Annotated in this window: 51 protein-coding genes, 1 tRNA gene and 3 pseudogenes (1 of these 55 cut by a window edge); 19 read left to right on the top strand and 36 right to left on the bottom strand. The window is 67.7% G+C overall.

Features of this window, described 5'->3' with window-relative positions:
• The 7 genes and pseudogenes from JM664_RS00720 to JM664_RS18940 form a co-directional block, all read right to left on the bottom strand.
• Positions 1-301: the beginning of an ABC transporter ATP-binding protein gene (locus JM664_RS00720; protein WP_227417983.1), read on the bottom strand. Its footprint begins 710 nt before the window's first position; only the first 301 of its 1,011 coding nucleotides appear in the window; its start codon is at positions 299-301; its stop codon lies off the left edge, out of view.
• Positions 298-1,179 (bottom strand): ABC transporter permease, encoded by an 882-nt coding sequence (locus JM664_RS00715; protein ID WP_227417982.1) that lies wholly within the window; start codon positions 1,177-1,179, stop codon positions 298-300. The genes JM664_RS00720 and JM664_RS00715 overlap by 4 nt, the downstream gene beginning before the upstream one ends.
• 13 nt (positions 1,180-1,192) lie before the next feature.
• Entirely contained in the window at positions 1,193-2,113 is a 921-nt protein-coding gene (locus tag JM664_RS00710; RefSeq protein ID WP_227417981.1) for an ABC transporter permease, read from the bottom strand.
• Positions 2,114-2,234: 121 nt separating this feature from the next.
• Positions 2,235-3,902, bottom strand: coding sequence for an ABC transporter substrate-binding protein (locus JM664_RS00705; RefSeq protein WP_227417980.1), 1,668 nt, complete (start codon positions 3,900-3,902; stop codon positions 2,235-2,237).
• A 20-nt stretch (positions 3,903-3,922) separates the two neighbouring features.
• Entirely contained in the window at positions 3,923-4,963 is a 1,041-nt protein-coding gene (locus tag JM664_RS00700) for a D-2-hydroxyacid dehydrogenase (RefSeq protein WP_227417979.1), read from the bottom strand.
• 141 nt (positions 4,964-5,104) lie between these two features.
• A complete protein-coding gene (locus tag JM664_RS00695; protein ID WP_227417978.1) occupies positions 5,105-6,049 on the bottom strand; it encodes a LysR substrate-binding domain-containing protein in 945 nt (314 codons plus the stop codon).
• 9 nt (positions 6,050-6,058) lie between these two features.
• Positions 6,059-6,475, bottom strand: a pseudogene (locus JM664_RS18940) (transposase); the annotation flags it as partial.
• A gap of 205 nt (positions 6,476-6,680) precedes the next feature.
• Between JM664_RS18940 and JM664_RS00685 the strand changes: the two are divergent.
• Positions 6,681-6,995, top strand: coding sequence for a hypothetical protein (locus JM664_RS00685; protein ID WP_227417977.1), 315 nt, complete (start codon positions 6,681-6,683; stop codon positions 6,993-6,995).
• 40 nt (positions 6,996-7,035) lie between these two features.
• Here the strand turns inward: JM664_RS00685 and JM664_RS00680 are convergent, their stop codons facing one another.
• From JM664_RS00680 to JM664_RS00665, 4 genes and pseudogenes are all read right to left on the bottom strand, one after another.
• Entirely contained in the window at positions 7,036-7,329 is a 294-nt protein-coding gene (locus tag JM664_RS00680) for a hypothetical protein (protein ID WP_227417976.1), read from the bottom strand.
• 35 nt (positions 7,330-7,364) lie between these two features.
• Positions 7,365-8,604, bottom strand: a pseudogene (locus tag JM664_RS00675) (IS256 family transposase).
• Positions 8,605-8,826: 222 nt separating this feature from the next.
• Entirely contained in the window at positions 8,827-8,982 is a 156-nt protein-coding gene (locus JM664_RS00670) for a hypothetical protein (protein ID WP_227417975.1), read from the bottom strand.
• A 224-nt stretch (positions 8,983-9,206) separates the two neighbouring features.
• On the bottom strand, positions 9,207-9,506 hold the full coding sequence (locus tag JM664_RS00665) for a hypothetical protein (protein WP_227417974.1): 300 nt from the start codon (positions 9,504-9,506) through the stop codon (positions 9,207-9,209).
• Positions 9,507-10,086: 580 nt separating this feature from the next.
• On the opposite strand from JM664_RS00665, the gene JM664_RS00660 reads away from it, so the two are divergent.
• The gene (locus JM664_RS00660) at positions 10,087-10,656 is read left to right on the top strand and encodes an NADPH-dependent FMN reductase (protein WP_227417973.1); all 570 of its coding nucleotides are present in this window, start codon (positions 10,087-10,089) and stop codon (positions 10,654-10,656) included.
• A gap of 411 nt (positions 10,657-11,067) precedes the next feature.
• On the opposite strand, the gene JM664_RS00655 is transcribed toward JM664_RS00660, so the two are convergent.
• Genes JM664_RS00655 through phnD form a run of 5 tightly spaced genes read right to left on the bottom strand, consistent with a single transcriptional unit; the run spans position 11,068 to position 15,385 of the window.
• Complete coding sequence (locus tag JM664_RS00655; protein ID WP_227417972.1) at positions 11,068-11,982, bottom strand: HAD-IIA family hydrolase; 915 nt, start codon at positions 11,980-11,982, stop codon at positions 11,068-11,070.
• Entirely contained in the window at positions 11,982-12,785 is an 804-nt protein-coding gene (gene phnE / locus JM664_RS00650; RefSeq protein WP_227417971.1) for a phosphonate ABC transporter, permease protein PhnE, read from the bottom strand. The genes JM664_RS00655 and phnE (JM664_RS00650) overlap by 1 nt, the downstream gene beginning before the upstream one ends.
• Positions 12,782-13,573, bottom strand: a complete 792-nt coding sequence (gene phnE, locus JM664_RS00645; protein WP_227417970.1) for a phosphonate ABC transporter, permease protein PhnE — start codon at positions 13,571-13,573, stop codon at positions 12,782-12,784. Before phnE (JM664_RS00645) ends, phnE (JM664_RS00650) begins: the two co-directional genes overlap by 4 nt.
• Entirely contained in the window at positions 13,570-14,346 is a 777-nt protein-coding gene (gene phnC / locus JM664_RS00640; protein WP_227417969.1) for a phosphonate ABC transporter ATP-binding protein, read from the bottom strand. Before phnC ends, phnE (JM664_RS00645) begins: the two co-directional genes overlap by 4 nt.
• A gap of 52 nt (positions 14,347-14,398) precedes the next feature.
• The gene (phnD, locus tag JM664_RS00635; protein ID WP_227417968.1) at positions 14,399-15,385 is read right to left on the bottom strand and encodes a phosphate/phosphite/phosphonate ABC transporter substrate-binding protein; all 987 of its coding nucleotides are present in this window, start codon (positions 15,383-15,385) and stop codon (positions 14,399-14,401) included.
• 161 nt (positions 15,386-15,546) lie between these two features.
• Between phnD and JM664_RS00630 the strand changes: the two genes are divergently transcribed.
• Together JM664_RS00630 and JM664_RS00625 are read left to right on the top strand one after the other, a co-directional pair.
• Positions 15,547-16,341 carry a DeoR/GlpR family DNA-binding transcription regulator gene (locus JM664_RS00630; RefSeq protein WP_227417967.1) on the top strand — a complete coding sequence of 265 codons (795 nt, stop codon included), beginning with the start codon at positions 15,547-15,549 and terminating at the stop codon, positions 16,339-16,341.
• Positions 16,342-16,469: 128 nt separating this feature from the next.
• Positions 16,470-17,438, top strand: coding sequence for an NAD(P)-dependent oxidoreductase (locus tag JM664_RS00625; RefSeq protein WP_227417966.1), 969 nt, complete (start codon positions 16,470-16,472; stop codon positions 17,436-17,438).
• A gap of 19 nt (positions 17,439-17,457) precedes the next feature.
• Here the strand turns inward: JM664_RS00625 and JM664_RS00620 are convergent, their stop codons facing one another.
• Positions 17,458-19,824, bottom strand: a complete 2,367-nt coding sequence (locus tag JM664_RS00620) for a S8 family peptidase (RefSeq protein WP_227417965.1) — start codon at positions 19,822-19,824, stop codon at positions 17,458-17,460.
• Between the two features lie 50 nt (positions 19,825-19,874).
• The gene (locus tag JM664_RS00615; RefSeq protein WP_227417964.1) at positions 19,875-20,060 is read right to left on the bottom strand and encodes a hypothetical protein; all 186 of its coding nucleotides are present in this window, start codon (positions 20,058-20,060) and stop codon (positions 19,875-19,877) included.
• Here JM664_RS00615 and JM664_RS00610 point away from each other — a divergent pair.
• The 4 genes from JM664_RS00610 (at position 20,059) to JM664_RS00595 (ending at position 22,735) form a co-directional block, all read left to right on the top strand.
• Entirely contained in the window at positions 20,059-20,607 is a 549-nt protein-coding gene (locus JM664_RS00610; RefSeq protein ID WP_227417963.1) for an EF-hand domain-containing protein, read from the top strand. The two genes, JM664_RS00615 and JM664_RS00610, sit on opposite strands and share 2 nt — an antisense overlap.
• Before the next feature lie 55 nt (positions 20,608-20,662).
• On the top strand, positions 20,663-21,331 hold the full coding sequence (locus JM664_RS00605; RefSeq protein ID WP_227417962.1) for a cytochrome c oxidase assembly protein: 669 nt from the start codon (positions 20,663-20,665) through the stop codon (positions 21,329-21,331).
• Positions 21,332-21,395: 64 nt separating this feature from the next.
• Positions 21,396-22,013 carry a COG3650 family protein gene (locus JM664_RS00600; RefSeq protein WP_227417961.1) on the top strand — a complete coding sequence of 206 codons (618 nt, stop codon included), beginning with the start codon at positions 21,396-21,398 and terminating at the stop codon, positions 22,011-22,013.
• Between the two features lie 278 nt (positions 22,014-22,291).
• Entirely contained in the window at positions 22,292-22,735 is a 444-nt protein-coding gene (locus tag JM664_RS00595) for a hypothetical protein (protein ID WP_227417960.1), read from the top strand.
• 110 nt (positions 22,736-22,845) lie between these two features.
• Here JM664_RS00595 and JM664_RS00590 read toward each other — a convergent pair whose 3' ends face one another.
• From JM664_RS00590 to JM664_RS00550, 9 genes are all read right to left on the bottom strand, one after another.
• Positions 22,846-24,282 (bottom strand): tetratricopeptide repeat protein, encoded by a 1,437-nt coding sequence (locus JM664_RS00590; RefSeq protein WP_227417959.1) that lies wholly within the window; start codon positions 24,280-24,282, stop codon positions 22,846-22,848.
• 342 nt (positions 24,283-24,624) lie between these two features.
• A complete protein-coding gene (locus tag JM664_RS00585) occupies positions 24,625-26,100 on the bottom strand; it encodes a mannitol dehydrogenase family protein (RefSeq protein ID WP_227417958.1) in 1,476 nt (491 codons plus the stop codon).
• Between the two features lie 41 nt (positions 26,101-26,141).
• Entirely contained in the window at positions 26,142-26,906 is a 765-nt protein-coding gene (locus tag JM664_RS00580; protein WP_227417957.1) for an L-iditol 2-dehydrogenase, read from the bottom strand.
• Positions 26,903-27,904 carry an ABC transporter ATP-binding protein gene (locus JM664_RS00575; protein WP_227417956.1) on the bottom strand — a complete coding sequence of 334 codons (1,002 nt, stop codon included), beginning with the start codon at positions 27,902-27,904 and terminating at the stop codon, positions 26,903-26,905. The genes JM664_RS00580 and JM664_RS00575 overlap by 4 nt, the downstream gene beginning before the upstream one ends.
• A 21-nt stretch (positions 27,905-27,925) precedes the next feature.
• Entirely contained in the window at positions 27,926-28,756 is an 831-nt protein-coding gene (locus JM664_RS00570) for a carbohydrate ABC transporter permease (RefSeq protein WP_227417955.1), read from the bottom strand.
• A gap of 10 nt (positions 28,757-28,766) precedes the next feature.
• Complete coding sequence (locus tag JM664_RS00565; RefSeq protein ID WP_227417954.1) at positions 28,767-29,639, bottom strand: carbohydrate ABC transporter permease; 873 nt, start codon at positions 29,637-29,639, stop codon at positions 28,767-28,769.
• Between the two features lie 63 nt (positions 29,640-29,702).
• Positions 29,703-31,016 (bottom strand): ABC transporter substrate-binding protein, encoded by a 1,314-nt coding sequence (locus JM664_RS00560; protein ID WP_227417953.1) that lies wholly within the window; start codon positions 31,014-31,016, stop codon positions 29,703-29,705.
• A gap of 136 nt (positions 31,017-31,152) precedes the next feature.
• Entirely contained in the window at positions 31,153-32,097 is a 945-nt protein-coding gene (locus JM664_RS00555) for a sugar-binding transcriptional regulator (protein ID WP_227417952.1), read from the bottom strand.
• Entirely contained in the window at positions 32,097-32,783 is a 687-nt protein-coding gene (locus tag JM664_RS00550) for an HAD family hydrolase (protein WP_227417951.1), read from the bottom strand. The genes JM664_RS00555 and JM664_RS00550 overlap by 1 nt, the downstream gene beginning before the upstream one ends.
• 211 nt (positions 32,784-32,994) lie before the next feature.
• Between JM664_RS00550 and JM664_RS00545 the strand changes: the two genes are divergently transcribed.
• The gene (locus JM664_RS00545; RefSeq protein WP_227417950.1) at positions 32,995-34,071 is read left to right on the top strand and encodes an AI-2E family transporter; all 1,077 of its coding nucleotides are present in this window, start codon (positions 32,995-32,997) and stop codon (positions 34,069-34,071) included.
• A 6-nt stretch (positions 34,072-34,077) separates the two neighbouring features.
• Here JM664_RS00545 and JM664_RS00540 read toward each other — a convergent pair whose 3' ends face one another.
• Entirely contained in the window at positions 34,078-35,325 is a 1,248-nt protein-coding gene (locus tag JM664_RS00540) for a DUF2254 domain-containing protein (protein ID WP_227417949.1), read from the bottom strand.
• Between the two features lie 46 nt (positions 35,326-35,371).
• Entirely contained in the window at positions 35,372-37,198 is a 1,827-nt protein-coding gene (locus JM664_RS00535; RefSeq protein WP_227417948.1) for an extracellular solute-binding protein, read from the bottom strand.
• Between the two features lie 261 nt (positions 37,199-37,459).
• Here JM664_RS00535 and JM664_RS00530 point away from each other — a divergent pair, with 261 nt between their 5' ends.
• The 4 genes from JM664_RS00530 to JM664_RS00515 all read left to right on the top strand — a co-directional run bounded on the left by JM664_RS00530 (position 37,460) and on the right by JM664_RS00515 (position 41,297).
• Positions 37,460-38,431, top strand: coding sequence for a Bug family tripartite tricarboxylate transporter substrate binding protein (locus JM664_RS00530; protein WP_227417947.1), 972 nt, complete (start codon positions 37,460-37,462; stop codon positions 38,429-38,431).
• Positions 38,432-38,518: 87 nt separating this feature from the next.
• On the top strand, positions 38,519-38,965 hold the full coding sequence (locus JM664_RS00525) for a tripartite tricarboxylate transporter TctB family protein (protein WP_227417946.1): 447 nt from the start codon (positions 38,519-38,521) through the stop codon (positions 38,963-38,965).
• Positions 38,966-40,486: a tripartite tricarboxylate transporter permease gene (locus tag JM664_RS00520; RefSeq protein WP_227417945.1), complete on the top strand. Its 1,521-nt coding sequence runs from the start codon at positions 38,966-38,968 to the stop codon at positions 40,484-40,486.
• Positions 40,487-40,514: 28 nt separating this feature from the next.
• Positions 40,515-41,297: an SDR family oxidoreductase gene (locus JM664_RS00515; RefSeq protein WP_227417944.1), complete on the top strand. Its 783-nt coding sequence runs from the start codon at positions 40,515-40,517 to the stop codon at positions 41,295-41,297.
• 6 nt (positions 41,298-41,303) lie between these two features.
• On the opposite strand, the gene JM664_RS00510 is transcribed toward JM664_RS00515, so the two are convergent.
• Positions 41,304-42,095 carry an HpcH/HpaI aldolase family protein gene (locus tag JM664_RS00510; RefSeq protein WP_227417943.1) on the bottom strand — a complete coding sequence of 264 codons (792 nt, stop codon included), beginning with the start codon at positions 42,093-42,095 and terminating at the stop codon, positions 41,304-41,306.
• A 115-nt stretch (positions 42,096-42,210) separates the two neighbouring features.
• Here JM664_RS00510 and JM664_RS00505 point away from each other — a divergent pair, with 115 nt between their 5' ends.
• Positions 42,211-43,272, top strand: a complete 1,062-nt coding sequence (locus JM664_RS00505) for an Ldh family oxidoreductase (protein WP_227417942.1) — start codon at positions 42,211-42,213, stop codon at positions 43,270-43,272.
• A gap of 4 nt (positions 43,273-43,276) precedes the next feature.
• Here JM664_RS00505 and JM664_RS00500 read toward each other — a convergent pair whose 3' ends face one another.
• Positions 43,277-43,903 carry a GntR family transcriptional regulator gene (locus tag JM664_RS00500; protein WP_227417941.1) on the bottom strand — a complete coding sequence of 209 codons (627 nt, stop codon included), beginning with the start codon at positions 43,901-43,903 and terminating at the stop codon, positions 43,277-43,279.
• A gap of 140 nt (positions 43,904-44,043) precedes the next feature.
• Between JM664_RS00500 and JM664_RS00495 the strand changes: the two genes are divergently transcribed.
• The 3 genes and pseudogenes from JM664_RS00495 (at position 44,044) to JM664_RS00485 (ending at position 47,406) form a co-directional block, all read left to right on the top strand.
• On the top strand, positions 44,044-45,018 hold the full coding sequence (locus JM664_RS00495) for a 2-hydroxyacid dehydrogenase (RefSeq protein ID WP_227417940.1): 975 nt from the start codon (positions 44,044-44,046) through the stop codon (positions 45,016-45,018).
• A gap of 11 nt (positions 45,019-45,029) precedes the next feature.
• A pseudogene (locus tag JM664_RS00490) lies at positions 45,030-45,889 on the top strand (aldehyde dehydrogenase family protein).
• Positions 45,796-47,406 carry a thiamine pyrophosphate-binding protein gene (locus JM664_RS00485; protein ID WP_227417939.1) on the top strand — a complete coding sequence of 537 codons (1,611 nt, stop codon included), beginning with the start codon at positions 45,796-45,798 and terminating at the stop codon, positions 47,404-47,406. The pseudogene JM664_RS00490 and the gene JM664_RS00485 overlap by 94 nt, the downstream one beginning before the upstream one ends.
• 33 nt (positions 47,407-47,439) lie before the next feature.
• Here JM664_RS00485 and JM664_RS00480 read toward each other — a convergent pair whose 3' ends face one another.
• From JM664_RS00480 to JM664_RS00460, 5 genes are all read right to left on the bottom strand, one after another.
• A complete protein-coding gene (locus JM664_RS00480; RefSeq protein ID WP_227417938.1) occupies positions 47,440-48,606 on the bottom strand; it encodes an OpgC family protein in 1,167 nt (388 codons plus the stop codon).
• Entirely contained in the window at positions 48,599-50,374 is a 1,776-nt protein-coding gene (mdoH, locus tag JM664_RS00475; RefSeq protein ID WP_227417937.1) for a glucans biosynthesis glucosyltransferase MdoH, read from the bottom strand. The genes JM664_RS00480 and mdoH overlap by 8 nt, the downstream gene beginning before the upstream one ends.
• 172 nt (positions 50,375-50,546) lie before the next feature.
• Entirely contained in the window at positions 50,547-52,178 is a 1,632-nt protein-coding gene (locus JM664_RS00470; protein WP_406675748.1) for a glucan biosynthesis protein, read from the bottom strand.
• Positions 52,179-52,388: 210 nt separating this feature from the next.
• Entirely contained in the window at positions 52,389-52,886 is a 498-nt protein-coding gene (locus tag JM664_RS00465) for a YciE/YciF ferroxidase family protein (protein WP_227417935.1), read from the bottom strand.
• Between the two features lie 81 nt (positions 52,887-52,967).
• Positions 52,968-54,287 (bottom strand): ATP-binding protein, encoded by a 1,320-nt coding sequence (locus JM664_RS00460; protein WP_227417934.1) that lies wholly within the window; start codon positions 54,285-54,287, stop codon positions 52,968-52,970.
• A gap of 41 nt (positions 54,288-54,328) precedes the next feature.
• Here JM664_RS00460 and JM664_RS00455 point away from each other — a divergent pair, with 41 nt between their 5' ends.
• Together JM664_RS00455 and JM664_RS00450 are read left to right on the top strand one after the other, a co-directional pair.
• A complete protein-coding gene (locus JM664_RS00455; protein WP_227417933.1) occupies positions 54,329-55,252 on the top strand; it encodes an MBL fold metallo-hydrolase in 924 nt (307 codons plus the stop codon).
• Positions 55,253-55,264: 12 nt separating this feature from the next.
• Positions 55,265-55,339, top strand: a tRNA-Asn gene (locus tag JM664_RS00450).
• Positions 55,340-56,110 lie beyond the last annotated feature (771 nt).

Here is a 56,110-nt window from a genome sequence, read left to right as displayed (position 1 = left end):
TCATCGCGATCTCGCCGCCGCGGATCGCCCGCATGCGCCGCCCGTTCGCCGGCAGTTTCACGAGATCCTCGCGTCGCTCGCGACCCGCGAACAGGATCTCGCCGGACTCGATCCAGCCCGGCGGATCGACGAGGCGCAGGATGGCGCGCGAGGTCACCGACTTGCCGCAGCCGCTCTCGCCGACCACGCCCAGCGTCCGGCCGCTCTCGATGCTGAAGCTCACGCCGTCCACGGCGCGTGCGATGCCGCGATCGGTCAGGAAATTGACGCGCAGGCCGCGCACCTCGAGCAGCGGGCTCATGACAGCGCGCTCTTGCGCGAGACGCGGTAGAAGCGGCGCGTGATGCGTCGCGACTTGGTCCGTGGGTTCAGCGTCTCCTGCAGCGCATCGCCCACTAGGTTCGCGGAGAGGACGAAGAGGAAAAGCGCGACCGAAGGTCCGATGATCAGGTAAGGGGCGTTGATCAGGAAGTCCTTGGCCTCGTTCAGCATCTGGCCCCATTCCGGCGTCGGGGGCTGCACGCCGAGCCCGAGATAGCTGAGCGCCGAGGCGTTTAGCACGAAGACGGGCAGGGTCAGCGTGGCCTGCACGATGATCGGCGTCGATATGTTGGGCCAGACGTGGCGGCGCAGGATCCAGGGCCAGCGTGCGCCCGCCGCGACGGCCGCCTCGACGTAAAGCTCCTCCTTCAGCGACAGCGTGACGCCGCGCGAGATCCGTATCATCTCCGGCAACTGCGAGAGGCCCAGCGCGATGATCACGCCGCGTTCAGACGGACCGGCGATGACGACGATGACGATCGCGAGCATGATCATCGGAAAGATCAGCATGATGTCGGTGATCCGCATCACGATCGCGTCCGCGAGGCCGCCGTGGTAGCCCACCATCATGCCGATCGGAACCCCGAGGACGACCGCGAAGAGGATCGCCAGCGTCGTCAGGCGCGCGGTCACCTGCGTCGCGAGTATCACGCGTGAGAGCACGTCGCGGCCGAACTGATCGGTGCCGAACCAGTGCTCCCACGACGGCGGCTGCATGCCGTTGCGCAGGTTCGTCTCGAACGGATCGCCGGGTGCGATCCACTGGGCGGTGATGGCCACGATGTAGATCCCGAGCAGGATCAGCCCGAAGACGAGCGCGACCGGATCGCGGGAGAAGTCTCTGAAGAACTTGCGCAATGCGGCGGCTCCGTCAGTCGTAGGAGACCCTGGGATCGGCCCAGGTGTAGAGGATGTCGACCAGGAGGTTCACGAGGATGAAGATCATGGCGAAGAAGAAGATTGCGCCCTGCATCACCGGCAGGTCGCGGGTCAGGATGGAGTCGACCATGAGCCGCCCCAATCCCGGCCAGTTGAAGATCGTCTCGGTCACCACAGAGCCGCCGAGCGTATGCCCGACTCCAAGTCCGAAGAGCGTGATGATCGGCAGGAGCGCATTGCGCAGCGCGTGGTGGAATACCACGCGACGCTCGGGGGCGCCCTTGGCGCGAGCGGTCGTGATGAAGTCGCGCCCCAGCGCGTCGACCATGCACGAGCGTACCATCCGCGTGAACATCGCCGCCTGATATGCGCCCAACGTGAGGACCGGCAGGATGAAGTGCTGCCAGCTCGACATGCCGCCGATCGGCAGCCAGCGCAGGTACACCCCGAAGAGGTAGATGCCGATGATGCCGGTCACGAAGACCGGCGTGCAGATACCGACCAGAGAAAAGGCCGTGACGCCCTTGTCGACTGGTCCGCCCCAGAACATTGCCGAGAACGATCCGAGGATCAGGCTGACGGTCATCGCGAAGAGCATCGCGCAGCCGGCCAGCGCTGCCGTGTTGCCGATGCGGGGCAAGACGACCTCGAGCACGGGCTGGCGCGTGTAGTTCGAGACGCCGAAGTCACCCATCAGCACGCGTTGCATGTAGGACAGGTACTGGACGTGCAGCGGCTGATCGAAGCCGTAGGCGCGCCTGATGCTCTGGACAAGCTCCTCCGGCGCGTTGTCGCCCGCCATGAGCCGGGCCGGATCACCCGGGATCATGTGGAAGAGCGCGAAGAGGAAGCTGAGGAGCAGGAAGCCCGCGAGCACCATGAAGACGAGGCGGGAAAGGATCAGTCGCGGCATGCGGAACGCTCGATCTTGCGCGGGAGAGCCGCACGCCTGAAGGACCGCCCGTCAGGCCGCGGTGCTGCGGCGGCGCCGCTGCGGCGCGCCGGAGCGGTCTCCCGCTCCGGCACGGTCGGCGTCAACGGCTGATGCCCTGACGCTGCATCTCCTCATGGTCGATCCACGCCTCCGTCGCGGGATAGTTGTCGACGGCGAGGATGCGGTCGCCGTGAACATAGCTCCGCGTGCCCAGCGACAGGTGGAGCGTCGGCAGGTAGATCACCGGCGCCTCCTCGAGGAGCTGCGCCATCCACTGCCGCGTGAGCTCCTTGCGCTCGTCCTCGTCGGTCTCTGTGTGCGCAGCGTCGGCCAGCCGGTCGAGCTCCTCGGAGGAGAAGAACATCCGGTTCGCGCCTGCCGGCTTCCACGCCTTGGTGTGGGTGAAGTACATCATGGGCTCGTCGGGATCCGCCGTCGGGATGCCCCAGCTGAGAAGCGCCATCTCGTACTCCGCATCGTCGGGCGCCTGCGAGACCGCCGAGCTGAACGCCGCGGCCTCCATCACGACGAGCTCGATCGGAATGCCGATCTCGCCCAGAAACGACTGCAGGAGCTGCGCGACCTGATAGTCGCCCTTGGTCGAGCCCTTCCGCGTCCAGAGCGTGAACGCCAGATCCTCGCCGTCGGCGTTCTCGATCGTGCCGTCACCGTCGCGGTCCTCGTAGCCCGCCTCCTGCAGCAGCGACTGCGCCATCTCCGGGTCGTAGGGGAAGATCGAGTCCTCGCCCTCCTGGCGCATGTCCTGGTAGCCGTAGACGCCTTCGGAAAGCGTCGGCGCCTTCGGCACCGTCGCGCCGGATCCGGCGAATACCGCCTGGACCATCCCGACCTTGTCGATCGCGTGGTTCAGCGCGCGGCGGACCAGCACGTCGTCGAAAGGCTCCACCATGTGGTTCAGCACGACGTAGAACTGCCGCGTGCTCGGAACCGTGCGCACGCGGATGTTCTCGTTCAGCTCCAGCCTCGGAATGTCGAAGTCCGACAGCGACACCGCCCGATCAACCTCACCACGCTCAAGCATCGCGGTGCGGGTCGAGGGGTCGGGGACCACGACCATCTTGATGCTGTCGAGGTAGGGCAGGCCTTCCTTCCAGTAGTTGTCGTTGCGCTCGAAGAGGACGTATTCGCCCTTCACCCAATCCGTATGCCTGAACGGGCCAGTCCCGACGATCTGCGTGGCCATCCCTTCCTCGCCCAGCTCCTGATACGCGGTCGGGCTGAAGATGCAGAGCGGCCGGTAAGCGAGGTTGGGGATCAGCGCGGCGAACGGCGCCTCGAGGTGAAAGGCCACCTCATGCTCGCTCACCGCCTCGGCGCGGTCGAAGCCTTCGAGCAGGCTGATGTAGATGAAATCCTGTGCCTTCGCCTCGTTGAAGACGAACGCCACGGCCTCGGCGTCGAACGGCGTGCCGTCGTGGAATTCCACGCCCTCCCTCAGCTTGAAGGTGACGGTCTTCTCGTCCTCCGAGGTCTCCCAGCTCTCGGCTAGCACCGGGACGATCTCGCTTTCCTCGTTCAGCTCCACGAGGTTCTCGCAGGCGTTGAGCCAAACGTCCTGGGCCCCGTTGTCGGTGTTGCGCCCCGGGAAGAGCGAAAACTTCTCGCCCGACTGGGCGTAGATGAGCTGTCCGCCGTACTGCGGCTCGCCCTCCTGCGCCGTAGCCGAAACGATTCCGGCCGCGACGAGCATCGACGCGCCCGTCAGACGTGCGGCGGCCCTCCGTCGTGAATGGTGCTTGGTCTTCATTTTTTCCCCGCTGGTTTGGTTCAGTACATTCTTGTCTTGTCGAAGACATTGATCATTCGATCGGGTTCTCCCGCCACGAAGTGGCGGAGATTCTCGATGAAGATGTCCACGATCTTTTCATTCTCGCTTTCGACGGTGCTCGCGGAATGCGGGCTGATCAGGACGTTCGGCATGTCCCAGAGCGGCGAGTCCTTCGGCAACGGCTCCATCCGTGCCACGTCGAGCGCCGCAAAGCCGATCCGGTCGTCACGCAAGGCCTCGATCAGGGCCTCCTCGTCCACAAGCTGGCCTCGCCCGATGTTTACGAATACGACGCCCGGCTTCATCCGGGCGATCACGCCGGCGTCGATCATGTTCTCGGTGTCGCTCGTGTGCGGAGCGCAGAGCGTCACGCAGTCCGCGCGGGAGACAGCGTCGACCAGCCGGTCCGGACCCATCACCTCGTCGGCGTGAAGCTCGGCGGCGCGCTCGGGTGAGGGGCGGTTGACGACCGACAGCACGTGCATGCCGAAGGCCTTTGCCAAGCGACCTACTTCCGCCCCGACACGCCCGGCGCCCACGACCGCCATCACGCGGCCGCGCAGGTCCGTGCCGCAGTAACGTTCCCATCGGTGCGCCTTCTGCTCTGCGCGCAGATAGTCCAGCCGCTTCGCGTGGATGAGCAGCGCCATCATCGCGAACTCGGCCAGTGGCCCAGCATGCACGCCGCGCGCCGTGCTGATGACCACCGGATGATCGGCGAGCTTGAGCTTGCTGACCAGCTGCCCGACCCCGGAGCTCGTGGTCTGGACCCAGCGGACATTCGGCGCGTCCGCGAGGCCGCTCGCCGGAAAGTCCCATAGGATGGTGGCGCGGCGCAGATGCGCGGCGAACCGCTCTTCCTGCTCCGCCGTCCGGGTGAAGGTGTCGACCCCCTTGTGGTCGGCGACGTAGCGCGTGTCCGGCAGCAAATCCTGATCGCAGACCACTGTGACGCCTTCGGGTGCGGCTTCTCGAATGCGCGAGACATGCTCCTCCTCCAGCGGCGAGGTCACGAGGATAGTCTCACTGTTCGCGCTCAAAATTCGCTCCCTTCGCACTTGCTGCCGTTCCGGGCTGAGGTCGGGCGTGACCGGGCTGGCGCGCCGATTCAGGCTTCTGTGACCAAGGCAGCCTTACATGAGTGAAAGTGATGCACGCTCCACCTCCCCGGTCAACGGATTTCAGGTTGAAGTGGCGCATGCGATCTCGCTGCGGTGAATCTCTCCGCGCAGCCAGGTCTCGAAGGCGACCACGCGCTCATCTCCCCGCTGCGCCTCGGCATGGAGCAGGTAGTAGCCCTGGCGCCGGCGGAGGATTGGCATCGACGCCACGACGAGCGAGCCGCCAGACAACTCGCGCTGGATCATGAACCGGGGGAGCAGGGCGAAGCCGAGGCCGGCGACGGCCGCCTCGATGACCATGATGTAGTGTTCGAGGCCGAGCCCGGACGGTTTCACCGGCTCGATGCCAGCTGCCGCGAACCACTCGTCCCAAGCCTCGATCCGCGTCGTGTGCCGCAGCAGCATCGCGGGGGCAAGGCTGCCCGGATCCAGATCCTCGCCGTAGAGTCGCCGCAGGGACGGCGCGCAGACGAGGACCATCTCTTCGCCCATAAGGCGCGCTGAAACAGCGTTTTTCCACTGGTGATCAAGCCCGTAGCGGATCGCCACGTCAATGGAGCCGGTGGCGAAGTCGACGCGACTCTCCGAAATCGTGACATCGACCTCGAGGTTCGGTGACGCCTGCCGGAGGGTGCCGAGGCGGGGTATCAGGAAACGGATTGCGAAGGTCGGCAGCACATCGACGATCAGCCGCCCCGATGCATGCAGCGCGCGCACCCGGCCGATGCCGCTATCGAGTCTGTCGAAGGCCAGCCGCACATCGCCATAAAGCAGCTCGCCTGCCTCGGTCAGGGACAAGAGAGGCCGACTGCGTCGGAAGAGCGACGTCCCGAGCGCCTCCTCCAGGATCTGTATCGACCGGCTGACCGCGCTTTGCGTGACGCCGAGCTCCGCCGCTGCGCCGGACATCGAACGCACGCGGGCCACGGCCTCGAATGTTCTGAGGGCCGGCAACGAGACACCCGAAAGACCCATGGCCTCATCCCCCAGCCGACCCTCGAACATGCGAGCAGCTCATGGAACGTACCGCCTTGCACGAAGCTCAAGCAATCGCCTGATTGCACTGATCGCGACGCGGCATGGCGGTATGGTCGCAGCAGCTCTGTGCTGTCCTTCACGCCCAATCCATGCGGGCGGATGAGGATTCAGCAGGCCCTCTTCGCGCAATATCAGGATAGCTCCGACCGCCGAATTCTCCGAGCTTCTGTGTGGCTCGAGGACGCGGAGGAAGTATGAGCGCTGCCGCGGTTCTCGGACCCCGCAGTTTCGGATCGCCCAGCCGGTCTTCAGCTCGTGGTCGCCGTAGCCGTTGCTCCAGGTCTGCCGGCCGTCGCCGCGCTCGTATCGGCCAGCGCCGATCAGGCCCTTGACGTCGTGCTCCATCAGAATTGGGACCACCGCCGCGGCTGCCGCGCGCAGAAAGTCGCCCCCAGCATGCCTTGCAGCAGCTCGATCAGGGACAAGACGGGTTCGGTCGTCGAGGTCTTCCTCGACCCGTCCTTATAGTCGCGTAACCCCAAAATGGCCGAGGTCCTTGAGGGCCTCCCCAGGCCATACAGCGAAGCGGATCGGAGTTGACACCGCTTGACCGCGCGAAATTTGGAAGCGAGGCTCGCGTTATCCTGCTGGAGTGCCGATGAGACGATTGACCCTTTGCGCGATCTTCCTGGCCGATCCGTCCGTCGCCCAGCATCAAGACGCGCTTCGACCCTCGAGCGACCTCGCCGCGGTTCTGGCTTCCGAGGAGTACTGCGAGTTTCGCTACGACCAGACCCAGGTGGAGCGCTACATCGTGTTACACCCGGATTTGGGCGAGCCCGGGTCCAGGGAGCGTCTTGCTGCCATGGTCCGAGATCAAGCCTCGATGTTCGACAACCACTCCGCGAGCCAGAAGATCGCGCACTGCGGGTGGATCCGCACGATCGGCGAAGAGGGCGGCTTCCTGAAGTGACAGTCGGTCGCGGTTGGAGAGGGTCGCTCCGGCGGCGGCGTTACAGGAACTCGGCTTGAGCGGGTGGCTTGGCGGGAAACGGCGCGTCGACATCTTCGCAGGCCAGCACTAGCGCGGGTTCCTGGTCGTACCTAGGCCTCGAAGACGTGCCCTGCGAGCGCGCTGCAGTCCCGGCGCCCGAGCACCACGTGATGTGCCGCGCCGACTCGCCCTCGGGTACAGGCGCGGCGTCCACGATCAGCGACGCCACCTCGACCTGCTCGTCGATCTCCCTGTGCAGACAATCATTCGGTCCTTCGACTCCCAGTCGAAGAACGCGGGTCACGTCCGTCAACGTGGTGGAGTTTGCGAGATGGCCTGAGGGCATAATCAGGCGGCTTCCATCGCTACGCTGAGAATGGGGTCGACCTCGCCGGTGTCGATCTTCGAGAAGGCCTCGACCTGCATGTAGCGATGCTGGGTCGCCCACTCGTCGTTCTGTTCGAACAGGACGGCGCCGACGAGGCGCTCGATCGAGGCTTCGTTCGGGAAGATGCCGACGACGTCGGCCCGGCGCTTCACCTCCTTGTTCAGGCGCTCGATCGGGTTCGTTGAATGCAGCTTCGTGCGGTGCTGCGCGGGGAAGGCCATGTAGGCCAGGACGTCGTGCTCGCTCTCGTCCATGAGCGCCGCGAGCTTTGCGCGCGCGCCCGGACCTGATCCGCCACGTGGCGCCAGGTGGCACCGGCTTGCTCCCGGTCGGGCTGGCTGAAGGCTTGGCGGATTGCGGCCGCGACGACCGTGTGCTGGCCGCGCGGGACGTGTGCCAAGGCGTTCCTGATCCAGTGAACCCGACACCTTTGCCAGGTGGCTTCGAACACCCGCGCGATGGCGGCCTTGAGGCCGGTGTGAGCGTCGCTGGTCACCAGCTTCACGCCGCTGAGCCCGCGCGCCTTGAGGCCGCGCAGAAACTCCGTCCAGAACGTCTCCGCCTCGGACGGCCCAGTGCCGAGGCCAATGATCTCGCGGCGCCCGTCGGTATTGACCGCCACGGCGATTATGGCTGCGACCGAGACGATCCTGCCGCCCTGCCGCACCTTCAGATACGTCGCGTCGAGCCAGAGATACGGCCAGTCGCCGGTGAGCTGGCGGTTGAGGAACTCGCCGACGCGCTCGTCGATGGTGAGCCATGGGTCGCCATCGGTTCGAGAGCCATGGCGAACGCAGAGCTTCGACACCGTGCTCTTCGAGATGCCGCTGAGCTCCATCGCCTGCACGAGCTCGTCGACCCGGCGGGTCGAGACACCGCCGACCCAGGCCTCCTGTATGACAACGACGAGAGCCTTCTCGGAGGTCCGGCGCGGCTCGAGAAAGCCCGGGAAGTACGAGCCTTGCCGCAGCTTCGGCACGCGCAGGTTCAGCGTCCCGAGCCGGGTGTCGAGCGCCCGGTCCGGTAGCCGTTGCGCCAGGTCGTGCGCCCCTCGGTGCGCTCGTGTCGACCGGCCCCGACCACGCCCTCGACGTCGGTCTCCATGAGCAGTTGCAGGACCGCCTCGGCGACGGCGCGGAGGAAATCGCCCTCATCGTGCTTCTCAAGCAGCTCGGAGAGCGACATGCTGGTCTTGGTCATCGGCGGTCCCTTCGGTGACAGGTTGAAGTCGGCAAACTCCACCCTGACCGTACACCTTGATGGCCACCCCGCTTACACCGCCGACAACAGCGGAAATTCCACCACCACCGCGGACACTAACAACGCGAGCGTAGCCCAGTGAAAGGCGCCTATGGCCTCGAGCTGCGCCGCCGATACCTTCTGGTCGACGCTCCGCTCCGCTTTCTGTCAAATCGCGACGCTTCAGCGCGCTCGCCGGTCCAGGTGGTCCCGCACGCCCGTCGCGACCACCGCGAATTCGGCGAGGCCGGAGAGGGCAGCGCCGGTGCCGCCGAAGATCGTCACGAGGCGTCCGCGCGGCTCGGCAATTGTGTCGTCGGGTTCAGCGCCCGTCGTCACCGACTTGGTTCCTCTGCGTTCGATCCGGCGCGACATCGACCCTCCGGCGACAGATCAGAACCGCGATCTTCGCACCTGGTTCAGCCACGAAAGTCACGAGGACCACTTCCGCCCGCGACTCGTTCGCGAGCGAGTTCATGCTCGCCAACGGTGCGATGGATGAGCAGTTCCTCGGGCCTGCGGTGCCTTGTCGATCGGCTGTGTTGCTTCGGGTCGGCCGGCCCTCAGGTCACCGTCAGCAGCAGCATCACGCTCAACGTCGCAATGCGAGCAAGATCGGCGTGCGCGGCGGGACCCTGGTAGTGCGAGGCCGCGCGCCAGACGCCAACCACGGCAAGCACGTTGTAAGGCACCGATGGGCCATATTCCAAGAACAGCGCCGCCCACGGGCGGTCGGCTGAGATCAAGGCGAGAAACAGGATGCTGGTGGTCAGGTTAACCGCGAGACCGATGGTGATCGCCCAGGTCCAGAAGGCCTCCTTGAGGGGCAACTCGCCCAGCCAGACCGAACGCAGCTTTCTCATGCCGCATGTGTAACCGGATCTGCTCGCCGACGCGAAGGCCGCAGAGGCCGGAGGGCACATGCGCCAGCAATCGGCTTCGCCCTGAAACTTCCACGAAAACCCCACGCTGTTTCGAGCGACGGGGCGATCTGCCCGGATCATGTCCCGGTGGTGTAGGAACGCCCACATTCGGAAAGACCCGGGCCTGATCAGGACGCTATGGCGGGCAGCCTGATGGTAGAACTGTCGATGCGCGCGAGGCTCTCAAGCGACATGCAGCGTAGCGCCACGGCCAATACGTCGCTGGTCTCGAGCGGTTCGCCATGAGGCCGGTCGACGTATACGTCGACGGTTCGAGGCCCACCAGAACCTCAGCGTCGACCTGATCGGCCCGCAACCGGCCTACGATCCTGCCTGCGCCGTAGCGCGGCGCCTCCTCAGTGACGCCGACGAAGGCATGGGCAGCGAGAGACGAGCCGGTGTCAGCCATACCGACTCAAGAAGAGACGGCTTCTGGAGGAATTTCGCCTTCCTGGAATCCACGCCTTCAACCTTGCCCCCAGTCCCGCTAGCCTGATCGCAAGGAAGCCGGGAGAACGTGATGGCACAGTTGGTCGGCATCTCCGGAAGCGTGCGCGAAGCGTCGCTCAACTCAGCCTTGCTTCGCGCCGCTGCAGAGGTGCTGCCCGATGGGCATCACCTGGACATCAGGTCCATCCGCGGGATCCCGATCTACGACGGCGATCTCGAGGCGGAGCACGGCGTTCCCGACCCGGTCACTGCGCTGAAGGACGCGATCGCTGCCTCCGACGGGCTGATTATTGCGACGCCGGAATACAACAACTCGATCCCGGGACCCCTCAAGAACGCGATCGATTGGCTCACGCGCCCGCCCGCCGACATCGCGCGGGTGTTTCGCAACAGACCGGTGGCGCTCATGGGTGCTTCGCCCGGCGGGTTCGGGACCACTCTCGGTCAGGCTGCATGGCTTCCGGTGTTGCGCACGCTCAGGGCAGACTTCTGGAGCGAGGGCCGGCTGCTCGTGTCCCGCGCGAAGGGCGCCTTCGACGACCACGGACGGCTGATCGACGATAATGTCAGAGATCAGCTGGACGAGTTCATGCAAGCCTTCGCGGCCTATGCCGCGTCACGAAGTGCGGCCCGCTCCTAGTGACGGATAGCCGTTCGCTGGTTGTTCAGGTGACATATGGACGTCATCGACCTTGCCGCCCAGACAGATCATCCCCTGTTCCCGCGATCCGGGGCGGAACGAGACGGCGATCGCGGCCTCGACTTCGCGAGTCGGCTGGCGCCGTGCCTGCAGGCTCCAATGGCCTCACGCCCGGGCCGCGCGCCGCGCCACGTTGCGGGCTCCACGCGCGGCCTGCTGAAGACATCGGTGGGGCGCTACTGCGGACTGAAGCTTGAACCTCACTGTAAGATGTCAGCCGAAACCAGCCGCGGATCGAGCCGCCTCAAGAAGGCGGGCCGCGAGTCCCGGTTTAGCCATCTCGGCATTCCCAGGGGCATGCCTTGGAACGAAGCAGTGTCTGGGCCTTTTCGGAATACCAGCGGCGGCGCCTCATGTCCTCTCCACCACGAAGTCGGGGGTGATGCCTGAGGTCGCTATGGCCGCGGCGACGTCCGAGCCGGCGAGCGAACCGAAGGCGGTGACAAGTGCCGTGGCCAAGCCCATCGATCGGCCACCGAGGATGTCGGTGTGCAGCGTGTCGCCGACCATCAGGATCTTTTCCGATGCGGGGCTCGGGTGAAGCCGCGACAGCGCCAGGTCGTAGATTTGGCGGAAGGGCTTGCCGAAGAACTCCGGCCGGACGCCGGTGGCGTCGGCGAGGCGGTGGGCGAAGTGGCCGGGCTCGAGCGACAGGCCGCCCTCGCGCGGGGCCACGATGTCGGGATTGCCGACCAGCACCGGACGGGGGCGTTCGCGCAGCGCCGCTTCCAGCCGGGCCTGCCGCGCCTCGGTCCAGCCCTCCGACCCGACGAGCAGGAAGCCCTCGGCCCAGTCGTAGGTCAGGGGCGCGTCGTCGAGGAAGCGCGCCTCGAGCGCCTCGAATTCCTCCAGCCCGTAGCCCTGCGCGAGCATCAGGCCCCAGCGCCGCTTGGGCTGGCGGTCGAGGTGGCGCAGGAGCGCCTCGCGGCTCGACACGACCTCGTGCGGGGCAAAATCGAAGCCGAGGCGGGCGTACCGCGCCATCATTGCTCGCTTCGGATAGCCGGCGGAGTTCGTGACGACCATCGTCCGCTTGCCCGCGCGGCGCAGCTCGGCCATGCGCTCGGGAGCTCCGGGGATCGCCTGTTCTCCCACATTCAGGACGCCATAGGCGTCGAGCAGGATGAGGTCGTAGGGCGCCGCGATGTCCGCGAGCGTCTCCGCCACTTGCGGCGTCACGGAATGCGGACCCGGACTCGGCAGGCGGTTGCGCACCGACACGTAGGCTTCGAACGCCCAGGCGGGCGTCGCCGCTGTGGCGGTCATCACAGGATGCGGCGGCGCAGCCAGGCCGACACGATCTCGCCCATGATCACCAGTGCCAGGATCGCCAGCAGGACAGTTGCCGCCTCGCGCCAGTTGAAGGTGTCGATCGCGCCTTGGAGGATCAGGCCAATGCCGCCCGCGCCGACGAGGCCGAGGACCGTCGACTCGCGCAGGTTGATGTCCCAGCGCAGGATCGAAACCGCCCAGAAGGTAGGCATGACCTGCGGCACGATGGCGTAGGCGATGACCTTGAAGCGCGAGGCGCCGGTTGCCTCAAGCGCCTCGACCGGGCGCTTGTCGATCTCCTCGATCGCCTCGCCGAGCAGCTTGCCGACGAAGCCGATCGAGCGGAACATGATCGCGACGATGCCGGCAATTACTCCGGGGCCGAAGATCGCGACGAAGAGGAGCGCCCAGATGATCGTGTTAATCGAGCGCGACGAGACGAGGATGAACCGGCCGAGCCAGAGCGTGGCGTGGTTCGGCGTGGTGTTCTGCGCGGCGAGGTAGGCCACCGGCAGCGACAGGATTACCGCGAAGGCGGTGGCGATGGTGGCGATGTTCACCGTCTCCCACAGCACCTGCAGAATGGTGGAGAGATTGGTGGGATCGGGTGGATACATCCGGCCGAAGAGGTCGCCCATCTGCTCCGGCGCGTCCCAGACCCACGCCCAAATGATCTCGATCGAACCGAGCGCCCAGCCGATGGCCAGCGCGATCACGGCAAAGGCAGCGTAGCGCGTCATCCGCTGGCGCGGCGTGAAGCGCGTCCAGTCGTCGCGTCCCAGGTCGGCGAGCGTCATATCTTCTTCCTGATCCAGCCGCTGAACGCCTCCGACAGGAGGATCGCGGCGACGATGACCATGGTGATGGCCAGCGCGAAGTCATAATCGTAGCGGCCAAAGGCGTTGGCGAGCGTCGCGCCGATGCCGCCGGCACCGACGATGCCGACGACGGCGGAGGCGCGCAGGTTCGAGTCGAGCTGGTAGATCGTCAGCCCCACCTGCCGCGGCATGATCTGCGGAAAGATCGCGTAGAACAGCGTCGAAAAGTAGGGCGCGCCCGCCGCCCGCATCGCCTCGACCTGGCCGAAATCGATCTCCTCGATCCGCTCGGCAAGCATCTTGGCGACGAAGCCGATGGAGTAGACGATGAGCGTCAGCACGCCGGCGAAGGGGCCAAAGCCCACGGCCTTGACGAAGATGATCGCCACGATCACCGGGTGGAAGCTGCGCGCGACGATGATCATCGCCCGGCCGAGGTAGAAGACCGGCAAAGGCGCGATGTTGCGGGCGGCCATGAAGGCGATCGGGATCGACAGCAGCACGCCGCCGGCGGTGGCGAGAATAGCAATCTTGAGGCTCTCCAGAAAGCCGTCGATCAGGAGCCCGCTGCGCTCGAAGCTGGGCGGGAAGGCGCCGCCGAAGATGCGCTGCGCCCGGACCAGCCCCTCGGCCACCCGCTGCCAGTCGATCGGCAGCGCCGCCAGCGTCCAGACCACATAGACGATGGCGCCGATGTAGACGCCCCAGCGCAGGACCGGGTTCGAGATGAAGGGCGGCCGCTGCCAGGTGTCGGGGTGCGTGCTCACGAGGCCTGCCTCATGTCGCCGGCGCGGTCGGCGGCGGGACTTCCGGAATAGATCCGCTCCATCGCCTCCTCGTCGAGCGCAGCGGGCAGATCGTCGAAGATGATCCGGCCGTAGCGCATCCCGACGATGCGATCGGTGTATTCCCGCGCCTCGTGCACATTGTGGATGTTTATTAGGACCGGCAGCCGCAGCTCGCGCGAGAGGTCGCGGAGGAGGCCCATTATCTGCTCCGACGTCTTGGGGTCGAGCGAGGCGGTCGGCTCGTCCGCCAGCAGGATCTCCGGCTTCTGCATCAGCGCGCGGACGACGCCGACCCGCTGGCGCTCGCCGCCCGAGAGCTCGTCGGCGCGCTTGTTGGCGTAGTGCGCGATGCCGACCCGCTCCATCAGCTCGTAGGCGCGGCGGACGTCCTCGCGCGGATAGCGGCGCATGATCGCGGCCCAGGTCGAGATATAACCCAGCCGGCCCGACTGGACGTTCTCCATCACCGTCAGCCGGTCCACCAGGTTGAAGCTCTGGAACACCATGCCGATCTTGCGCCGCGCCTCGCGCAGCTGCCGGCCGCGCAGCCGCGTGAGCTCGGTCCCGTTCAGGACGATCGAGCCCGAGGTCGGCTCGACGAGCTTGTTGATGCAACGCAGCAGCGTTGACTTGCCCGCGCCCGACGAGCCGATGATCGAGACGACGCTCTCGCCCGGGATCTCGAGGCTCAGGTCCTTGAGCACCGGGTCGCCACCGCCGTAGCGCTTCACCAGATCGGTGATCTTCAGCATGGTCCGTCTCCTGTGCGGGTCCGGCCAATGGTCGCGGCCGGACCCCATGACATCATTCGGCCGCGAGGCCCTCGGGCGTGTACTGGACGCCATTGGCGGCCTGGATCTGGCGGATGATCGCCCAGTCGTCCTGGTAGGTGATCGGGACGAATTGGCTGACGCCGGTGAACTCCTCGCCGAGCGCGGTGCCCTCGAAGTCGAAGGAGAAGAACGCCTCCTCGATGCTCTCCTTCAGCTCCGGCGCGAGGTTGTGGGCGTAGGCGTAGGACGTGGTCGGGAACGGCTGGCTCTCCCAGACGATGCGGACCTCCGCCGGGTCGTAGAGGCCGCGCTCGGCCATCCGGTCGACCACCTCGGACGCCACCGGCGCCGCGTCATAGTCGCCAGCGACGACGCCCAGCATCGACTGGTCGTGGCTGCCTGAATAGATCACCTCGTAATCCTCGTCCGGCGTCACGCCGAGGTCGGGGAAGAGGGCGCGGGGCGCCTGGTTGCCGGAGTTCGACGTTGGCGAGGTGTGTGCCACCCGCTTGCCGGCGAGGTCCGGCATCTCCTGGATCTCGCTGTCGGCCTGGGTGTAGACCTGCAGCGTGTAGCCGAAGCGTCCGTCGTCGGAGCCCATGATGGCGAACGGAACGGCGCCGGCGAGGTTCACCGCGAAGGGCGTCGGCCCGGTGGAGAAGCCGGCAATGTGCAGGCGACCCGAGCGCATCGCCTCGACCTCGGCCGAGTTCGATTGCACCGCGAAGAACTGCACGTCCTTGCCCGTCACCTCCTCGAGGTGCTGGATGAACGGCTCCCAGATGTCCTCGTAGATCGCCGGATCCTCGACCGGGGTGTAGGCGAAGACGAGCGTGTCGGGGTTGACGAGTTGGCTGTCGTCCTCGGGCGCGTCGGCGACTAGATCGCCGTCGGCGTCGCAGTACATCTGGTCGAGTTGGCCACGGTTCGAGCACTCCTCCTGCGCGATGGCCGTCGTCGCGCCGAGCGCGAGAGCCGCCAGCATCGATCCGCCGAGGATGGCAGGGTCTCTGAGCATCTTCTTCTCTCCTCCTGATTGGTCGACTCCGGTCGTCTTGAGTGCGTCCGGATCAGCGCGAATAACAGCATCGCGGCTTGCACTTCGCAACATCCTTGTCAGCGAAAGTTGGGATGATCCACAGTGCCGCGACGAGAGGGCCGGCGCGAGGAGGCGCGGCGATGGGCGAGACCACCGGCATGCGCCGGCTGCGCAAGACGGAGCGGCGCGACCAGATCCTGCTGGAGCTGCGGCTGAAGCCGCACGTCCGCATCGCCGAACTCGCCACCCGCTTCGGCGTCTCCTCCGAGACCGTCCGTCGCGACGTGGAGGAGCTGAGCCGCACGGGTCTCATCAGCCGGGCGCATGGCGGGGCTTCCGCCGCGCCGCCCGGCCTGCGCCCGGACTTAGACGCCCGCAACCGCGCGCGCCTCCCCGAGCGCGAGCGGATCGGCCGCCTTGCTGCGAGCCTGGTGCAGGACGGCGACACGCTGATGATCGACGCGGGCTCGACGACGCTGCAGCTCGCGCGCTTTCTTGCCTTTGCCGGGACCGCGGTCGTGGCGATCACCAACAGCCTGCAGGTGGCGATGGCCCTGGGCCAGAGCCGCGGCGCGCGGGTGGTGCTCTGTCCGGGCGACTATCTTCCGGCGGAGGCTGCCGTCACCGGACCGGAGGCGCTCGACTTCATCGGCCGGCACAGCGTGGACAAGTGCCTGCTCGGCGCGGCCGGGTTGGACGACGGCGGCGTGAGCGAGGGCGTGGCGGGCTTCGCCGCGATCAAGCGCGCCATGCTGCGGCAGGCCGCGGCGCCGCACTTCCTGATCGACGCCAGCAAGTTCGGTATGCGCCACCTCGAATCGGTCGCGGCAATTGGCGCCCTCGGCACGGTCATCGCCGACCGCGAGCCGCCGCCCGAGCTTGCCGGCGCGCTGACAGAGGCTGGCGTGCAGGTGTTGCTTGCGCCTGGCACGTGACGGGTCGCAGAACTTTGACAAGCCTCCCGCGCCGGACGATCTTGCGCCTCCGCAAAAGAGCAGGGAGATGACGCGATGCAGACCGACCGCCACCCGCCGCGACGCCGCGGCCGTACGAGATGGCCCGCATGATCCGCATCGCGATCTGGTCCTCCGCGCGCGGCGCGGAATTTGGCAAAGCTGTTTCGCAGATACCTGACGTCGAAGTGGATGTCGTGCCCTCGGCCTCTGCGCTGGTGGCGGCGGTCGAGGAGGCGGAGGTGCTGGTCACGCCGGACGGCTCGCTCACGCCCGACGTGCTGGAGGCGATCGGGCGCGCCCCGAAGCTAGCCTGGATCCAGCTGGGGAGCGCGGGCTATGACCGGCTGCAAGCCTCCGGAGTTCGGCCGGGCGTGATGGTATCGAACGCGAGTGCCGCGCTTGGCCCGCCAGTCGCCGACCATGCAGTAATGCTCCTTCTCTCGCTGCTGCGGCGTCTGCCGGTCGCGTTGCGCCAGCAGCAGGCGGGCGACTGGTCGCGGGAGTATGCAGGCGGCGCCGATGGCCTCGACCGCAAGACCGTGACGATCCTCGGCTTCGGTCAGATCGGGCAGGAGACGGCGCGGCGGCTGCGTCCCTTCGGCGCGCGGATCGTCGGCGTCAGCCGGACGGCGCGGCCAAACGCGCTGGCCGACGAGGTGGCGCCGGTGGAGGCGCTGCCTGAGCTTCTGCCTCGATCCGACGCGCTGGTCGTCGCGGTGCCGCTCTCGCCCGGTGCCGGGCCGCAGATCGGCGCGGACGAGCTTGCGCTTCTGCCGCCGCACGCGGTGCTGGTCAACGTATCACGCGGCGGGGTTGTCGACGGTGCGGCGCTGGTCGATGCGCTCTCGCGCGGCGCACTGGCCGGCGCCGCGCTCGACGTGACCGACCCCGAGCCATTGCCGCCGGGGCATCCGCTCTGGACCATGAAGAATGTCATTGTCACGCCCCACGTCGCGGGCTCTGGCGGGCCTGCGGTCCAGCGCCGCCTAGAGCGCGTGATCTCTGATAACATCAGGCGCTACGCGAGGGGCGAGCGGCCCGCGCACCTGGTCGAGCTGGGCGACCCCGGGCGATGAGAGCCCGGGGTCAGGCCTCTCAGAAGCTGATCGAGAGGCCGACGGTTGCCGCAACATCCCCTTCGCCGGGGCCGGCGGCGCGGTAGAGCCCGCCGGCGGCCAAGCGGGCAGGACCGAAGTCGATGCTGTGTCCGATCTGCAGGTCGAGCGGAGCCTCGCCTTCGGCCAGATCGATGGTGTTCGTCTCGCGGATGACGCCGTTCGTGCGGACTCCGTCCGCAGCCGCGGTCAGCGCCACCGGCACGTCGAGATCGAGCTTGCCGCCCGCGATGGACAGCGGACGCGACACGCCGGCGGTGAGGGTGCCGCCCAGCAGGCCCTCCGCCGAGATGCCGAAGCCGACGGCAGTGCTCTCAATGTCGCGCCCGCCGCTGACGATGCCGTCCTGGCCGAAGTCGGTGATGCCCCAGCTGGCCGAGGCGTGCAGCGCGAGCCCCGGTGCGAAGCCGACGCTGCCGCCGACGCGGGCGAAGCGGGTCTCGGCCTCGGTGTCGCTGCCGAAGCCGCCGCCGAAGGAGGTCCCGAGCACGCTGCCGCTCTCGCTGAGCTGGCCCAGCTCGAACGTCAGGCTGCCGCCGCCGAAGTCGAGGCCCAGCCCGCCCGCCATGTAGGCGCCACCGGCGCCGCCCGTGTCGCTCGCCCCGGTGACGTGGAGAGTGGCGCCGCCGCCGAGGGCTGCCTCGTGGCGCAGGAAGGTCGCGTCGTCGAGGAAGGCCGAGTAGGGCGCGGCGAACGCCTCGGCGTCGGCCCAGCCCGCGCCCTCGGCCGACAGCGCCAGGTGGTCGTCGCCGCGCGCGAGGTGCAGGCTCTGCCCGGCGCTCTGCAGGCTGGCGGCGCTGCTGCGGTCGAGGGCGAAGCGCTGGATGCGGGCACTGGCGCCCGACAGCGGATCTCCGCTGGCCACGAAATCACCCATGTCCGCGCCATAGCCGCGGTCGTAGCCGTCCGTGACCATGACGTGGCGTCCGCTCAGCGCGGCGGTGACCGCAGTGCCGAAGCCGCCCGCAGCAGCGACGAAGGACTCGTCCGCCGTCTCGGCATCGCCGATGGTCCGGGCCATCTGGAGACTGAGCGTGCCCTGCGGCCTGACCGCGTTCTCGAGGTCGAGGAGGCCCCGACCATAGACTTCGTCGATGCCGGGCGCGCCCAAATCCTCGGCGGTGTCGAAGAGGATCGTGGTGATCTCGGGCGCCGTCAGCTCGGGGAACTGGCTCTTGAGCAGGAGCGCCGCGCCGGTCACGTGCGGCGCGGCATAGGACGTGCCGCTGCCGATCTGATATCGGTCGCTCGATCCGGCCGCATGGACCGAGTCGGGCATCAGGAGGCCACTGCCCGGTGCGGCGAGGCAGAAGGCCTGCGCCATTCCACATGCGTTCGCATACGATGCGAGCCGCTTGTCCGCGTCGACCGCGGTGACGGCGACCCAGTGAGCGGCGAACTCGCCGAAATGGATCGGTATGCCCGCGACGGCGCTCGGCTGCGTCGCGGCGTCGTTGCCGGTGGCGAAGACGGTGAGGAGGTCGTTTGTCCGACTCTCCGACAGCGCGCTCACGACATCATGACCGAGAAAGCCGCCGAGGTCGGTGCGGTCGGAGAAGTCGGTGACGAGGTATGAGCCATCCGTCTGGGGGTCGATCAGCGTCCAGCTGTGGTTGATCGCAGTCGCGCCCGCAGAGTAGGCCCGCCGCTGCGCATCCGCCCAGGCGGAGGTGACGGGCATCGTCAGGTGCGTCGACGGGTCCCCGTCCGGCCGGGCGAGGCCTTGCAGGATCATCAGGCTCGCCTCGAAGGCGACGCCGTGCATGCCGAACCCGTCCCGCTCGCCCGCGACAATCCCGGCGACCGCGGTCCCGTGGCCGTCGAAGTCGCGCACGTCTCCGGTGCCGGTGTGGTATGAATAGCTGCGCTCGCGGTTGATGCCGAAGGTCAGTTCGCGATGGGTGACGTCGGCCCCGGTGTCGAAGATCGCGCCGAGCGTGCCACGGCCGGTGCCGCCGTCCGCATAGCGGTGGCTGGCGCCGATCAGGGAGAGCGAATAGTTGCGCTGGTACTCGCCGGTCTCGAAGTCCGCGGAGGTGCCGGTGGGCACTTCCTCGTCGAGCCCGAAGCGGAACACAGGACCCGCGCCGCCGCTCCAGCGGCTTTGCGACGGGCTGTCGTCGCTGCCACCACTGCCGCCGCCACCACCACCACCGGCCGCCGCAGCGGCGAGGCCGGCGAGGGCGAGGCCGCCGAGAAGCACGCCGCTTACCCCAGTGGCGCCCGCCGCAGCGGTGGTTGCGGCGGCGACGGGTGCGGCGGACTGGCTGAAGGCCGGCGTGGAGGCGACAGTCAGGATCGTGCAGCCGAGGAGCAGCGCGTGGCGCGGCGAGTGTGGCGAGATCATGGAGAACCTGCGGCAAAGGTGGGGTCGCCGGCCGCTATAGGAGGCGCTGGTTAACGCTCTCTTTCGCGCTGGGAGACCAGCCGCAGTTGAGGCAACTCCGCCGCATCTCGCCGCCGGCCCTCAAGACTTCGTTCACCGCCCGCCCTGATACCGTTGCGCAGATCGACCCGAACATCAGGATCAGACATGCAGAAAAAGTCTCCGATCGCGGCCGTGACCGCGGCCTTGTTCGGCATGGCCGTCTCGGCCTCGGCACAGAGCGTCAGCTTCGCCGACATCGACGCCAACGGCGACGGCGCACTGGATTCGATCGAGCTTGAAGCGAGCTTCGGCGATGTCGCGGGTGACGTCGCGGCCAAGCTCGATGGGAACGGTGACGGCCTCGTTACCCGCGACGAGGCCAGCGCGGGCCAGCAGGAAGAGGACGACCCGCAGACGTTCGGCGAAATCGACCTCGACGGCGACGGAGTGCTGGAAGCGCCCGAATTCGAGCACGCGTTCGGCCCGGAGGCGCAGGTCGCGCTGGCGAAGTTCGACGCAAACGGTGACGGCGTCGTCACGCTGGACGAGGTGCGATCCTCAGATGACCCGAAGGGCGAGCGGGGCCACGGCAAGTCCCGGCGCGCCGAGCGGCAGGAAAACAAGGCGGCGGAGCGGGAAACCGCCGGACGCGGCAACGGCAACGGTCGCAGCGAAGATCGCGGCAACGGCGGCGGCCGCGGCGACGACCGCGGCGGCAATGGCAACGGCAACGGCGGCGGCAGAGGCAACGGCCGCGGCTGACGCGCTGCGTCCCCGGCGGCTCGACGGGTGCGGGGCGCCGCCGTAACCTGCGGCGATGCCTTGCCAGAGCGACGCGACCCGCAACCAGCCGGAGCCAGAGCGGCGCCTTCGCCGCCACTGGCCGCTTGCTGCCAGCCTTGTCCTGCTGACGTGGCTGTGGCTTGGGCCGATGCCAGAGCTCGCGCGGATCTCGTTCTCGGCACATATGGCGCTCCACTTGTCGGTGATGCTGCTCGCGGCGCCGCTGGTCGCGCTGGGCTTAGCGCGGCTCGGCACGCTCCCGCCGCGAGGGCCGTGGCTGGCCGTGGCGCTCGCCGCCGGCCTCGCGGAGCTGGTGGTCGTATGGGGCTGGCACGTGCCCGTGCTGCACGAGTCGGCGGCGATGTTTCCCCGGATCTTCGCGATCCAGCAGGCGAGCTTCCTCGCGGCTGGCGTCCTCGTCTGGCTGCCGGGCCTTGCCGGGTCAGAGCGGCGGGCTGCAGCAGCCGGGATGCTCGCCATGCTCATGGGCTTCATGCACATGTCCGTGTTGGGGGTCCTGCTGACCCTCGCGCCGCGGCTTATCTACTCCCCGGACGTCTGCCAGGGCATCCTCGGACTCGGCCCGCTCGACGACCAGCGGCTGGGCGGGCTCATGATGGCGGTCGGGGGCGGACTGCCGTACCTCCTCGGCATTCTTCACCTCGGTGCACGTTTCCTGCGCGAACCGGAGGTCGCGGGATGACGCTGGCGGGTCTTGCCTGCGCGGCGGGTCGGACGCACCCTGCGATCGTGCAGGAGGTGCGGGCATGAAGCTGATCCTTGCGGCGTTGGCGCTGCTCACGGCCGGACCGGCCGGTGCGACGCAGGAATACGTGCTGCCGACGCTCTTCTCCGTCACCGGAGTCGCGGCAGACGACGTTCTGAACGTGCGCGCAAAGCCCAGCGCCTCGGCCGAGACCATCAGCAGCTTCGCGCCTGACCGGCAGGACATCGAGGTGGTGGCGCACGATGCGTCGGGCGGCTGGGCGCAAGTCAATGTGGACGGGCGCAGCGGCTGGGTCTCGCTTCGCTATCTCGCCTACCAGGTCGGGGTTTGGGATGAGGGGCGGTTGCCGCGCACCTTCCACTGCGTCGGGACGGAACCCTTCTGGTCGCTCACTCTGGACGACGGAGACGTCGTCTACGCCACGCCGGAGGTGCCGAAGCGGCGCTATCGCCTCGACGCGGTGCTGGCGAGCGGGGTCTTTCGGGATCCCCGCCGCGCCCTCGTCGCGCGGGGACAGGACGGACGGCTCACCGCATCTGTCACGACGGCCGCCTGCTCCGACGGAATGTCGGACCGCGTCTACGGCCTCGACGTCTCGCTGATCCGCGAGAACGGCGCGCCAGAGCTTCTGCGGGGCTGCTGCTCCATCGCGCCCTGACCGGAAGGTTCCCGGAAAGAGCCGGAAAGCTTCTGCGAGTGCACCGGAAAGATCGAAGCGCTATAAAGCAGTTGTTCCGGAGCCGAGCGAGAAACGCAGGAGCCGGAGCGGAAGAAGGCCAAAGGCCGGATCGTTCCGATGAGGGATAACCCGGTCGCGGCCAGTCAAACCAGAATGAAGGGCTGAGATCGCCCTGAAATCTCACCGGCGAGCGAGAAGTCGTTTGTCGGGTCACTCGAAAATTGCGGGCACTCGCCCTCCAGAATGGAGAAAAAGAAATGCTGACCAAGATCGTTTCCTACGCCCTTGCCGCCGTTGTTGCCGCCTCGCCGGTCCTCGCGGAGAGCCAGCTTGAGCGGAGCCTCGGCGTCCCGGCCGGCGTCTACAGCGCCGCGCAGCTCGTCGACCTGCGCAACGCCATCGAATCCGGCGAGCGTTCCCGCGCCGCCCACATCATTCGCAGCGGTGCGAACGGGGGCGTCACCCGCGATACGATGAACTTCACCGCCGACGGACATAGCTTCGGCGAGCGGCAGATCATCGCCAATGCGCTTGAAGACAACCGGTTCCAGAACGCGAGGTTTGTCGCGGGTGGTGGTTTGGGCCGCCACGTCGGCGGCGAGGAGATCATGAAGGCGCGCGTCGCCTCCGATCTCGGCGTCAATCCGGAAGGATACACGCTCTCGCGGCTCTACAAGCTCCAGGACGAAAACCAGGAGTGAGTTTCGCCTCTCGCCCGGGCCGGCGCGTTTCGGCCCGGGCTGCAACAGGGCTCCGACCCGGATTGCATTCTCTGCAACTATCCGCCGGCCCAAGGGCTGGCGGACAAGGCTCAATCCGGAACGCCGGCCTTTTCGAGCCCTTCGATGAAGACGTCGCAATGCGCAAACTTGGAGAGGTTCTTCCTCAGCACCGACCGCCGCAATGGTGGTCCGATCGCGTTGCGCCGCTCCATGAACTCGCGCGCCTCGTCCAAGAGGCCGAGATGACCGCAGCAGCTGATGAGCGAATTGTACTGGCCTGGATATTCGGAGAATCCGGCAATGGATGTTCTGAGGTAGGGCAGCGCCTCCTCAAAGCGCCGCGCGCCGAGGAGCGCGAGGCCGTGGGTGGAGGTGTAGAGCCCCGAGAACGTGTCGAGCGGGCTGAGCAGCAGCGCACGCGCCGTCTCCTCGATCGCCTCGTCGAAGTGGCCCGCGCGCAGCAGCGTGAGGCCCAGACCCGTATGGCCCAGCGCGAAGCTGGGGTTCATCGACAGCGCCGCCCTGAGCTCGCCGACGGCGCGATCGTGCTGTCCCGCCGAGCTGAGGCAGAGGCCCAGCATCATGCGCCCCCAGGGATCGCCCGGATCGCTCACCAGCGCCTTCTGGGCATGAGCCATCGCCTCTTCGGAGCCCTTTTCTCGATCTGGGCGCCAGTAGCAGAGGACCGCCCAGTAGAGCGCCCAGCTGAGCAGCGCGTGCGCGCGAGCGTAGCTCGGGTCGAGCGTGATCGCGCGGTGCAGCAGCTCCTGCGCCTCCGCGTTCCCCTTGCGGTCGATCTGGTTGATGAGTTGGAGCGCCCGTGCCACCAGTCCCCACGCGTCGACGCTGCCCGGCTGGCGGAGCGCGGCGCGCGTGCCTTCCTCGGCGTAGAGGTGCGGCTCGACTGCGGCGACCACGCGCTGGGTGATGTCGTCCTGCACGTCGAAGATGTCCGTCAGCTGGCGGTCATAGCGGTCGGCCCAGATGTGCTTGCCGCTCTCCGCGTCGATGAGCTGTCCGGTGACGCGGATCCGGTCGCGGGCGACGCGGATGCTGCCCTCGAGCACGTATCGCACGCCCAGCTCCCCGGCCACGGTGCGCACGTCCACCGCGCGACCCTTGTAGACGAAGGTCGAGTTGCGCGCGATGACGAAGAGCCAGCGCAGGCGGGCGAGGGCGGTGATGATGTCCTCGGTGAGGCCGTCACCAAGGTAGTCGTGCTCGTGATCTCCCCCGAGGTTTGTGAACGGCAGCACGGCGATCGACGGCCGGCTAGCAGCTTCGGGGCCACGGTGCGCGGCGGCCGGCGCTGTATCGACCGCGACCTCGCCGTTCAGCAGCGGCTTCAGGTCCAGGCCGGTATGCCCCTCGACGATCGACAGCGTTCGATCGGAAAAGAGCCCGATCAGCAGCTTGTCCACCGTGGATCTGCCGAGCTTGGTGCGAAAGGCGAACTCGTCGCGCGAGATGTGCTGACGCGCGATGAAATCTTTTACTGCCGATGCAACCTGTCGATGGCCATCCATGATGCGCCTGCGCCGCTGGCTCCGTTAGCCACTCAAGGCATTCCTTCGCAGCGCGCGCCTCGTGCGACGGGGCCGCCTCCGGGTGCCGCCGCATGATCCGAGAAGTACGCTCCGGCGATCCATCGATCCACCACCGAAGAAGAGCCTAAACCGATTCTGCGCCTGTGCGCGGTCCGTGGCAAGGGATCGCGCGGCAGTCGGTTGACCGTGCGGTGAACGTGGGGGAGCCTGTGGAAAAGATTGACGGACCTGCCGCCGCGCCACACGACCTTGTTGCACATTGTGGCGCCGGGACCGTCCGCCGCCGGCAGACAGGGGACGCCGCTGATTCGTTTTCCGGCGTCAGAGGCCCGTATGGCGGGCGAGGACCGAGGCCGTTCCATCGGACCAGAGCGCCGACAGGTGGCGGGCAAACGGCGCAGCAAAGCGCGGTTCATCGGCGAGCGAGCCGAAGATTTCCTTGAGCTGCAGGAAGGCGGCAGGATCCTTTTTGGCCCTCTGCGCATAAGTGACCAACCGCTCCGCCGCCTCGTCCTGCACCTCAATCGGCGTGCCGTCCTCCACGGGGCCGCCGAGGTACCGCGCCCAGAGAGCGCTGACCAGCGACAGGCTCTCAACCTCCTGCCCCGCGGCGAGTCGGTCGCGGACCGACGGCAGGATGAACTTCGGCTGCCGGTTGGAGCCGTCGAGGCAGAGGCGTGGCACGGTATCCCCCACGCCTGGGTTCTCCAGCCGTGTTACGACTTGCGCGTAGTAGTCGTCGAGGTCGGTGTCTGGCACCGGCGGCACGATCGGGATGATCTCCTCGCGCTCCACCCGGTCGAGGAAGGCGCGGACCAGCGGATGCCTGATCGCCTCGTGGACGTAGTGTAGCCCGAGGAGCGCGGAGGGGTAGGCGATCGTGGCGTGCCCGCCGTTCAGGATGCGGATCTTCATCGTCTCGAACGGCGCCACGTCGTCCGTCATCGTGACGCCCACGGTCTCGAAGGCAGGGCGGCCGGCGGTGAACTTGTCCTCCAGCACCCATTGCCGGAACGACTCGCAGGCGATGGGCCGCGCGTCCTCGATGCCCCAGCGCTCGCGGACCATCTTCCGCTCGCGGTCCGACGTGGCGGGTGTGATCCGGTCGACCATCGCGTTTGGGAAGGCGACCTCGGCGGCGATCCAGTCCGCCGTCTCGCCGTCGATCTGCCGGGCTAGGCCGAGGACGGTATCGCGCGTGACGTGGCCGTTCTCCGGCAGGTTGTCGCAACTCATCACGGTGAACGGCGCGACGCCGGCGGCGCGACGGGCTTGGAGCGCGGCGATGATCGCGCCGAAGGCGCTGACCGGTTGGTCCGGGGTGGCCGCGTCGGCCTGCATGTCCGGATGATCGGGGTCGAAGGCGCCGGAGGCAGGGTCGATGTAGTAGCCGCCCTCCGTCACCGTCAGGCTGACGATCCGGATCGCCGGGTCGCTCATCGCCTTGATCAGCGGCGCGTTGTCCCGGGCGATCGGCACGAAGTCGATCATCGGGCCCGTCACGACCGGCCGGTCGCGCTCGGGGTCGAGTTCGACCAGCGTTGTCAGCCAGTCCTGCTCGGCAAGCTCGTCCCGCATCCGTGCGTCACCCTGGCGAACGCCCGCGCCGACGATGGCCCAGTCGAGATCTCGCCCCTCCTGGAACAGGTCGTGCAGGTAGAGCGCCATGTGCGCGCGATGAAAGTTGCCGATGCCGATGTGCACGATCCCGCGCGAAAGCTCGTCGCGGCGGTAGCGGGGCCGCTCCACGCTCGCGGGCAGCCGGTCAAGTATCGACAGGTTCAGGCGTTCGGCCATGATCGCACCTCGTGATCTCGATCGCTTCTGAGGCCGCGACCTCAGCTCATCCACTGTCCGCCGTCGACGTTGAAAGTCTGGGCGACGATGTAGTCGGCCTCGGGCGTGGCGAGGAAGATCGCCATCCCGGTCAGGTCCTCGGCGCGGCCCATCCGGCCATAGGGCACGGCATCACCTACCTGACGCTTCTTCTCGCCCGGCTGCAGCCCCTCGTGCCGGGCGAAGAGCGCGTCGACGTGGTCCCAGTGCTCGCCCTCGACCACGCCGGGGGCGATGGCGTTGACGTTGATGCCGTGCCGGATGAGGTTCAGCCCCGCCGACTGCGTCAGGCTTATGACAGCGGCCTTGGTGGCGCAGTAGACCGCGACCAGCCCTTCGCCGCGGCGCCCGGCCTGGCTGGCCATGTTGATGATCTTGCCGCCCTTGCCGCGGTCGACCATGTGCCGCGCGACGGCCTGCAGCGTGAAGAGCGTGCCGGAGACGTTCACCGCGAAAAGGCGGTCGTAGCTCTCGCGCGTGATCTCGACGATGGGCGCCATGTCGAAGAGAGCGGCATTGTTCACCAGGATGTCGATGCCGCCGGTTTCCGCCACCGTCTCACCCACCGCCGCCTCTATGGACGACTGCTCCGTCACGTCGAGATGCACGGCGTGGGCACCGATCTCCTCGGCGGTGGCGCGTGCGGCATCAATGTTGACGTCGCCGATCGTGACCGTGGCGCCCTCGCGGAGGTAGGCCTCGGCGAAGGCGCGGCCGATGCCGCGCGCCGCGCCGGTGATCAGCGCCGAGCGGCCTTCCAGTCTCACAAGCGCAGTCCCGCCTCGTCGAAGCGGTGGATCTTGTCGGGCTGCGGCGTGAGGTAGACGGCGTCCCCATGATGCACGCCGATCTCGCCGTCGCAGCGAACAGTCAGCGTGTCGGCGAGGCCGGTGTCATGGACGTGGAGGAACGTGTCCGAGCCCAGATGCTCCGACACGCCGACCACGCCGCGCCACTGGCCATCGGTCGTCGAAATCGACATGTGCTCGGGCCGAACGCCGATCGTCTTGGCGTCGTGCTTCGCCGCCTCTGCCCCGTCGATGAGGTTCATCTTCGGGCTGCCGATGAAGCCCGCCACGAAGACGTTGCGCGGGTTGCGGTAGAGCTCGAGCGGCGAGCCGACCTGCTCGATGTTGCCGGCGCGCAGGACGACGATCTTGTCGGCCATGGTCATCGCCTCGACCTGATCGTGCGTCACGTAGATCATCGTCGTCTCGAGCGTGTTGTGCAGCTCGCTGATCTCGAGGCGCATGTTGACGCGCAGCGCCGCGTCGAGGTTCGAGAGCGGCTCGTCGAAGAGGAAGGCGGCGGGCTCCCGCACAATGGCCCGGCCGATGGCGACGCGCTGGCGCTGACCGCCTGATAGCTGCCCCGGCCGGCGGTCGAGGTAGTCCGAAAGGTTGAGCACCTTGGCCGCCGCCTCGATGCGCCGGTCCTGCTCGGCCTTGTCCATGCCCGCCATCCTGAGCGGAAACGCGATGTTCTTCCGCACGCTCATGTGCGGGTAGAGGGCGTAGGACTGGAATACCATCGCGAGGCCGCGCTTGGCGGGCGGCGTCTCGGTCGCGTTGCGCCCGTCTATGCGGATCTCGCCGGACGTGACGTCCTCTAGCCCCGCGATCAGGCGCAGGAGCGTGGACTTGCCGCAGCCGGAGGGGCCGACGAAGACGACGAACTCGCCGTCGCCGATCGTCAGGTCCAGCGGCGGGATCACCTGTACCGCGCCGAAGCTCTTGGTCACCTTGTCGAGCGTGATCGTGCCCATTTCATCTTCCTTTCTCGGGCGCTACTTCACGGCGCCGAACGTCAGGCCGCGGACGAGCTGTTTCTGGCTGAACCAGCCCAGGATGAGGATCGGCGCGATCGCCATGGTCGAGGCTGCGCTGAGCTTGGCGTAGAACAGCCCCTCTGGGCTCGAGTAGCTGGCGATGAAGGCGGTCAGGGGCGCGGCGTTCGCGGCTGTCAGGTTCAGCGTCCAGAACGCCTCGTTCCAGGCGAGAATGATATTGAGCAGGAGCGTAGAGGCGATGCCGGGCACCGCCATCGGCGTCAGCACGTGGATGATCTCGTCGCGCAGGGTCGCACCGTCCATCCGCGCGGCCTCGAGGATCTCGCCCGGGATCTCGCGGAAGTAGGTGTAGAGCATCCAGACGATGATCGGCAGGTTGATCAGCGTCAGCACGATGACGAGGCCGGTGCGGGTGTCGAGCAGCCCTGTGTCGCGGAAGAGCAGGTAGATCGGGATCAGCACGCCGACCGGCGGCAGCATCTTGGTCGAGAGCATCCACATCAGGACGTTCTTGGTGTTCTTGCCCGGCACGAAGGCCATCGCCCACGCCGCCGGGACCGCGATGATGAGGCCGAGGATCGTCGAGCCGAGCGAGATCACCACCGAGTTCATGAAGTGGCGGAAGTAGTTGGACCGCTCCTGCACCGCCGCGTAGTTCTCGAACGTCCAATCGAAGAAGAGGAACGACGGCGGCGACGAGATGGCCTCGGCCTCGGTCTTGAAGCTCGTCAGGATCGTCCATAGGATTGGGAAGAAGATCAGGATGCCGATCGCCCAGGCGATGGCGGTGTTGATCGACTTGCGTCGCGTCGTGACTGCGCGTGCCATCGGATCCCCCTCAGGCGTCCAGGTTCTTGCCGATCATCCGCATCAGGAAGATCGCGACGATGTTGGCGAGGATGATGGCGACCACGCCGCCCGCCGAGCCCAGCCCGACGTCGAACTGCAGGAGCGACTGGATGTAGACGAGGTAGGTCAGGTTGGTGGACGCCACGCCCGGCCCGCCGCCCGTCGTCACCAGAATCTCCGCGAATATCGACAGCAGGAAGATCGTCTGGATCAGGATGACGACGGTGATCGCCCGCGCCAGATGCGGCAGGATGATCCAGAGGAACTTGCTGCCGAACCGCGCGCCGTCCATCTCGGCCGCCTCGAGCTGCTCGCTCGACAGCGACTGGATCGCGGTCAGCAGGATCAGCGTGGCGAACGGCAGCCACTGCCATGAGACGATGAAGATGATCGACAGAAGCGGCGCCGCCGTCAGCCACTCGAACGGCTGCGCGCCGAAGGCCCGCGCGAGGTAGCCGAAGAGCCCGTTCACCGGGTCCATGAACATGTTCTTCCAGACCAGCGCAGATACCGTTGGCATCACGAAGAACGGCGCGATCACCAGCAGCCGGACGATCCCCTGTCCCCACATCTCCTGGTCGAGCAGCAGCGCCAGCGCGATGCCACCGCAGACGGTGATGACGAGCACGCCCCCTACCAGCAGCAGCGTGTTGAGCAGCGCCGTGGTAAAGGCCGGATCGGTGAAGAAATAGCTGTAGTTCTCGAAGCCGACGAACGGGTTCGCGCCCGGCATCAGCAGGTTGTAGCGCAGCGTCGAGAAGTAGAGCGTCAGTGTCAGGGGTACGATCATCCACAGAAGCAGCAGGATGACAGCGGGCGAGATCATCAGCCGCGCCGCGGCTCTGGAATGCTGGGTGGCCATGTCTACGACTCCCTGAAGGCGTGACTTCGGGGGCCCCGCGGGCGGGGCCCCCGACCGGGAGGATCAGTAGCCAGCGCGGTCCATCTCGCGCTGGGTCAGCTGCTGTGCGCTCTGCAGCGCCTGGTCCGCCGAGACCTGACCGGCCAGAGCGGCCGAGAATTGCTGCCCGACCGCCGTACCGATGCCCTGGAACTCCGGGATCGCGACGAACTGCCCGCCGGTGTAGGGCGTCTCCTGCACGGACTGGTTCTGCGTGTCGGCCGACTGTATGGCGTTCAGGGTCATCTCGGCGAAGGGCGCGGCTTCCTGGTACTCGGGGTTCTCGTAGAGCGAGGTCCGGGTGCCCGGAGGCGCGGCGCGCCACCCCTCTTCCTGGGCGACGAGCTGCGTGTATTCTTGGCTCGTGGCCCAGGCGACGAACTCCTTTGCCGCGTCGGGCGCGTCGGTCGAGGACGGCACCGCGAGGCTCCAGGCCCAGAGCCAGTTGCCGTGGTTGTCGACGCCTTCCTTGTTGGGGAACTTGGCGAAGCCCACGCTGTCGGCGACCGTGGACTCGTCGGGATCGGTCACAAAGCCGGCGGCGACGGTCGCGTCGATCCACATGCCGCACTTGCCCTGCTGGAACAGCGACAGGTTCTCGTTGAAGCCGTTCGATGACGCGCCCGGCGGGCCGTACTCGTTCATCATGGTCAGGTAGTCCTTCATCGTCTCCTGCCATTCGGGGCTGTCGAACTGGGCGTTCCACTCCGTGTCGAACCATCGCGCGCCATAGCTGTTCGCCATGGTGGTGATGAAGCCCATGTTCTCGCCCCAGCCGGGCTTGCCGCGCAGGCAGATGCCGTAGACCTCGTTCTCGCGATCGGTCATCGCCTCGGCCGCGGACATGATGTCGGACCAGGTGGGTTCTTCGGGGATGGAGACGCCCGCCTGCTCGGCCAGGTCGGTGCGGTACATCACCATTGCGGACTCGCCGTAGAACGGCGCCGCATAGAGCGTGCCGTCGACCGACAGCGCCTCGCGCACGGCGGGCAGCAGGTCGTCGACGTTATATTCCTCGGGCAGGTCGTCGAGCGGCAGCAGCCAGTCCTGCTTGGCCCAGATCGGGACCTCGTAGGTGCCGATGGTCAGCACGTCGTACTGGCCGCCTTGTGTGGCGATGTCGGTCGTCACCCGCTGGCGCAGCACGTTTTCCTCCAGCGTCACCCATTCGAGGGCGATGTCGGGATGCGCATCGGTGAAATGATTCGAGAGCCCCTGCATCCGGATCATGTCGCCGTTGTTCACGGTCGCGATCGTGATTGTCGTCTGCGCCTCGGCCGCCAGGGCCGATACGCACAGCGCCGTCGCCCCCATTAGGGCACGCCTGATGTTCGTCATGTCGTCCTCCCTTTGCCGTACTTGGGCAAATGCCTAGGCAATGAGCAAAATCTCACAGACATAACTGAGTCTGTCAACGGCCTAGCTATACCCTATCCGGCATATCCACGCCGGTCACCACGCAATGAAATTGCAATCAGTCCAGCCGCAGTACCTTTTCCGCTGTGACTTCATCGGTGATGAGGGCGCTGATGAGGCGGCCCCTCAGTGCCGCGGCCACCGCGGGCACCTTGGCCTCGCCCACGGCGATTCCAACCACAAGCCGCCCTTGGGCGCTTCGCAGTGGTGCGCTCGCCACTCGCTCGTTGATGAGGCCACCTATGACCTCGCCGTTCCGGTCGTAGGACCAGCTCGTGATCTCGCCAACTGCGCCGGCGCCCTGCAGAGCCCGCAGTTCGGCGCGCGTGATGAAGCCGTCCACCACCATCGGCGCGGTCTCGTCGAGCTGGCCGATGCCGACGAAGGTGACGTCGGCGCGGCGACAGAGATCGAGCGTGTTGCGCACCGGCTCCTGCGCGTGGAGGAGGGCGAGCTGGTCCGGATCCTCGGCCAGGACCGGCAGCGGCATCGGAAAGTGCCGCGCTCCCACCCGGTCGGCCATGCGGACGACCACATTGTAGGGCGTAGCCGACCCGTCGCGCATCATGTTACCGAGGAGCGACACGATCGAGTGCTGCGGGCAGTCGAGCGTCGGCAGCTGCTCCACCGCGGCCCTGAGCGCCCGGCCGGTGCCGAGGGCGACGACCTTCGGCGCGCGCGACTTCAGGTGCCGCTCCATCTCGGCGGCTCCGGAAATGGCAACGCCGGCGAGCAGTCCGGGCGCGGCGGGGTCACTCGGCACCACTTCGCAGGACGTGAGCGCGTGGCGTTGCGCCAGCTCCTGCCCCAGTTCCATGCAGCGCGCGATAGGGTGGTCGAGCCGCATCTTTATCAGCCGCTCGGTGACCGCGAGGGAAACGAGCCGCTGGGCCGACTGGCGCGAAACGCCAAGCTTGCGCGCAATCTCGTCCTGCGTGTTCCCGGCCACGTAATAGAGCCAGGCGGCACGCGCCGCATCGTCGAGCCGACTGTCCCCCTGCATCACGCCTCGCACGAGGCACGCCGCCCGCGGAGCGCGGGGGCGCGTCGGTAGAAGTCCCCCCAGCTCGGCAGGATCGGAACACCCGGCGGCGTCGCCTCGCGCATTCCCGGCAGCGCAAAATGCGCTCCGCCGGCATAGCGCCACACCTCCATCCCGGCGGCCTGCGCCGCGGCGATGCCCGGCAGGCTGTCCTCGATCACGAGGCACCGCTCGGCCGGAACTGCCATACGCGCGGCGGCATGGAGGAATAGATCGGGTTCCGGCTTGCCGCGCTGCACCTCCGAGGCGGTGAAGACGTGCTCGCCGAAGCGGTCGCGCAGACCGCAGATCTCGAGTGATCGCCGCGCTCGTTTCGGGGTGCTGCTCGTGGCGACACAGGCGGGGCAGGCGAGGGTGTCGAGCACGTCTTCGATGCCCGCCGTCGGCTTCAGCCGCGCCTCGAATACCGACAGGAGTTTGCGCCGGTAGTTATCCTCGAAGTCGGCCGGCAGCGCCGTGGCCGAGGTCTCTCGCAGCGTCGCGGCCACGGTCGGGAAGCTCCGGCCGAGGAAGGCGCGCGAGAAGTGCTGCATGTCGAGGACGATGCCGATCGCCTTCAGCGCAGCAAGCAGCACCTCGCCACTCAGCATCTCGCTGTCCACGAGAACGCCGTCGCAGTCGAATATGATGAGGTCGAAAGGCCGCATCGTCAGATTGATAGGAGGTGGCCCGCGGAAAAGCGAGCATGCTCCGTCCCGCTGGCCAGGCGCGCATTCGGAACCACGGCGGGTGCAGCCGGCTTGATCCCGATCGGCAGGCCTCTGTGGCCACGCTTGGGGAGGGGGCCAAATGGCGGCGGATGTACCGGCACCGGGGTCGGATCGGCCTCAGCGCCGCAAACGTGGACAGCACTGGGCGGTGATCGGCCTTTTCATCATCGCGGCTGCCGCGACGCTCGTGCTCGCGCGGTCCTTCTTTATGCCGGTGATCCTCGCGTTCCTGCTGTCGCTGGTCTTTTCGCCGATTCGTCGCTTTCTCGCGCGCAAGGGCGTACCGCCGGGCATCACGGCCGCGGTCGTCGTGATCGGCCTGCTCGTGGCGCTCGTGGTGGGACTCCTGTCGCTCTCGGCGCCGGTGCGCGAGTACGCTCAGGATGCGCCGACCATCATCAGAGACGTCGAGCGCAAGATGCGGGTGCTCAGTTCGGCCGTCGAAACCGTCACCGAGGCCAGCGAGGAGGTCGAGAAGCTGACCGAGGGCGGCGGCGGGGGGGGAGAACAGCCCGAGCGCGTGGTGGTCGACCGCCCGGGCGTGCTGGCTCAGGTGGCGACAAGCGCGCCCTACATGCTGGCGCAGACGGCGCTGACGCTGGTGCTTCTGTTCTTCCTGATCTCGTCGGGCGACATGTTCTACGAGAAGATCGTGCACGCGATCCCGCGTTTTTCCGACAAGCGCCGGGCGATCGAGATCGCCTATGACATCGAGAAGAAGATCAGCCGCTATTTCTTGACGATCTCGGTCATCAATGCGGGGCTCGGCGTTGCCATCGGCACGGCGCTCTACTTTCTTGGGATGCCGAACCCCGTGCTGTTCGGTGTCCTCGCCTTCGCGCTCAACTTCGTGCCGTACCTCGGTGCGCTGACGGGTGTCGCGCTGACGGCGGTCATCGGCATCGTGACCTTCGACACCCTGGCGCAGGCGGCGTTCGTCGCCTTCGTCTACTTCGCCTTCACGAGCCTCGAAGGCCAGTTCATCACGCCCTATGCAGTAGGCCGCAGCCTCAAGCTCAATCCGGTTGTCGTCTTCATCGCCGTCGCGTTCTGGGGCTGGGCGTGGTCGGTCATCGGAATGGTCATAGCCGTGCCTGTGCTCATCACGCTGCGCGCGTTCTCGGAGCGCATCCCGCAGATGAACGGCCTTGGCCTCTTTCTCGCGGGTCGGCACGTCGAGGTGCAGCACGACGAGGACGACAGGGGCAGCTCCCGCGCCGCCTGAGACGGATCAGCCGGCGCCGTCGACAACTGCCTCGACCCGCTGCCAGTCGCGCGGCGACAGGGCAGCGCTTGCCCGCGACAGTGCCTCGCGCGAGGCCTCTTTCGCCGCCGCCGCCAGCTCGCCACCGCCCGCCTCGAGACTGCGCAGCGCCTTCTGCAACCTGATCTGCACTTCCACCTTGTCAGCGCCGTCCCGCGCAATCGGCAGGAGGCCGTCCTGCATCAGGTCCACAGCCGTGATCGCCGGCAGGGCGATCCGCGGGAATTCGATCCCGCGCCCGTCGTTCCGCTCCTCGTGGAACGCCTGCAGTACCCGGACCAGCCGGCCGATCACGTCGATCGCGGTGCCGGGGTCGTTGATGCCGGGCGAGAGGGCGCGCTGCGCGATCTCGCTCAGGACGATCACGCCGAAGCGCGGGTCCTGGTCGAACTCGCGCTTCGAACCCAGCGTGAAGGCCGCGCGGAGCGCCGCCTCGTCGAGGTCGCCGACATAGAGGGCCAGCGCCTGGCCCTCAACCGCGAAGTGGCCCGGCGGAGCCACCACGCGCACCGTGCCGTCGCCTGCCTCCGCCGCCTCGGAAAGGGCACCGAAGTCGACATGCTGGACATATCCGGTCCGGTCCGCCAGCAGCGCCGCGCCCCGCTGCGGCTCGCCGCGCATGGGCTCGCTGACGGCGCAACCGTAACAGGGCCGGAGCCTGCGCGCCTCGAGCGCTTGCCGCGCCGCCTCCTCGACCCGCCGCGACGTCTCGATCAGGCTGCCCAGCTGCGACAGATGGCTGATCCACCGCAGGAGCGCGATGACCACCAGCGCGATGACCGTCAGCGTGAAGCCCATGATCACCGCCGAGGCCGCCTCGCCATACACCTCGGTCGAAACCACGATCAGCGAGACGAGCGCGAAGACGAAGGCGCCAAGGAAGGTCGCCAGTACCGACTGCGTCGTCGTATCCTCGAGCAGGAGCTGGTACGACCGCGGCGTCACCTGCGTCGAGGCCGACTGCCGGGCCTGGACCATGATGCTGAGCGAAAAGATCGTCACCGCCAGCATCGACGAGGCCAGAATCTCGAGGATGCCCACCAGCGCCGAACCGCCGAGCGCGCTCGCCATCTCATCGGGCACCAGTGGGGCGAGCAGGGTGGCCGATGACGCCGCCACCAGCGCCAGCGCCGCGATCGCGGTGGTCCGGACCCAGATCCGCCGCGAGAAACGCCGCAGCCGGTAGAGCGCCTTGGAGAGCGACAGTGCCTGCATCACCGCGGTCAGACCGTTCTGGGCCGGCCGCAGAGGCGAGCCACGCTCACCGTAGCGCCCCCTGGGCTTGCAGCGCCTCGTATCTGTCTTCGTCGAACCACCAGTAGGCGTCGCCCCGCGCGTAGGGCGGCTGGATATCCGGGCGGCCGAAGACGTCCCAGTAGGCGATCCAGTGCGCACCCTTGTGCCAGTTCGGCACCCAGATGTGCTTCGCGCGGAGCACGCGGTCGAGCGCGCGGACCCGCGTCTCCATCTCCGCCCGGCTCTCCGACGCTACGATCCGGTCGATCAGCGCATCGACCACGGGGTCCGCCACGCCGGCGAGATTCAGCGAGCCCGGCGCTTGCGCACCCGAAGTGCCGAAGACCGAGCGGATGCTGGCCGACGGTGTGAGGCTCAGCACCAGTCGTCCCGGTGTCACGTCGTAGTCGAAGTCCTCCTGCCGCTGCTGCATCTGGGCTGGGTCCACGAGCTCATATCGGGCGTCGATGCCGACCCGCCGCAGGTTCGCCACGTAGGGCAGGATGACGCGCTCGAAGCTCGGGTTGTCGTCGAGGATCTCAAGGGACAGGGTCTCGCCCTGCGCGTTGCGACGCAGCCCGTCGGTCCCGACGGTCCAGCCGGCCTCCTCCAGAAGGCGCGACGCCTCCCGCAGAGCGGTGCGATCGAGCTGCTGGCTTGTGCTGCTGATCGGCGGAACGTGGGCGGGCGCTTCGAAGACGTCGGGCGGGAGCGCGTCGCGGAACTCATCGAGCAGCGCGAGCTCGTCGCCCTCAGGCACGCCCTCCGCCTGCATCGTCGTGTTTTCCCAGAAGCTGTCGGTCCGGGTGTAGAGACCGTGGAAGAGCGTCGCGTTCGTCCATTCGAAGTTGAACAAGAGCCCGAGAGCCTCTCGCAGGCGCGGATCCTGCATCTTTTCGCGTCGCAGGTTCAGCCAGAAGCCCTGCGTGCCCGACGGCCGCTCGTCCCGCAGCTCGTCACGGATCACCCAGCCGCGCTCGACCGCCGGGAAGTCGTATCCCTGGGCCCAGATCGCAGACGAGAACTCCTCATGAAAGAGGTAGGCGCCTGCCTTGAGCGCCTCGAACGCGGCGGTACTGTCGGCGAAGTACTCGTAGCGCACGCAGTCGAAGTTGTGGGTGCCGACGTTCACAGCGAGGCCCTCGCCCCAGTAGTCGCGGCTGCGGCAGTAGGTGATGTTGCGCCCGGGCGAGACGTCGCTGACGACGTACGCGCCGGAACTCACCGGCGGCTCCAGCGTCGAGGTGTCGAACGGCACCTCGGCGTAGTAGTGCGCGGGCAGGATCTCGAGATCGCCCACCACCATCGGCAGGTCGCGTGTGGAGGCGCCCGGCGCGAAGTCGAACCGGACGCTGTGCGGCCCCAGCGCCCGTGCGCTCTCCACGTCGGCCAGCGCGATGCGGTATTGCGGCCGCCCCTGCGTCTTGAGCGTCTCGAAGGTGAAGACGACGTCCTCGGAGGTGAGCGGCTCGCCGTCCGAGAACCGCGCCTCCGGCCGCAGGTTGAAGACGATCCAGCTCCGGTCTGGCGGATATTCCATGCTCTCCGCGATCAGACCGTAGGCCGCGTCCGGCTCGTCGGCCGAGCGCGTGAGGAGCGTGTCGTGAACAAGCTCCAGTCCCTGCGCGGGCTCGCCCTTGAGGATGAAGAGATTGAGGCTGTCGAAGGTGCGCGACGCAAGGACGCCGCGAAAACTCATCGTTCCGCCCCGAGGCGCATCCGGGTTCACGTACTCGAAATGCGGGAATCCTTCGGGATACTTCAGGTCGCCGAAGGCAGAGATCCCGTGGCTGACGATGACGTCCGTCTGTGCGGCGAGCGGGGAGGCGCAGAGCGAAACGATTGCCCCCACGAGAGGAGCGAGGCCCCGAGGGCGTGGGACTGGCGCAGTCATCGGCGGGTTCCTCGCTTTGCGACTGTAGCAAGCCTAGCGACTGCGGGTGGCGCGTAAAGAGCGCGCGCCCGGCCGGGACAGCCGCCTTGACAGTCAGGTGCATCCTATCAGACACAGCTGTATGCAGCACGACAGGCTGCAGCACGCGCGGGAGGGCGCGTGCCGGAAGATCCGCAACGGGCCTTGCCTCAACGGACTGGATCAACGGGAGGAGATGAGATGAACGGAAGAATGACGTCGGCACTGGCCGTCACGGCCGGATTGGCGCTCGCCGGCACCGCACACGCGCAGGAGGACTTCCCGCAGCAGCCGGTGACCATCGTGGTGCCGTTCTCGCCGGGCGGCTCGAACGACATCGTCGCGCGACAGCTCGGGCAGCAACTCCAGGAGCTATGGGGTGAGCCGGTGGTGATCGAAAACCGGCCCGGCGGCGGTGCGACGATCGGATCGGCCTATCTGGCCGAGCAGGATCCGGACGGCTACACGCTCATGATCGCGTCGGTGACGTTCACCATGAACGCCGCGGTCCAGAGCGAGCTGCCCTACGATTCGCGCGAGGACTTCACGCCGATCGCACTGATCGGACAGGTGCCGCTGGTGATCGGGGCCCGTCCCGACATCCCGGCGGAGACGCCGCAGGAGCTGATCACCTACCTGCAGGAATCCGACGAGCCGCTCAGCTATGGCGCGACCGGTGTCGGCAGCATCCAGCACTTTGCGGGTGAACTCTTCAACCAAGCGGCCGGGACCGAAGTGCAGGTGATCCAGTATCCCGGTGGCGCCCCGGCGATGACCGACGTGATGGGCGGCCACATCGAGTACTCGATCGGGTCGATGACGCAGATGAAGCCGCAGATCGACGAGGGCAACATCAAGGGCATCGCCGTCACCAGCCTCGAGCGGTCGGACGCCATGCCCGATCTGCCGACGCTGGCGGAATCGGGCCTGGAAGACTTTGAGGTGATCCAGTGGTGGGCGATCCTCGGGCCCGACGGGATGGACCAGGCGCTCGTCGATGAGATCAACGAGGACATCAACCAGGTTCTAAGCTCCGACGCGTTCACCGAATTCCTGGCAGCCGACGGCGGCACCCCGCGACCGATGTCGGCGCAGGAGACGGCCGACTTCATGACCCGCAACTTCGATCGCTGGGCGCAGGTGGCCGAAGAGGCCGGCATCCGGGAGGAGTAAGGCGCGCGGGCAGGCGACCCGCCTGCCCGGATCGCGGCCGGTGCTGCGGCACCGGCCATCGCCCCTTGGCGCAAGGTGACAGTCGCGATGCGAAAGGTGGACAGGGTCGATCTGCTGGCGGGACTGCTGGTCCTCGCCACCGGGGTCTACTTCGCAGTCGGCGCGCTGGAGTACCGAATGGGCACGATCACCCGGATGGGGCCCGGCTTCGTGCCATTCTGGCTGGGCGTCATCGCGGCCCTGCTGGGCGCCGTCATAGCGGCAACCGCACTCGGCCGCGCCGGACGCCTGCCCGAGTTCGCGTGGCGCGCGTCCGGCAGCGTACTCGGCGCTATCCTCGCCTTCGGCGTCCTCCTGCCGCTATTCGGCCTCCTCACGGCGGCCTTCGCGGCCTCCGCCATCTCGATGACGGGCAACCCGGCGGCGGGGAAGCGGCTGATCCTGCTGACGTCGGCGGCGATCACGCTGATCTGCTGGACGGTCTTCATCGCCACGTTGGGCCTGCCGATCCCGGTATGGGAGATGCCTTTCTGAATGGACGTCTGGGCCAACATCGTCATCGGGTTCGACACGGCTCTGTCGCCGACGAACTTGATCTACTGTCTGCTCGGCGTCTCGCTGGGAACGTTCTTCGGGATGTTGCCTGGCATCGGCTCCCTTGCCGCCGTCTCGATGCTCCTCCCGATCACCTTCTACCTCGAGCCGACGACGGCGCTGGTGATGCTGGCGGGCGTCTATTACGGGGCGGAGTACGGCGGCTCGACCTCGTCGATCCTGCTCAACCTGCCTGGCACGCCGTCAAATGCCGTCACCTGCCTCGACGGCTATCCGATGAGCCAGCAGGGGCGGGCGGGCGTCGCACTCTTCTCGACCACCATCGCCTCGTTCATCGGCGGCACGTTGGGAGTCATCGCGCTCTACCTTCTCGCGCCGCTGATCGTGCGCTGGGCGCTGGCATTCGGGCCTGCGGAATACTTCGCCATCATGCTCTTCGGCCTGGTCGCGGCGGCCACGGTCACGCAGGACGCGCCGGCCAAGGGGCTGGCGATGGTGGTGCTTGGGATGCTGCTCGGCACCGTGGGCGCCGACATCACCAGCGGCGTGCCGCGTTTCCACTTCGGCTTCTTCGAGTTGCGCGACGGGATCAACTTCATCGCGCTGGCGATGGGCCTCTTCGGCGTGTCCGAGATCATCCTCTCGATCGCGCAGTCGGTGGACAAACCTTTCATCCAGAAGGTCACGCTGCGCTCGATGGTGCCGACGCGGGACGAGGTCCGGCGCTCGGTCATGCCGGTGTTCCGCGGCGCCGGCATCGGCGGTTTCTTCGGCGCGCTGCCGGGCACGGGACCCAGCATCGCCACCTTCATCGGGTACGCGATCGAGAAGCGCCTGTCGTCCACGCCCGAGCGCTTCGGCAAGGGCGCGATCGAAGGCATCGTCTCGCCCGAGTCGGCGAATAACGCGGCGGTGCAGGCGGCCTTCATCCCGACGATGACGCTCGGCATTCCCGGCAGCGCCACGATGGCGGTGATGATGGGCGCGCTGCTGATCCACGGCATCCAGCCGGGCCCGCAGCTGATGAACCAGAACCCGGACATCTTCTGGGGCCTCGCCGCCAGCTTCTGGATCGGCAACCTTCTCTTGCTGATCCTCAACATCCCGTTGATCGGGCTCTGGGTGCGGATGCTGAAGATCCCTTACGGTGTCCTGTATCCGGCGGTGATCTGCTTCATCTGCATCGGCGTCTATACCGTCAGGACCAGCACGTTCGACGTGTTCCTGGTGCTCTTCTTCGGGCTCATGGGCTACGTGCTGCGGCTGCTACGGTTCGAACTGGCGCCGATCCTGATCGGGTTCATCCTCGGTCCCATGGTCGAGGAGAACTTCAAGCGCGCGATGCTGATCTATCGCGGCGACTTCGGCGAGATCATGGGGCGGCCGATCAGCGGCACGTTGCTTGCGATGACCGCGGCGCTGCTGGTCTGGACGTTCTGGAGCGTCATGCGTGCGCGTCGGCGCGAGATAAGGCGCGAGGCGCGCTGGGCCGACGACTGACGGCCCGCGCAAGTGGAGGGGAGAAACGATGCTGATCGATCTGACGGGCCGGACGGCGCTGGTGACGGGCGCGAGCTCGGGCCTAGGCAAGGCGGTGGCGGCACGGCTCGCGGCCTCGGGCGCGAGGGTTGCCGTTCTTGCTCGGGGAGAGGACGCGCTGGCGGCCGCGGCCGACGCGATTCGGGCCGAGGCGAAGGGCGAAGTGCTGCCGATCCCGTGCGACATCACCGACCCGGCACAGCGCGACGCGGCGATGGGGCAGGCGACGGATCGGTTTGGCGCGGTCGACATCCTTGTGAACAACGCCGGCAGCTCGCGGCGCGGTGAGGTCGAGACGCTGACGCGGGACGGCGTGGTCGAGGATCTGGACCTCAAGCTGCTCGCACCGCTGGCGCTGATCCAGGCGGTTGTGCCGACGATGAAGGAGCGGCGGTGGGGCCGTATCGTCAACGTCTCGGCCGTCGTCGGCAAGGCTCCCGACGGTGGGAGCATGCCGACCTCGCTCAGTCGCGCCGCAGGGCTGTCGATGACGCGGACCCTATCGCGGGAGCTGGCGCCCTGGAACATCCTCGTCAACGCGCTCTGCGTTGGCAAGATCAAGAGCGGCCAGTGGGAGCGGCGTTACGAGGCAAGCGGCAAGGCGCAGAGCTACGAGGAGTTCCTCGCGCCGGTGGCGAAGACCATCCCGCTGGGCCGGATGGGCGAGGCGGAGGAGTTCGCCAACGCCGCCTGCTTCCTCGTCTCCGACCAGGCGTCCTACATCACCGGCGCCGCGATCAACGTCGACGGCGGGCTCTGTCCAGTGGCCTGAGCCGGATCAGGCCCGCTCCACCATCTCGCGCAGGCGCGTCGTCCAGTCCTTCGCCGCCGCCGCGAGGAACGCGATGTCGGTCTGGGTGGTGAAGAAGCGCGCGCCCTTGGCGACGGCGGCCGCCTGGCGGGTCACGTCGCGGTTGCCGCCGCAGCCGGCAACCTTGCCGTTGGCGGCGCAGGCGGCATTCACCCGCGCCTGCGCGGCGACGATCTCGGGGTCGTCGAAGCGGCCGGCCTTGCCCATGTTCACGAGGAGATCGTTCGTGCCCACGTGGATCACGTCAATGCCCGGCACCGCAGCGATCTCCTCGACGTTCTCCAGCCCCTCGACCGTCTCGATCATCGCGACGAGCAGCGTCGCGTCGTTGAGGGCCGGGATCGCCTCCGAAAGCGGAACGGGTGCGAAGTCGAACATCGGATAGCCGCCGGTGACAGACCGCTTGCCGAGCGGCGCGAACTTGCAGACGTCGACGGCGCGCCGTGCCTCGTCGGCGTTGTTGATGTCGGGATAGACGATCCCCGTCACCCCGTTGTCGAGCAGCAGCGACACGTCCGGGTCGTCGATGCCCTGCACCCGCACCAGCGGCGCGATGCCGATCGCCAGCGCCGTCTGCGCGATGTTGGACAGCGTCTCGACGTTGAAGATCGAGTGCTGGGCGTCGATGAACAGGAAGTCGTGGCCCGAGGTCTTGGCGATGCGGGCGATGTCCGGTGATCGGGTCAGCCGGACGCTCATCCCCAGCACGACCTCGCCGTCGGCCAGCCTCGTCTTGAGCGGGTTCGTATAGGCGGTCATGCGATCTTCCCTCTGCTGCGCATCCTCCAGTATCCGCGCGTGTGCAGCAGGTCAAACCAACGTTGCAGACGACTGCATCCATCCGTATCCAGTGCCTGACCGGGAGGAGGATCCGATGGCCGATATGAACGACGTGCTGCACCTGACCGCCGACGAGGCGCGCGCCTTCGCCAGCGACGTGTTCGCCGCGCACGGCGTGCCGCGACGCGACGCTGACACCACTGCACGTTGCCTCGTGCGCGCCGACCTCAGGGGGGTGGAGACGCACGGCATCGTGCGGATGCCAGGCTACCTCGACCGGATCGAACGCGGGCTGGTCGATCCGGCGCCCGAACTTGCGCCGCGGCGGGTCGCGCCGGCGGTCGCGCATCTTGACGGGATGAACGGCCTGGGCTTCGTCGTCGCCACCCGCGCCACCGAAGAGGCAATGGCGATCGCGCGCGAGGCGGGGACCGGCCTCGTCGGCGTCTCGCGCTCCACCCACTTCGGCATGGCGGCCACCTACCTGCTGCAGGCGGTCGAGGCCGGCTTCGCCGCGCTCGTCTTCACCAACGCCTCGCCCGCGATGCCGCCTTGGGGCGGCCGGCGCGAGATGCTGGGCACCAGCCCCTTCGGCGCGGCCTTCCCGAACCCGGGCGGACAGCCCTTCATCCTCGACATGGCGCCAAGCGTCGCGGCGCGTGGCAAGATCCGCAAGGCGCTGCGCGAGGGGCGCGAGATTCCCGAAGGCTATGCGCTCGACGCCGACGGGCGGCCGACGACCGATCCGGAGAAGGCGCTGCAGGGCGTCGTCCTGCCGATCGGCGGCGCCAAGGGGGCCGGGCTCTCGATGCTCATGGACCTGCTCTGCGGCGTGCTGACCGGGGCCGCCTTCGCCGGGCATGTGGGTGACCAGTACAAGGCCTTCGACCGGCCGCAGAACGTGGGCCACTTCATCCTCGTGATCCGGCCGGACCTCTTCCTGCCGGCGGGGGGCGTGGCCGAGCGCATGGCCGAGCTGGTGGCGACCGTGCGCGCGAATCCGACGGCCGAGGGCTTCGACGAGATCCTGATGCCGGGCGAGCCCGAGTCGCGAACCGAGACGCGGCGGCTCAGCGAAGGCATCCCCTACCGCCGCGCGGACCTGGAGCCGGTCATCGAGCGGGCGCGCGGCAAGGGCGTCACCTTCCCCGGCTAAGCCGTCAGTAGTCGAACATCATGGCAAGCCGAGTGTCGCGCGCATGGCGGATGTGCTCCTGCGCCAGGCGCTCGGCGGCGTCGGGGTCGCGCCTCTCGATGGCGTCGAGCAACGCGGCGTGCTCGGCCACGGCGGCGGGTTGCCGCCCCTCGACGGCGAAGGTGGTCGACGGCAACAGCATGACCGTGTCGTGCATCCCGTGCAGCATGTTGACGAGATAGCGGTTGTGCGCCGCCTCGGCAATGGCGTCGTGGAAGGCGCGATTGAGCTGCGCGGCACGGCCCGGATCGTCGGTCGGCTCGGCGAAGGCCTGAGCGATGTGGCGCATTGAGTAGAGGTCGCTGGGCGAGGCGTGCTGCGCCGCATACCGTGCGGCCGCTCCCTCCAGCAGTTCCCGGATTGCATAGAGCTCCAGCACGCTCGGTCGCGTCAGCTTCGCCACCGCTAGGCCGGTCGCGGTCATTTCGAGCAGGCCACGTTCCTGCAGCCGCGACAGCGCCTCGCGCACCGGGGTTCGGCTGACGTCGAAGGTCTTCGCCACGTCCTCGGCCCTTATCCTGTCGCCCGGCTTGTAGGTGCCGGTCCTGAGGTGGCCGATCAGTGTCTCGTATATTTCCTGTGCTCTCGACATGAGCTCACCAATGTTTCGACTCGCCGGGCTACTGCGATATGCGGCGCCGGCGGGCGCCTTGAACCCCGCTGTCTCCAAGCGTATACGGCTGGATAACGATCGGAAAGGGCGACAGACCCTAACGGGAGGTCAAAGAAGGGATGAGAACTCCGACGATCGCGGTCATCGATCCGTTCCATCCGCGCATCACCGAGACGATCCGCAACGCGCTGCCGGAGGGCTGGTCGCTCTCCGTGACAAAGGGACCATCCGAGGATGAGCGCGCCGCCGCGCTGGCAGAGGCCGAGGTGGCGGTGGTCATGGCGACGCCGATGCCGCGCAGCCTGCTGGAGCGGGCGCCCCGCCTGCGATTCATCCAGAAGCTCGGCGCCGGGGTCGACCGGATCGACACCCGGTGTTGCGAAGAACGCCGGGTGGGCCTCGCGCGGCTGCACGCGGGTAACGCCATCCCGGTAGCCGAGCACACGCTCCTCCTGATGTTGGCGGCTTGCCGCAATCTGCCGCGGCTCGACGCGCAGACCCGCGCCGGCCGCTGGGACAAGGAAGAGGTGCGGGGCGAGAACCGCCACCTGCACGGCAAGACAGTGGGCATCGTCGGCTTCGGCGCCATCGGGCGGCAGGTCGCGCGGCTGCTCTCGGGCTTCGGCGTCGAGATCGTCTACTACGATCCGGTCCGGGCCGAGGAGGTGGACGAGGCGGCGCTGAAGGCGCGGTACCTGCCGCTGGACGATCTCGTGGCCGAGGCGGACGTGGTGACGCTGCACCTGCCGCTGATGCCGCAGACGGCGAACATGATCTCGGCCGAACGCATCCAGCGGATGAAGCCGGGCGCGCTGCTCGTCAACGCAGCGCGGGGAGGATTGGTGGACGAGGCCGCACTGGCCGACGCGCTGCGCTCGGGGCACCTTTTCGGCGCGGCGCTTGACGCGTTCTCGGAGGAGCCGCCGGCGGGCAACCCGCTCCTCGGGATAGAGAACACGGTGGTCACGCCGCACTGCGCCGGCGCCACGATCGACAACTTCGCCTCGGTCGCCGCGCGCGGGGTCGAAAATGTCCGGCGGTTCCTCGACGGGGAGCCGCTGCCGCAGGGCGACATCGTGCTGGATCCCCGCTAAAGGAACTCCGGATGGCGATCCTCGACTCCACGATCGGCAACGCGTGGCGGACCTCCGCCCGCTCGTTAAAGAGCATCAACCTCGCCAACGGCTCCGTCCCGGCCGAAGTCGCAGTCGCAGTCTCCGAGGCAGCCGGCATCTTCGGCAGCGGGGAACAATCCTGCATCGCCGGCTCGCGCATAATGGTCGCGCGAAGCTTCTTCGATCAGTTCGTCGACGTCGTCGTGGCCATGGTCGCGCATTCCGTACCGGGCAATCTAGAGGACGAGACCGCCGTGCTCGTCCCGATGGCGAGATTCAAGCACCGCGACGCGGTCGCGCTGGCGCGGGACGAGGGGGCCGAGGTTCGCACCGGCGGGCGCAGTCTCCATGCCGAGGGGCTGGCGGAGGGAGCCTGCTATGGGCCGACGATCCTTACGGGTCTGTGGAGCGACAGCCGCGCGGCGCAGGAGGAGATCCTTGGGTCGGCGGCGCTGGCCTTGCCATTCGAGGACGAGGCCGATCTGATTGCGCATGCGAATGCCACTGACCTCGGCCTCGCGGCGGGCTCTGGACGCGCGACAGCGGCAAGGTCCGGCGCTTCGCGCGCGCGTGCAAGGCGGGAACGGTCTGGATCAACACCTGGAAGCAAAGCTCCATCTCGACGCCCTTGGGCGGCGTCAAGCGGAGCGGGATCGACCGTGAGAAGGGGCTGGCGGGCCTGCGCGCCTGTTGCCAGCGAAGGGACGTGTTCTGGCAGCTCGACCGAGCGCCGGCGAAACGAGAGGGAGTGAGGGCATGGCGACCACCGTCGAGGTGCTGGCGGACGCATTTAAGGAGGCGGGCACGCCGTTCATCGTGGGCCATCCCGGCGGCGAGAGCGTCGAGCTGATGGAGGCCGCGCGCGTGCGCGACATGCGCTTCATCCTGATGAAGCAGGAGGTGGCGGGTGCGATGCTGGCGGCGACGTGGGGCGACATCACCGGCGCACCCGGAGTCTGCCTGTCGACGCGCGGGCCGGGCGCGGCCAACATGGTCAACGGCATCGCCCACGCCGCGCTGGACCGCTCGCCGCTGATCGCGATCACCGACCGGATGGCTACGCCGCAGCACGAGGTCGGCCTGCGCCAGCGGATCGACCACTTGGCGATGTACGCGCCGCTGGTGAAGTGGGGCACGACGATCGACGCCCGCGTGGTGCGCCAGCAGGTGGCCCGCGCAATGCGCACGACGACCGCCCCGGCGCCCGGGCCGGTACAGTTCGACATGCCCCAGAGCGAGCCGTCCAAGGAGGCGGGCGACCTTGCCGCGCCGCCGCCGCTGATGCCGAACCTGGCGTTTCCGGATCCGGAACGTTCGGGGCTTAGGGACGCGATCGCTCGGATCGACGCCGCGCGCAAGCCGATCATTCTGGCGGGTCTCGGCGTCTTCTGGGACCGGGGCTCGGCCGAACTGGTGCGGCTGGCGGAGAAGCTCGGCGCGCCGGTGCTGACCACGTCGAAGCTCAAGGGCGCGATTCCCGAGGACCACGAGCTGCGCGCCGGCTGCATCATCGGCGGCCTGATCGAGCGCAAGCTGGTCAGCGAGGCGGACCTGATCATCGCCGTCGGCCTCGATGCGGTCGAGCTGCAGCCCAAGCCGTGGCCCTACGACATCCCCGTGATCGCGCTGGCGAACACGCCGTCGCTCGACGCGCTTGTTCCGGCCGAGCTCGAGGTGCTGGGCAACCTCGCCGTGCTGACCGGCGCGCTGGCCGACTGGTGCGAGGGCGGCTCGGGCTGGGGTCAGGCCGCGGCGGCGACGTTCCGCGACGACGTGTCGAACGCGCTGAACACGCCAGCCAAGGGCCTCTCGCCGCAGCGGGCGATGGAGGTGGCGCGCGCGACGCTGCCGCGCGACACGGTGGCGACCTGCGACGCGGGCGCGAGCCGCCTCTTGGTGGTGCAGAAGTGGCAGTCGTACGGTCCGCGCGAGTTTCTGACCTCGAACGGCCTCGGCTCGATGGGCTACGCCATCCCCGGCGCACTGGCGGCGCGGCTGGCGCATCCCGACCGGCCGGTCGTCGCCTTCACCGGCGACGGCGGCTTCATGATGGCGGTGGCCGAGCTGCAGACCTCGGTGCGGGAGAAGCTGCCGATCACCGTCGTGGTCTTCGACGACAGCGAGATCGCGCTGATCCGCGTGAAGCAGGAGATCAAGGGCATCCGCAAGCACGGCGTCGAGATCGGCGGCATCGACTGGGAGCGGCTGGCGCAGGGCTTCGGCGCGGACGGCGTGGTGGTGGACACGGAGAATGGCCTGCAGGATGCGCTCGCCGCCGCGCGCCATACGGAGCGCACGACGGTCATCGCCGCCCGCATCGACGGTTCGGGTTACGTCGACCAGTTCAACGCTCTGCGCGAGCTCTGAACCGGCGCTGGCCGCCGCCGCTGTGCGCCGGGATCAGGCGCGCGCAGGTTCCCTGCGCGCGGCGGTGGCCGCGAAGGCGGCGGCCACGAGAAACTGGATGGCAAGGCCGCCCGTGATGATCCAAGCGTCGAGGACGAAGCTGTCCTCGGTCGCCGCCTTGATCGACTGTCCGACGATGGATAGCACCGAGCCGGTGGCGAAGACCGGCAGGCCGAACCGCCCGAGCAGTGCGACCGGGGCGGCCCAGCCACTGGAGGCCATGGCGCCGACCTGCGGCAGCATGGAGACCACGTAGAAGAGGGCGAGGACGTGGAGCGCGCGCGGCAGCGACAGGAAGGTCTTGTCGAAGCCGGCGATGAAGAACGGCACCCCCGCGTCGTATCCGGCGTGCACCATCGCCCGTCCCGCCGCGGCGACCGGCGGGACGAGGCGCCACACAAGGACCGCGAGGAGGAACAAGACGGCGACGTGCAGGAGGCGCCGGTCGCGCGGCACCAGACGTTCGCCCCGCTTCAGCGAGAGCCCCGTCAGCAGACCCACCACGAAGACGAGCTGCCAGGCAAGGGGGTTGAAGAACCAGCCACCGGGGTTGGGATAGGCCGGAAGGTTCAGTCGCAGATTGCCCGCCGCGAACCACAGGGCGAGAGACAGGGCGAGGAGGAGGAGCGGACGGCTGCGTCCGATCAGGATCATTCCGGGCGTCGCGAGCAGCAGCACCGTGTAGAGCGGCAGGATGTTGAAGTAGCCAAGCTGGTGCATCAGCGTCGGCAGACCGATCATCACGCCGATCTGGTCGTCGAAGAAGGCGGCCATGTTGTTGATCTCGATCATCCGGGTCGCGCCGAACCAGCGTGCCGCGGCGGCGGAGATGCCGATCGCCATCATAGTGGTCGCCATGTGGACGAGATAGAGCGTCCAGGCGCGGCCCCAGATGCGGCGCGTTCCGGCCCAGGCGTCGCGTGCCATCACCCCGGCGTAGGCGAGGCCGGCGGCGATGCCTGACATGAGGACGAAGGCCTCGGCGGCGTCGGAAAAGCCGTAGTTCCGGCTGGTGAAGTGCTCGAAGACCGTGCCGGGGACATGGTTGATGTAGATCGTGATGAGCGCCAGCCCGCGAATGACGTCGAGCCGAGCGTCGCGCTCGCCCGGTGCCTGCGCGACGAGCGAATTTCGGGGGGCGCTGTCGACCGTGTCAGCCATGGGCAGCGGCACCCGCGCCGGTCGGCACCGGCGCCTGCCAGTCGTTGAGGACCTGCCGTGCCCGGGCGACCACGGGGCTCGGCGTCAACTCCTCCGGCGTGCGGAACAGTCCATGCCCGGCGGCATGCGATGTGCCGGCGACGAGGAGCGGCGCGGCGACCATCGGCAGCGCCACGGGCAGGAGCCAGGGCAGGAGCTCGGGAGCGGCGGCCGCGACGCCGGCAACGCCGGCACTGCCGGTGGCCACAATCCACCAAGTCGCCCGCCACGCCAGCGAGAGCGGGATCGTCTCGCGCCCGCGCGCGCTGGCCGGCCAGCCGCCGTCGAAGCCCGCGAGGATCTGCAGCACCGCTCGCGTCTGGAACATCAGCATGACCGGAGCGATCAGGGTCGAGAGCAGGAGCTCGGCCACCACCGACGCCCCCGTGCGGCCGGGGCCGCCGAACGAGGGTGCCGCGCCCTTGAAAAGCGCCTTGACGAGGATCGCGAGCTTCGGCACCAGCAGGAGCGTCACGACCCCAAGGGCGAGGCCCACCGCCTTGGCGGTCTCGTCGTCCGGGAACACCGGGAAAAGGCTGCCGCCCTCGGGGAAATACTCCGGCGGCTCGTGCCAAAGAACCGCCGGCACAGCGGTAGAGAGCAGCGCCAGCCAGAAAAGTGGCACGACGTAGCCGAGCGTCGCCTGCAGCAGCGCGAAGCGGCTCCATCCGGTGAGACCCGGCGCGCCGAGGAGGCGTACATACTGGAGGTTGCCCTGGCACCAGCGGCGGTCGCGCTTGGCATAGTCGAGCAGGTCGTCCGGCCCCTCCTCGAACGAGCCGAAGAGATCGGGATCGAGGCGCACGCGCCAGCCGCCGCGGGCCAGCAGCGCAGCTTCGACATAGTCGTGGCTGAGGATATGCCCGCCGAACGGGGGGGGCCCGGAAAGCGGGGGCAGATGACAGCTTTCGGCGAAGGCACGCACCCGGATCAAAGCATTATGCCCCCAGAAGGGCCCCGCCGGTCCCTGCAGCGCGGCAAGGCCGCGCGCGAAGATGGGCGAGTAGAAGCTCGCCGAAAACTGCATGGCGCGGCCGAAGATCGACTGCGCCCGGATGATGCGCGGCAGTGTCTGGAGGAGGCCGAGCCGGGGGTCGGCTTCCATTCTGCGCACCATCTCGACGATCGTCGCGCCCTCCATCAGGCTGTCGGCGTCGAGGATCAGCGCATAGTCGTAGGCGCCACCGGATCGTGTGATGAAATCGCCGATGTTGCCAGCCTTGCGCCCGACGTTGGTGGCGCGTCGGCGGTAGAACATGCGCCTGCGGCCGTCCCGCTCGTCGACGAGGCGGGTGAACCAGAACGCCTCGGCCCGCGCCGCCGCCTCGTCGCGCGTGTCCGACAGGACGGCGATGTCGAAGAGGTGGGCAAGCCCGGTCTCGGCCAGCGATGCATCCATGGCGGCGAGGCGCGAGAATGTCGCGGCCGGGTTCTCATGGTAGATCGGCATCAGCAGGGCCGTCCGCCCGCTCGGGACCTGGCTTTCGGCCAGCCGCGGCGGCCGGCGTTCGCGGTAGAGGAGGCCTAGGAGGCCCTGCACTGCGCCCCAGGCAAGCCAGAAGGTCGTCGCGCCGATCAGCGCCGCGCGCAGCACGTCAAGCCACTGCAGGCCCGCTGCGGCGGCGAACTGGAGAAAGAGCAGCACTGCCGCTATAGCCGCCGCGACGGCAAGTCCGATGGCTGCCGCGCGCGTGGCGAGAACCGACCGCGGCGTGGCGACCGGTTTCATCTCCCGTGTTCTGGGTCGAGGGCGGAAGCGTCGCCCCACCAGCCTAGGCGGAAGCGGCGAAGGCGTCGCGACCGCTCCACCACCTGGAGCGGCATGTGCAGTGCACACTCGGGCGGTAAGTACTCCTCGAGCGCGGGTGCTGCCGCTTCTTCGGACAAGCTGCGGTCGGACATCAGGCGTCGATCCATTGATAGAGCCACGTCTCCGAGAGCTTGTCTCCGTAGCCCTCGATGAACGCCACAAGCTCCATCGTCGCATTTGGTTCCGGCACCACATCGGCGACAAACCGCCAGATATCTGTCCCGGAGAGCTTGTGCAGGGTCAGAGAGACAACGTCGCCGCGGTTGACGCTGAGCTTTCCTTCGACCTCGGCGTCCGGGTCCAACTGGCCAAGTCGGCCGCCGCGGAAGTCCACCACGAACTTGCGCGAGCCGTCCTCGTTGCTGACGCCCGAGGCACCGCCAACGCCCGTCCGCGTCTCGAACACATAGGCCTTGTCGCCTTCGGGATCGGGAGCGAGCATTCCCCAGCGCAGCCGATACGCGTACTCGCGTTCATCACCCGCCGCGAAGCCATCGCGCGGCACCCAGTAGGCGACTATGTTATCGTTGACCTCTAGGTCGCTAGGGATCTCGACAAGACGTACCGCGCCTTCGCCCCAGTCACCCAGCAGGTCCACATCGACGGACGGGCGGTCCTCGTAGCGCGCCTCGGCGTCCTGGTACTCGTCGAAGCGGCGATCGCGCTGGTGCAACCCGAAGCCCGTGGGCGAGGTCTCGGCGAAGTAGGACGTGCCGAGCCGCGGCGGGTTGGCGAGGGCGCGCCACAGGATGTCGCCGTTGGCGCGGCGCACCTGCAAGCCGTTGCTGTCGTGGACCTGCGGCCGGTAGTCGTCGAAGCGCGACCGATTGCCTTCGGCATAGAGGAACATCGATGTCAGCGGCGCTACGCCGAGGTGGCGCACATCGTCGCGGAAGAAGAGCCGCGCGGTTACATCCACCGCCGTCTCGCGGCCCGGCGTGATGACGAAGCGGTAGGCGCCGGTGACACTCTCGCTGTCGAGTTCGGCATAGACGGTGACCGATCGCGCGCCTGGCGCGGGACGCTCGAGATAGAAGGCTGAGAATCGCGGAAATTCCTCTCCGCCATCCATGGCAGTGTTGATTGCGAGGCCGCGTGCGCTGAGCCCGTAGGCATTGCCGCGACCGAGCGCGCGAAAATAGCTCGCGCCCTGAAACGCCACGACCTCATCGAAGCGGTCTGCGCGGTTCAGCGGGAAATTCACGCGAAAGCCGGAGACACCGGGCAAGGTGGCGCCGTCCTCGACCAGGTTCTCAGTCTCGCCGTGGTAAAAGAAATCGTCCGCGGTGAACGAGAACGGCTGCACGGCGCCGTTCACGACCTCGCGCACCGGAACCGGCTGCTCGAAGAGCCAGCCGAGGTGGAAGGCCTGCAGTCGGAACGGGCTCTCACCGTCGGCCCAGCGCGCACGATCGGGACGGAAGGCGATGTGCCTATACTGCGAGTAGGTGAGGTCGCCGACGAAGCCTTCAGCCGTCTCGGGCTCAGCATATCGCTCACCCGCGCGCGCCTTCATGGCGGCGCTGAGGGTGTCAAAGGAAAACCCTTCCTGCGCCACGTCCGCGTCTTGTGCGCCGGACCGCGTCGGAAGCGCGAGGCCCGAAGCGAGCGCCGTCAGGCCCAGAAGGACCGACCGGCGCGACGCACCGCGCTTCGTGTCATGTTCAAACGGCTCAATCACCTGCCACTCCCACCTGCCACCTCGCCTCGATGCGTCGCACATGCTCCGTGCGCGATGTGAGCGCAGTCGCGTCGCTTCGCAATGGCCGCCATAGGCATGAACTTGCCGAGATCACGGGACAGGGCAGGACCTCGCTCGATTTCGCACAACAAGCGGGCGCGCCGCCGCTCGAGGTGACACAAGAGTGGCAGTTCGCCGAAACAAAGACGCCGCGCACGTGGCGCGGCGCCTGACAAGACTCTGGCCGCTGGCTCAGGCGGCGGCGTCGCGGTTGACGCCGCTCGTGGCGATCTCGGTAAAGCGCCGGTCACCGTCATAGCCGCTCTGCAGGCACTTCTCCAGGATGGCGATATCGTCCTTGGCCTCGATCCGCTTGGCGAAGGCCAGAAGACACCCGTAGCCGGCGATCGCGTAGTGTGCCATGCGCTGGTACTGGGTGACGATCATCGCATCGCGAACATCGTCGTCGCCAAAGTCCTCCTCAAGCGCATGTGACCGCGCCTCGGCCACAAGGCCCTCCATGCCCTTGCAGTGCTCACCGTTGGGGTCGACGTTGTGGTTTCCGCAGAGGGTCTCGATGTCGGACATGCCGGTCTCGATACCCTTCGCCGCGTCGGCGAGCGCCGACTTCAGTTCATCGTGCTTCGCCGCCTCGTGCAGCTTGCGGGTCACGGCCAGCGACTGCTTGCACGCGCTGTAGATGTCCTGAAGCTGGTCGACATAGATGTCCTTGAGCGAATTCATCGCCATGGGATCGTCCTCCTTCAAAGCTGTACCCGGTACGGGTTCTGCCGCTCAACGAGTGTAGTCGGCGATCGTTCCTGGGCCGCCTTACCGCGCGAGGACGAGGTCGGCGCGCAGGCCGCCGAGCGTCTCGCTCTCCCCCAGACGCAGCGTTCCACCATGCCGTCGCGCCACGTCGTGCGCTATGGCAAGGCCAAGACCGACACCCGTACCCCTGTCCTGATTCCTCGACACGTCGAGGCGCGCGAAGGGCTTGATCGCCTCGCCCCTCAGCTCGGCCGGAATGCCCGGTCCGTCGTCCTCGACCGAGAGTCGCACCGCCCGTTCGCTCGCGGCCATTCCCACGGTTACACGGGTACCGTAGCGCGCTGCGTTTTCGATCAGGTTGACCAGCGCCCGTTCCACCGCCAGCGGGCTGCCAACCATCCGCCCGTCGCCATCGAGCTCGCCAAGCGTCACACTATGTCCAGCGCGCCGCGCGTTCTCCACCGCGTCGCGCGCCAGAACTGCCGTGTCCATCGGCCGACTCTCGTCGAGCGCTGCGCCGCGGGCGAACTCGAGGAAGGTTTCGAGCAGCCGCTCCATGTCCGCCACGTCGCGCTGCATCGCCAGCGTCTCCTCGCTCTCCTCGATCAGTGACAGTCCCAGCTTGAGGCGCGTCAGCGGCGTCCTCAAGTCATGGCTCACACCGGAGAGCATCATCGTGCGCTGCTCGATCATCCGCTCGATGCGGTTGCGCATGTCGAGGAACGCGCTGCCAGCGGCGCGCATCTCCGTTGCGCCGGTCGGCTTGTAGGGCAGGTTGCGCCCGCGCCCGAAGGCCTCCGCCGCCGCCGCCAGCCGCTTCACCGGCCTCAGCTGATTGCGTAGGAAGAGGTAGGCGATGATCGTCATCAGCATGCTGGTGAACGTCATCAGCACGAGGAGCTGGTGCGGGTTCGAGGCTGACACCCGCCCCCGGTTGAACGTGATCGCCATCAGTCCGTGCTGCGTGTCCAGGTACACTGTCACCCGCCGGATCGTGGTGGCGAGGTCAACGGCCTGCAGGTCCGACAGCCGCTCGCGCAGCGACCGGATCACGATGCGGCCGGAGAGATCATACCACAGCCGCGTGTCCCCCTCCGTCGGCTCGGTCACGAAATCCACCGACATCTCGAGCGGGTCCGCGACCTCGGCAACCCGCACCTCCGCGGCCGCGCGATCAGGAGCCTCGCGAACCTCATCGACGAGGAAGGCCACCTCGCGCAGGACGTTCCGCGTCATCTGCTCCGTCACGTCCTCGTAGAGGCGCTGGATGAAGACAACCGAGACGACGATCTGGATCGTCAGCACCGGCGCGAGAAGGATCAGCGCCGCCCTGGCGTAGAGCGACCGCGGCATCCAGCGTTTCAGCCAGTCGAAACCCATGCCAGACCTATAGTGACACGGAGAGATTGAGGTAAGCGCGAATGGTCGAGTGGCTGGAACCGAACATCCGCCGCCTGCTGGCGCCGAATCCGTCACCGATGACCCTGCACGGGACCAACGGCTACATCGTCGGGCGCGGGCGCGTGGCGGTGATCGACCCGGGGCCGGACGATCCGCGCCACCTCGCCGCCTGGCAAACGGCGCTGGCGGGCGAGGTGGTGACGCACATCCTTGTGACCCACGCGCACAGCGACCACTCGCCGCTGGCGCCCGCGCTCGCCGCGGCCCACGGCGCGCCCGTGCTGGGCTTCGGTCCGCCTACGGCTGGGCGCTCATCTGCAATGCGGCGCCTGGCCGAGGGGGGCTTTGCCGGGGGCGGCGAGGGTGCCGACCCGCATTTCCGCCCCGACCGCCGCCTCGCCGACGGGGAAAGGGTCGAGGGCCCGGACTGGTCGCTCGAGGTCTTGCACCTGCCCGGCCACTTCGCGGGCCACCTCGGCTTCGCGCTCGGCGACGCTGTCTTCACCGGCGACCATGTCATGGCCTGGTCGAGCACGCTGATCTCGCCTCCTGACGGCGACATCCCGCAATTCATGGCCTCCTGCGAGCGGCTTAAGTCGCGGCGCGACCGGATCTTCTATCCCGGCCACGGTGAACCCGTGACCGATCCGGTCGGGCGGATCGACTGGCTCGTCGCCCACCGGCGGGAGCGGGAGCGGCAGGTTCTCGACGCTCTCGACCGCATGCCGGGAACTGCCGAAGATCTTGCCCAGCGCATTTACGCCGATCTCTCCCCCGTCCTTCTGCCGGCCGCAGGACGCAACGTCCTCGCGCACCTCATCGACCTGACCGAGCGCCAACTCGTGGTGCCGGATGCCGCCCTCGGCCACACCGCCACCTTCCGCAGCGTCGCCGGGCCGCGGGACCGAAAACGCACTGGACGCCCCGATCCCCTCTTGCTATAGCCGCCCCCGCGTTCCGGCGTAGCTCAGTGGTAGAGCAGTTGACTGTTAATCAATTGGTCGCAGGTTCGAATCCTGCCGCCGGAGCCAATCTTCTCAACAGCTTAGCGTGATCGCAGCCGACCATTAGTCGCGCTGTAGTCGCTCTTTAACCGTGGGGGCGCGGGGCAGTCGTAGTGCTCCCCCTTGCGTCGACTACAAGATGTGCCTATCTTCGCGGGTAAGGGCAGCGGTCAGCCGGAACCACCACAGCCCTCAAAAACTGGAAATCCGGCGACTGGCCTAATGCGCGGTGGCTGCCACCCTAAGGGACCCCCGCGCACGAGATCAGAGGAGGCACGCTACATGCGGGCAACACTGATCCTCGAAGCCAGCCGGTCGAGCGGTTCGACGTACCGCATCACGACCACCCTGGACCTCTACGGTCTGGGCTGGCTGATGAGGGTGATCGGGCAGTAAGGCTGGTCAGGGGTCGCTCTTCGGGGCGGCCCCTTCTGCATCTAGCATTTCGGCTTGCGGCAGGCACCAGATGTGGCTATATCGGCAGTACCCCCACAAGTGGCGGGAGGAAGGAAGGCTTCACTTGGAAGCTTTTTTGGTCTCCCCGATCTTGAGGCGGTGAGGTGATGGTCTCATCGAGGCTCTCTTGTTGGGGCTCGGGATAGGACCTGAATGCATGACCCACGCTTCGGCGTGGAGTGTTCCGCGTCTGCCATCACGGACGCGGTCTGCCTTTCCCGATGGGAAACGGCGGATAGGGTTGAAGGCAGGGCGCTGAGAGCCTTGAACTGGCCCCCGTTTCGACCGGACCCCCAGGCATAGCCATGGAGGCTTAGGCATATGCCTGAGCACGTGCTCATG

Origin of the sequence: Roseitranquillus sediminis (genome assembly GCF_016918935.1) — a bacterium.
Classification (GTDB): Bacteria; Pseudomonadota; Alphaproteobacteria; order Rhodobacterales; family Rhodobacteraceae; genus Roseitranquillus; species Roseitranquillus sediminis.
This window is presented reverse-complemented; position numbering and strand designations above follow the sequence as displayed.

Excerpts from the sequence above, each read along its gene's own strand:
- JM664_RS00710 (WP_227417981.1), bottom strand. The coding sequence starts at position 2,113 with ATGCCGCGACTGATCCTTTCCCGCCTCGTCTTCATGGTGCTCGCGGGC.
- JM664_RS00705 (WP_227417980.1), bottom strand. The coding sequence starts at position 3,902 with ATGAAGACCAAGCACCATTCACGACGGAGGGCCGCCGCACGTCTGACG.
- JM664_RS00695 (WP_227417978.1), bottom strand. The coding sequence starts at position 6,049 with ATGTTCGAGGGTCGGCTGGGGGATGAGGCCATGGGTCTTTCGGGTGTC.
- JM664_RS00685 (WP_227417977.1), top strand. The coding sequence starts at position 6,681 with ATGAGACGATTGACCCTTTGCGCGATCTTCCTGGCCGATCCGTCCGTC.
- JM664_RS00665 (WP_227417974.1), bottom strand. The coding sequence starts at position 9,506 with ATGAGAAAGCTGCGTTCGGTCTGGCTGGGCGAGTTGCCCCTCAAGGAG.
- JM664_RS00660 (WP_227417973.1), top strand. The coding sequence starts at position 10,087 with ATGGCACAGTTGGTCGGCATCTCCGGAAGCGTGCGCGAAGCGTCGCTC.
- JM664_RS00655 (WP_227417972.1), bottom strand. The coding sequence starts at position 11,982 with ATGACCGCCACAGCGGCGACGCCCGCCTGGGCGTTCGAAGCCTACGTG.
- phnE (WP_227417971.1), bottom strand. The coding sequence starts at position 12,785 with ATGACGCTCGCCGACCTGGGACGCGACGACTGGACGCGCTTCACGCCG.
- phnC (WP_227417969.1), bottom strand. The coding sequence starts at position 14,346 with ATGCTGAAGATCACCGATCTGGTGAAGCGCTACGGCGGTGGCGACCCG.
- phnD (WP_227417968.1), bottom strand. The coding sequence starts at position 15,385 with ATGCTCAGAGACCCTGCCATCCTCGGCGGATCGATGCTGGCGGCTCTC.
- JM664_RS00630 (WP_227417967.1), top strand. The coding sequence starts at position 15,547 with ATGGGCGAGACCACCGGCATGCGCCGGCTGCGCAAGACGGAGCGGCGC.
- JM664_RS00625 (WP_227417966.1), top strand. The coding sequence starts at position 16,470 with ATGATCCGCATCGCGATCTGGTCCTCCGCGCGCGGCGCGGAATTTGGC.
- JM664_RS00620 (WP_227417965.1), bottom strand. The coding sequence starts at position 19,824 with ATGATCTCGCCACACTCGCCGCGCCACGCGCTGCTCCTCGGCTGCACG.
- JM664_RS00610 (WP_227417963.1), top strand. The coding sequence starts at position 20,059 with ATGGCCGTCTCGGCCTCGGCACAGAGCGTCAGCTTCGCCGACATCGAC.
- JM664_RS00615 (WP_227417964.1), bottom strand. The coding sequence starts at position 20,060 with ATGCCGAACAAGGCCGCGGTCACGGCCGCGATCGGAGACTTTTTCTGC.
- JM664_RS00605 (WP_227417962.1), top strand. The coding sequence starts at position 20,663 with ATGCCTTGCCAGAGCGACGCGACCCGCAACCAGCCGGAGCCAGAGCGG.
- JM664_RS00600 (WP_227417961.1), top strand. The coding sequence starts at position 21,396 with ATGAAGCTGATCCTTGCGGCGTTGGCGCTGCTCACGGCCGGACCGGCC.
- JM664_RS00595 (WP_227417960.1), top strand. The coding sequence starts at position 22,292 with ATGCTGACCAAGATCGTTTCCTACGCCCTTGCCGCCGTTGTTGCCGCC.
- JM664_RS00590 (WP_227417959.1), bottom strand. The coding sequence starts at position 24,282 with ATGGATGGCCATCGACAGGTTGCATCGGCAGTAAAAGATTTCATCGCG.
- JM664_RS00585 (WP_227417958.1), bottom strand. The coding sequence starts at position 26,100 with ATGGCCGAACGCCTGAACCTGTCGATACTTGACCGGCTGCCCGCGAGC.
- JM664_RS00575 (WP_227417956.1), bottom strand. The coding sequence starts at position 27,904 with ATGGGCACGATCACGCTCGACAAGGTGACCAAGAGCTTCGGCGCGGTA.
- JM664_RS00570 (WP_227417955.1), bottom strand. The coding sequence starts at position 28,756 with ATGGCACGCGCAGTCACGACGCGACGCAAGTCGATCAACACCGCCATC.
- JM664_RS00565 (WP_227417954.1), bottom strand. The coding sequence starts at position 29,639 with ATGGCCACCCAGCATTCCAGAGCCGCGGCGCGGCTGATGATCTCGCCC.
- JM664_RS00560 (WP_227417953.1), bottom strand. The coding sequence starts at position 31,016 with ATGACGAACATCAGGCGTGCCCTAATGGGGGCGACGGCGCTGTGCGTA.
- JM664_RS00555 (WP_227417952.1), bottom strand. The coding sequence starts at position 32,097 with ATGCAGGGGGACAGTCGGCTCGACGATGCGGCGCGTGCCGCCTGGCTC.
- JM664_RS00550 (WP_227417951.1), bottom strand. The coding sequence starts at position 32,783 with ATGCGGCCTTTCGACCTCATCATATTCGACTGCGACGGCGTTCTCGTG.
- JM664_RS00540 (WP_227417949.1), bottom strand. The coding sequence starts at position 35,325 with ATGCAGGCACTGTCGCTCTCCAAGGCGCTCTACCGGCTGCGGCGTTTC.
- JM664_RS00530 (WP_227417947.1), top strand. The coding sequence starts at position 37,460 with ATGAACGGAAGAATGACGTCGGCACTGGCCGTCACGGCCGGATTGGCG.
- JM664_RS00525 (WP_227417946.1), top strand. The coding sequence starts at position 38,519 with ATGCGAAAGGTGGACAGGGTCGATCTGCTGGCGGGACTGCTGGTCCTC.
- JM664_RS00520 (WP_227417945.1), top strand. The coding sequence starts at position 38,966 with ATGGACGTCTGGGCCAACATCGTCATCGGGTTCGACACGGCTCTGTCG.
- JM664_RS00515 (WP_227417944.1), top strand. The coding sequence starts at position 40,515 with ATGCTGATCGATCTGACGGGCCGGACGGCGCTGGTGACGGGCGCGAGC.
- JM664_RS00510 (WP_227417943.1), bottom strand. The coding sequence starts at position 42,095 with ATGACCGCCTATACGAACCCGCTCAAGACGAGGCTGGCCGACGGCGAG.
- JM664_RS00505 (WP_227417942.1), top strand. The coding sequence starts at position 42,211 with ATGGCCGATATGAACGACGTGCTGCACCTGACCGCCGACGAGGCGCGC.
- JM664_RS00500 (WP_227417941.1), bottom strand. The coding sequence starts at position 43,903 with ATGTCGAGAGCACAGGAAATATACGAGACACTGATCGGCCACCTCAGG.
- JM664_RS00495 (WP_227417940.1), top strand. The coding sequence starts at position 44,044 with ATGAGAACTCCGACGATCGCGGTCATCGATCCGTTCCATCCGCGCATC.
- JM664_RS00485 (WP_227417939.1), top strand. The coding sequence starts at position 45,796 with ATGGCGACCACCGTCGAGGTGCTGGCGGACGCATTTAAGGAGGCGGGC.
- JM664_RS00480 (WP_227417938.1), bottom strand. The coding sequence starts at position 48,606 with ATGGCTGACACGGTCGACAGCGCCCCCCGAAATTCGCTCGTCGCGCAG.
- mdoH (WP_227417937.1), bottom strand. The coding sequence starts at position 50,374 with ATGAAACCGGTCGCCACGCCGCGGTCGGTTCTCGCCACGCGCGCGGCA.
- JM664_RS00470 (WP_406675748.1), bottom strand. The coding sequence starts at position 52,178 with ATGTGCGACGCATCGAGGCGAGGTGGCAGGTGGGAGTGGCAGGTGATT.
- JM664_RS00465 (WP_227417935.1), bottom strand. The coding sequence starts at position 52,886 with ATGGCGATGAATTCGCTCAAGGACATCTATGTCGACCAGCTTCAGGAC.
- JM664_RS00460 (WP_227417934.1), bottom strand. The coding sequence starts at position 54,287 with ATGGGTTTCGACTGGCTGAAACGCTGGATGCCGCGGTCGCTCTACGCC.
- JM664_RS00455 (WP_227417933.1), top strand. The coding sequence starts at position 54,329 with ATGGTCGAGTGGCTGGAACCGAACATCCGCCGCCTGCTGGCGCCGAAT.